The 55,882-nt window shown below is 63.6% G+C and carries 56 protein-coding genes (2 of these 56 only partly in view); 27 read left to right on the top strand and 29 right to left on the bottom strand.

The features are described from left to right. The 6 genes from P5705_RS09190 to prlC form a co-directional block, all read right to left on the bottom strand. On the bottom strand, positions 1-221 hold the 5' end (the start) of the coding sequence (locus tag P5705_RS09190) for a SulP family inorganic anion transporter (protein WP_277460514.1). It extends 1,315 nt beyond the left edge of the window; only the first 221 of its 1,536 coding nucleotides appear in the window; it begins with the start codon at positions 219-221; the stop codon falls past the left edge of the window. Positions 222-410: 189 nt separating this feature from the next. After that, positions 411-1,130, bottom strand: coding sequence for a carbonic anhydrase (locus P5705_RS09185; RefSeq protein WP_277460513.1), 720 nt, complete (start codon positions 1,128-1,130; stop codon positions 411-413). Positions 1,131-1,511: 381 nt separating this feature from the next. Beyond that, on the bottom strand, positions 1,512-2,570 hold the full coding sequence (locus P5705_RS09180; RefSeq protein WP_277460512.1) for a PA0069 family radical SAM protein: 1,059 nt from the start codon (positions 2,568-2,570) through the stop codon (positions 1,512-1,514). A gap of 66 nt (positions 2,571-2,636) precedes the next feature. Further along, on the bottom strand, positions 2,637-4,646 hold the full coding sequence (locus P5705_RS09175; protein ID WP_277460511.1) for a M3 family metallopeptidase: 2,010 nt from the start codon (positions 4,644-4,646) through the stop codon (positions 2,637-2,639). A gap of 132 nt (positions 4,647-4,778) precedes the next feature. Next, positions 4,779-5,060, bottom strand: coding sequence for a YheV family putative zinc ribbon protein (locus P5705_RS09170; RefSeq protein WP_277460510.1), 282 nt, complete (start codon positions 5,058-5,060; stop codon positions 4,779-4,781). After that, positions 5,057-7,144 (bottom strand): oligopeptidase A, encoded by a 2,088-nt coding sequence (prlC, locus tag P5705_RS09165; RefSeq protein ID WP_277460509.1) that lies wholly within the window; start codon positions 7,142-7,144, stop codon positions 5,057-5,059. The genes P5705_RS09170 and prlC overlap by 4 nt, the downstream gene beginning before the upstream one ends. A gap of 66 nt (positions 7,145-7,210) precedes the next feature. Here prlC and P5705_RS09160 point away from each other — a divergent pair, with 66 nt between their 5' ends. Together P5705_RS09160 and P5705_RS09155 are read left to right on the top strand one after the other, a co-directional pair. Beyond that, the gene (locus P5705_RS09160; RefSeq protein WP_240064143.1) at positions 7,211-7,759 is read left to right on the top strand and encodes a gamma carbonic anhydrase family protein; all 549 of its coding nucleotides are present in this window, start codon (positions 7,211-7,213) and stop codon (positions 7,757-7,759) included. Between the two features lie 101 nt (positions 7,760-7,860). Next, positions 7,861-8,511 carry an HAD family hydrolase gene (locus P5705_RS09155; protein ID WP_277460508.1) on the top strand — a complete coding sequence of 217 codons (651 nt, stop codon included), beginning with the start codon at positions 7,861-7,863 and terminating at the stop codon, positions 8,509-8,511. Between the two features lie 6 nt (positions 8,512-8,517). On the opposite strand, the gene P5705_RS09150 is transcribed toward P5705_RS09155, so the two are convergent. Continuing rightward, complete coding sequence (locus tag P5705_RS09150) at positions 8,518-9,636, bottom strand: aminopeptidase (RefSeq protein WP_277460506.1); 1,119 nt, start codon at positions 9,634-9,636, stop codon at positions 8,518-8,520. 88 nt (positions 9,637-9,724) lie between these two features. Between P5705_RS09150 and P5705_RS09145 the strand changes: the two genes are divergently transcribed. Beyond that, positions 9,725-10,138: a hypothetical protein gene (locus tag P5705_RS09145; protein WP_277460505.1), complete on the top strand. Its 414-nt coding sequence runs from the start codon at positions 9,725-9,727 to the stop codon at positions 10,136-10,138. Positions 10,139-10,193: 55 nt separating this feature from the next. Then, positions 10,194-10,607, top strand: a complete 414-nt coding sequence (locus P5705_RS09140) for a DUF2057 domain-containing protein (protein ID WP_240064147.1) — start codon at positions 10,194-10,196, stop codon at positions 10,605-10,607. 77 nt (positions 10,608-10,684) lie between these two features. Here the strand turns inward: P5705_RS09140 and P5705_RS09135 are convergent, their stop codons facing one another. Then, complete coding sequence (locus tag P5705_RS09135) at positions 10,685-10,918, bottom strand: DUF1161 domain-containing protein (RefSeq protein ID WP_011531499.1); 234 nt, start codon at positions 10,916-10,918, stop codon at positions 10,685-10,687. Positions 10,919-11,081: 163 nt separating this feature from the next. Here P5705_RS09135 and P5705_RS09130 point away from each other — a divergent pair, with 163 nt between their 5' ends. Beyond that, positions 11,082-12,077, top strand: coding sequence for an LLM class flavin-dependent oxidoreductase (locus tag P5705_RS09130; RefSeq protein ID WP_277460504.1), 996 nt, complete (start codon positions 11,082-11,084; stop codon positions 12,075-12,077). A gap of 128 nt (positions 12,078-12,205) precedes the next feature. On the opposite strand, the gene P5705_RS09125 is transcribed toward P5705_RS09130, so the two are convergent. Both P5705_RS09125 and P5705_RS09120 read right to left on the bottom strand, forming a co-directional pair. Continuing rightward, positions 12,206-12,427: a DUF1161 domain-containing protein gene (locus P5705_RS09125; protein WP_277460503.1), complete on the bottom strand. Its 222-nt coding sequence runs from the start codon at positions 12,425-12,427 to the stop codon at positions 12,206-12,208. A gap of 103 nt (positions 12,428-12,530) precedes the next feature. Beyond that, the gene (locus P5705_RS09120; RefSeq protein ID WP_011531496.1) at positions 12,531-12,746 is read right to left on the bottom strand and encodes a dodecin; all 216 of its coding nucleotides are present in this window, start codon (positions 12,744-12,746) and stop codon (positions 12,531-12,533) included. A 117-nt stretch (positions 12,747-12,863) separates the two neighbouring features. On the opposite strand from P5705_RS09120, the gene P5705_RS09115 reads away from it, so the two are divergent. Further along, entirely contained in the window at positions 12,864-13,187 is a 324-nt protein-coding gene (locus tag P5705_RS09115) for a DUF883 family protein (protein ID WP_277460502.1), read from the top strand. Here the strand turns inward: P5705_RS09115 and P5705_RS09110 are convergent. Then, the gene (locus P5705_RS09110) at positions 13,184-14,080 is read right to left on the bottom strand and encodes a LysR family transcriptional regulator (protein WP_277460501.1); all 897 of its coding nucleotides are present in this window, start codon (positions 14,078-14,080) and stop codon (positions 13,184-13,186) included. The genes P5705_RS09115 and P5705_RS09110 overlap by 4 nt on opposite strands. A 110-nt stretch (positions 14,081-14,190) precedes the next feature. Here P5705_RS09110 and trpB point away from each other — a divergent pair, with 110 nt between their 5' ends. Then, positions 14,191-15,408: a tryptophan synthase subunit beta gene (gene trpB / locus P5705_RS09105; RefSeq protein ID WP_277460500.1), complete on the top strand. Its 1,218-nt coding sequence runs from the start codon at positions 14,191-14,193 to the stop codon at positions 15,406-15,408. Further along, positions 15,405-16,214 (top strand): tryptophan synthase subunit alpha, encoded by an 810-nt coding sequence (trpA, locus tag P5705_RS09100; protein WP_277460499.1) that lies wholly within the window; start codon positions 15,405-15,407, stop codon positions 16,212-16,214. The genes trpB and trpA overlap by 4 nt, the downstream gene beginning before the upstream one ends. Before the next feature lie 101 nt (positions 16,215-16,315). On the opposite strand, the gene P5705_RS09095 is transcribed toward trpA, so the two are convergent. Beyond that, positions 16,316-16,648: a DOPA 4,5-dioxygenase family protein gene (locus P5705_RS09095; protein WP_011531491.1), complete on the bottom strand. Its 333-nt coding sequence runs from the start codon at positions 16,646-16,648 to the stop codon at positions 16,316-16,318. A gap of 92 nt (positions 16,649-16,740) precedes the next feature. Then, positions 16,741-17,637 carry a choline sulfate utilization transcriptional regulator gene (locus tag P5705_RS09090; RefSeq protein ID WP_277460498.1) on the bottom strand — a complete coding sequence of 299 codons (897 nt, stop codon included), beginning with the start codon at positions 17,635-17,637 and terminating at the stop codon, positions 16,741-16,743. A 109-nt stretch (positions 17,638-17,746) separates the two neighbouring features. Here P5705_RS09090 and betC point away from each other — a divergent pair, with 109 nt between their 5' ends. From betC to P5705_RS09075, 3 genes are all read left to right on the top strand, one after another. Continuing rightward, positions 17,747-19,264 carry a choline-sulfatase gene (gene betC, locus P5705_RS09085; protein ID WP_277460497.1) on the top strand — a complete coding sequence of 506 codons (1,518 nt, stop codon included), beginning with the start codon at positions 17,747-17,749 and terminating at the stop codon, positions 19,262-19,264. A 14-nt stretch (positions 19,265-19,278) separates the two neighbouring features. Then, positions 19,279-20,202 carry a choline ABC transporter substrate-binding protein gene (gene choX, locus P5705_RS09080; RefSeq protein WP_277460496.1) on the top strand — a complete coding sequence of 308 codons (924 nt, stop codon included), beginning with the start codon at positions 19,279-19,281 and terminating at the stop codon, positions 20,200-20,202. Positions 20,203-20,334: 132 nt separating this feature from the next. Beyond that, the gene (locus tag P5705_RS09075) at positions 20,335-21,900 is read left to right on the top strand and encodes a SulP family inorganic anion transporter (protein WP_277460495.1); all 1,566 of its coding nucleotides are present in this window, start codon (positions 20,335-20,337) and stop codon (positions 21,898-21,900) included. Positions 21,901-22,024: 124 nt separating this feature from the next. On the opposite strand, the gene aroE is transcribed toward P5705_RS09075, so the two are convergent. Both aroE and hemF read right to left on the bottom strand, forming a co-directional pair. Beyond that, positions 22,025-22,849, bottom strand: a complete 825-nt coding sequence (gene aroE / locus P5705_RS09070) for a shikimate dehydrogenase (RefSeq protein ID WP_277460494.1) — start codon at positions 22,847-22,849, stop codon at positions 22,025-22,027. Between the two features lie 25 nt (positions 22,850-22,874). Beyond that, a complete protein-coding gene (gene hemF / locus P5705_RS09065) occupies positions 22,875-23,786 on the bottom strand; it encodes an oxygen-dependent coproporphyrinogen oxidase (RefSeq protein ID WP_277460493.1) in 912 nt (303 codons plus the stop codon). 132 nt (positions 23,787-23,918) lie between these two features. On the opposite strand from hemF, the gene P5705_RS09060 reads away from it, so the two are divergent. Beyond that, entirely contained in the window at positions 23,919-24,896 is a 978-nt protein-coding gene (locus P5705_RS09060) for an NADPH:quinone reductase (protein WP_277460492.1), read from the top strand. Positions 24,897-25,242: 346 nt separating this feature from the next. On the opposite strand, the gene P5705_RS09055 is transcribed toward P5705_RS09060, so the two are convergent. From P5705_RS09055 to dprA, 3 genes are all read right to left on the bottom strand, one after another. Further along, the gene (locus P5705_RS09055; RefSeq protein WP_277460491.1) at positions 25,243-25,557 is read right to left on the bottom strand and encodes a hypothetical protein; all 315 of its coding nucleotides are present in this window, start codon (positions 25,555-25,557) and stop codon (positions 25,243-25,245) included. 428 nt (positions 25,558-25,985) lie between these two features. Continuing rightward, positions 25,986-26,543: an L-threonylcarbamoyladenylate synthase gene (locus tag P5705_RS09050; RefSeq protein WP_213658994.1), complete on the bottom strand. Its 558-nt coding sequence runs from the start codon at positions 26,541-26,543 to the stop codon at positions 25,986-25,988. A gap of 39 nt (positions 26,544-26,582) precedes the next feature. Continuing rightward, the gene (gene dprA / locus P5705_RS09045; RefSeq protein ID WP_277460490.1) at positions 26,583-27,680 is read right to left on the bottom strand and encodes a DNA-processing protein DprA; all 1,098 of its coding nucleotides are present in this window, start codon (positions 27,678-27,680) and stop codon (positions 26,583-26,585) included. Positions 27,681-27,887: 207 nt separating this feature from the next. On the opposite strand from dprA, the gene def reads away from it, so the two are divergent. The 5 genes from def to P5705_RS09020 all read left to right on the top strand — a co-directional run bounded on the left by def (position 27,888) and on the right by P5705_RS09020 (position 32,416). Next, on the top strand, positions 27,888-28,394 hold the full coding sequence (def, locus tag P5705_RS09040; protein ID WP_277460489.1) for a peptide deformylase: 507 nt from the start codon (positions 27,888-27,890) through the stop codon (positions 28,392-28,394). 63 nt (positions 28,395-28,457) lie between these two features. Further along, entirely contained in the window at positions 28,458-29,390 is a 933-nt protein-coding gene (gene fmt, locus P5705_RS09035; RefSeq protein WP_277460487.1) for a methionyl-tRNA formyltransferase, read from the top strand. Continuing rightward, the gene (gene rsmB / locus P5705_RS09030; RefSeq protein ID WP_277460485.1) at positions 29,387-30,697 is read left to right on the top strand and encodes a 16S rRNA (cytosine(967)-C(5))-methyltransferase RsmB; all 1,311 of its coding nucleotides are present in this window, start codon (positions 29,387-29,389) and stop codon (positions 30,695-30,697) included. Before fmt ends, rsmB begins: the two co-directional genes overlap by 4 nt. Positions 30,698-30,722: 25 nt before the next feature. After that, entirely contained in the window at positions 30,723-32,096 is a 1,374-nt protein-coding gene (gene trkA / locus P5705_RS09025) for a Trk system potassium transporter TrkA (protein WP_240064163.1), read from the top strand. Positions 32,097-32,107: 11 nt separating this feature from the next. Beyond that, positions 32,108-32,416 carry a tetratricopeptide repeat protein gene (locus P5705_RS09020; RefSeq protein WP_277460484.1) on the top strand — a complete coding sequence of 103 codons (309 nt, stop codon included), beginning with the start codon at positions 32,108-32,110 and terminating at the stop codon, positions 32,414-32,416. Between the two features lie 77 nt (positions 32,417-32,493). Here P5705_RS09020 and P5705_RS09015 read toward each other — a convergent pair whose 3' ends face one another. After that, the gene (locus P5705_RS09015) at positions 32,494-33,381 is read right to left on the bottom strand and encodes a lysophospholipid acyltransferase (protein ID WP_252089915.1); all 888 of its coding nucleotides are present in this window, start codon (positions 33,379-33,381) and stop codon (positions 32,494-32,496) included. A 41-nt stretch (positions 33,382-33,422) separates the two neighbouring features. Next, positions 33,423-33,974, bottom strand: coding sequence for a DNA-3-methyladenine glycosylase I (locus P5705_RS09010; protein ID WP_277460483.1), 552 nt, complete (start codon positions 33,972-33,974; stop codon positions 33,423-33,425). A gap of 84 nt (positions 33,975-34,058) precedes the next feature. Here P5705_RS09010 and glyQ point away from each other — a divergent pair, with 84 nt between their 5' ends. The 4 genes from glyQ to P5705_RS08990 all read left to right on the top strand — a co-directional run bounded on the left by glyQ (position 34,059) and on the right by P5705_RS08990 (position 38,422). Then, entirely contained in the window at positions 34,059-35,006 is a 948-nt protein-coding gene (glyQ, locus tag P5705_RS09005) for a glycine--tRNA ligase subunit alpha (RefSeq protein ID WP_011531473.1), read from the top strand. Further along, positions 35,003-37,054, top strand: a complete 2,052-nt coding sequence (gene glyS, locus P5705_RS09000; protein ID WP_277460482.1) for a glycine--tRNA ligase subunit beta — start codon at positions 35,003-35,005, stop codon at positions 37,052-37,054. Before glyQ ends, glyS begins: the two co-directional genes overlap by 4 nt. A 4-nt stretch (positions 37,055-37,058) precedes the next feature. Beyond that, positions 37,059-37,586: a D-glycero-beta-D-manno-heptose 1,7-bisphosphate 7-phosphatase gene (gene gmhB, locus P5705_RS08995; protein WP_277460481.1), complete on the top strand. Its 528-nt coding sequence runs from the start codon at positions 37,059-37,061 to the stop codon at positions 37,584-37,586. A gap of 65 nt (positions 37,587-37,651) precedes the next feature. After that, positions 37,652-38,422: a lysophospholipid acyltransferase family protein gene (locus P5705_RS08990; RefSeq protein WP_011531470.1), complete on the top strand. Its 771-nt coding sequence runs from the start codon at positions 37,652-37,654 to the stop codon at positions 38,420-38,422. 221 nt (positions 38,423-38,643) lie between these two features. On the opposite strand, the gene P5705_RS08985 is transcribed toward P5705_RS08990, so the two are convergent. Together P5705_RS08985 and P5705_RS08980 are read right to left on the bottom strand one after the other, a co-directional pair. Further along, on the bottom strand, positions 38,644-40,263 hold the full coding sequence (locus tag P5705_RS08985; protein WP_277460480.1) for an MFS transporter: 1,620 nt from the start codon (positions 40,261-40,263) through the stop codon (positions 38,644-38,646). Between the two features lie 97 nt (positions 40,264-40,360). Next, positions 40,361-42,010 carry a GMC family oxidoreductase gene (locus P5705_RS08980; protein WP_277460479.1) on the bottom strand — a complete coding sequence of 550 codons (1,650 nt, stop codon included), beginning with the start codon at positions 42,008-42,010 and terminating at the stop codon, positions 40,361-40,363. Positions 42,011-42,261: 251 nt separating this feature from the next. On the opposite strand from P5705_RS08980, the gene P5705_RS08975 reads away from it, so the two are divergent. Continuing rightward, entirely contained in the window at positions 42,262-43,149 is an 888-nt protein-coding gene (locus P5705_RS08975; protein WP_213658983.1) for a LysR family transcriptional regulator, read from the top strand. Here the strand turns inward: P5705_RS08975 and P5705_RS08970 are convergent. The 3 genes from P5705_RS08970 to P5705_RS08960 are packed head-to-tail and all read right to left on the bottom strand — an operon-like array spanning position 43,138 to position 46,159. Beyond that, a complete protein-coding gene (locus P5705_RS08970) occupies positions 43,138-43,956 on the bottom strand; it encodes a sulfite exporter TauE/SafE family protein (protein WP_277460478.1) in 819 nt (272 codons plus the stop codon). The genes P5705_RS08975 and P5705_RS08970 overlap by 12 nt on opposite strands. Then, complete coding sequence (locus P5705_RS08965) at positions 43,953-45,233, bottom strand: NAD(P)/FAD-dependent oxidoreductase (RefSeq protein WP_277460477.1); 1,281 nt, start codon at positions 45,231-45,233, stop codon at positions 43,953-43,955. The genes P5705_RS08970 and P5705_RS08965 overlap by 4 nt, the downstream gene beginning before the upstream one ends. 41 nt (positions 45,234-45,274) lie before the next feature. After that, positions 45,275-46,159, bottom strand: coding sequence for an MBL fold metallo-hydrolase (locus tag P5705_RS08960; RefSeq protein ID WP_277460476.1), 885 nt, complete (start codon positions 46,157-46,159; stop codon positions 45,275-45,277). Positions 46,160-46,405: 246 nt separating this feature from the next. Between P5705_RS08960 and P5705_RS08955 the strand changes: the two genes are divergently transcribed. Then, a complete protein-coding gene (locus P5705_RS08955; RefSeq protein WP_277460474.1) occupies positions 46,406-47,707 on the top strand; it encodes a sigma-54 interaction domain-containing protein in 1,302 nt (433 codons plus the stop codon). A gap of 73 nt (positions 47,708-47,780) precedes the next feature. On the opposite strand, the gene gyrB is transcribed toward P5705_RS08955, so the two are convergent. The 4 genes from gyrB to dnaA are packed head-to-tail and all read right to left on the bottom strand — an operon-like array spanning position 47,781 to position 53,995. Further along, positions 47,781-50,201, bottom strand: coding sequence for a DNA topoisomerase (ATP-hydrolyzing) subunit B (gene gyrB / locus P5705_RS08950; RefSeq protein ID WP_277460473.1), 2,421 nt, complete (start codon positions 50,199-50,201; stop codon positions 47,781-47,783). A gap of 4 nt (positions 50,202-50,205) precedes the next feature. Beyond that, positions 50,206-51,309: a DNA replication/repair protein RecF gene (recF, locus tag P5705_RS08945; RefSeq protein WP_240064176.1), complete on the bottom strand. Its 1,104-nt coding sequence runs from the start codon at positions 51,307-51,309 to the stop codon at positions 50,206-50,208. 15 nt (positions 51,310-51,324) lie between these two features. Further along, a complete protein-coding gene (gene dnaN / locus P5705_RS08940; protein ID WP_277460472.1) occupies positions 51,325-52,428 on the bottom strand; it encodes a DNA polymerase III subunit beta in 1,104 nt (367 codons plus the stop codon). 40 nt (positions 52,429-52,468) lie between these two features. Next, the gene (gene dnaA, locus P5705_RS08935; RefSeq protein ID WP_277460471.1) at positions 52,469-53,995 is read right to left on the bottom strand and encodes a chromosomal replication initiator protein DnaA; all 1,527 of its coding nucleotides are present in this window, start codon (positions 53,993-53,995) and stop codon (positions 52,469-52,471) included. A gap of 582 nt (positions 53,996-54,577) precedes the next feature. Here dnaA and rpmH point away from each other — a divergent pair. The 4 genes in view from rpmH to yidC are tightly spaced (at most 13 nt apart) and all read left to right on the top strand, a layout consistent with a single transcriptional unit that may run on beyond the window. Then, positions 54,578-54,712 carry a 50S ribosomal protein L34 gene (gene rpmH, locus P5705_RS08930; RefSeq protein ID WP_003253163.1) on the top strand — a complete coding sequence of 45 codons (135 nt, stop codon included), beginning with the start codon at positions 54,578-54,580 and terminating at the stop codon, positions 54,710-54,712. A 13-nt stretch (positions 54,713-54,725) separates the two neighbouring features. Then, positions 54,726-55,127 (top strand): ribonuclease P protein component, encoded by a 402-nt coding sequence (rnpA, locus tag P5705_RS08925; protein WP_213661258.1) that lies wholly within the window; start codon positions 54,726-54,728, stop codon positions 55,125-55,127. Further along, positions 55,120-55,365 (top strand): membrane protein insertion efficiency factor YidD, encoded by a 246-nt coding sequence (gene yidD / locus P5705_RS08920; protein ID WP_011536514.1) that lies wholly within the window; start codon positions 55,120-55,122, stop codon positions 55,363-55,365. The genes rnpA and yidD overlap by 8 nt, the downstream gene beginning before the upstream one ends. A gap of 2 nt (positions 55,366-55,367) precedes the next feature. Then, on the top strand, positions 55,368-55,882 hold the 5' portion of the coding sequence (yidC, locus tag P5705_RS08915; RefSeq protein WP_011536513.1) for a membrane protein insertase YidC. The gene runs 1,171 nt beyond the window's last position; the window shows 515 of its 1,686 coding nt (coding positions 1-515); its start codon is at positions 55,368-55,370; its stop codon lies beyond the right edge, outside the window.

Genomic DNA, 55,882 nt, shown 5'->3' with positions numbered 1-55,882 from the left:
AGCACCGCCAGGCCCGCCGCCGGGCCGCTCACCTGCAGCGGCGAGCCGGCCAGGAAGCCCACCACGATACCGCCGATGATGCCGGTGATCAGCCCTTTGGCCGGGGGCATGCCGGAGGCGATGGCAATGCCCATGCACAATGGCAGGGCCACCAGGAATACCACCACCGAGGCCAGCAACTCACGCGGCAATGCCGCTTTGATCTGTGTCTTGTTCACCATGACGCTCCTTTCTCAAGTTCACGGCCATTCCTCTGGCCGCAGGCACGGGGATCCCTGAATCGCGCGCAGGCGCGGGCCGCCAGCGGGTTTGCCGGCAAGGCGTCCAGGGAAATTCAAGGCAGGCGAAGGCCGCGCCGCACCCGTTGGGTGCAGCCGGCAATCAAGGTCGTTTCAGCGTGTTCGGGGCGCTTAGTAGCGGCCTCTCGGTGTAGCGGAGGGGATCGAGTCGCCTGCGGTCAGCGGCAGGAAACGGTCGCTGGCGGCATCGTAGGCTTCGATCTGGCTGGTTTCGATATCGTAGATCCAGCCATGGATGTGCAGCTGGCCGGCCGCCAGGCGCGAAGCAACCGAAGGGTGTGTACGCAGGTGATGCAGTTGGGCGATGACGTTCTCTTTTGTCAGCAGCTGCATGCTTTCGTGCTCGCTACCGCAGGAGCAGTTGTCCTCGACCACTGTGCGCGCTACTTCGGCATGGCGCAGCCAGGCGGAAACGGTCGGCATCTTGTCCAGCGAGTGCGGGTTGAGCACCGCGCGCATGGCGCCGCAGTCGGAGTGACCGCAGACGATGATGTGGTGCACGCCCAAGGCCAGCACGGCGTACTCGATGGCGCTGGAAACACCGCCGTTCATCTGGCCATACGGCGGCACGACGTTGCCGACGTTACGGGTGACGAACAGGTCGCCTGGCGAGCTCTGGGTGATCAGCTCGGGGACGATGCGCGAGTCGGCGCAGGTGATGAACATGGCCCGCGGCTTTTGCGCGGTGGCCAGCTTCTTGAACAGCTCTTGCTGCTCGGGGAAGACTTCGGTGTGGAACCGCAGGAAGCCGTCGACGATATGCTTCAGGGCGGCATCGGCGCTTTCGGCGGGTGCGGCCGGGACAACCTTGGATGGGTCCTTGATGGGCATGATTCATCCTCTTGACGGTTTGAAGGTAAGTTCCAGTTTACCGGGGAAAGATTCTGGCTATGCGGGGATTTAGATGACGCGCACAGGCAAATGATCACAGTCGCTATGAACTGGATTCCTACGCTAGCGGAGAAAACTTAACTGAAACTTAATTCTGGAGGCTCTAGAACGGGCGTTCTAGAAGGTCTTGGCGGGTGTTCGATAATAGCAAAAAAGCATCAGTTGCCAATACCCACGACTGATTTTAGTGCCTTGCATTAGCGACGCTAGGTGTAGGAGCGGCTTCAGCCGCGAAACGAGCGACGCGGTGCCTGGCACCGGCTGCGCCGGTGTTCGCGGCTGAAGCCGCTCCTACAGGGATCGGTCAATGTGTGGACACCCTCAAAACAACGCCATCTGCCCGCCTGGCGGGCAGAATGCGCTGCAGTCCAGCTCCAACTGCTCCCGCCTTTCGAACCCCAGCCGCCTGGCCGCCTTGCGAAAGCGCTGCGCCAGCAATTCGGCGAACACCCCTTCACCGCGCATCCGCGCACCAAACCGGCTGTCGTACAACTCGCCACCGCGACTCTGGCGGATCAGGCTCAACACATGAGCGGCGCGCTGTGGATAGTGATCCTGCAGCCACTGCTCGAACAGCGGCGCCACTTCAAGCGGCAGGCGCAGCATCATGTACGCCGCGCTCTGCGCGCCGGCCTCCTTGGCCGCCTCCAGCAGGCGCTCCAGCTCACTGTCGTTGATCATCGGGATCATCGGCGAACACAGCACGCCCACCGGCACACCCGCCTCGCGCAATACCCGGATCGCCCGCAGACGCGCCTTGGGCGCCGCCGCACGCGGCTCCAGCGTGCGCTTGAGTTCGTCGTCGAGGGTGGTGAGGCTGATCATCACCCGCGCCAGGCGCTGGCGGGCCAGTTCGCTGATCAGGTCGAGGTCGCGCAGTATGAGCGAGCCTTTGGTGACGATGGTGACCGGATGGCGGTAGCGCAGCAGCACTTCGAGCAGGCGCCGAGTGAGTTGCTGTTCGCGTTCGATGGGCTGGTAGGGGTCGGTGTTGGAACCGAGGTTGATCGGCGCGCAGACATAACCGGGCTTGCTCAGTTGCTGTTCGAGCACTTCGGCGGCGTTGGTCTTGGCAATCAGCTTGGTCTCGAAGTCCAGGCCAGGGGAGAGGTCCCAGTAGGCATGGCTGGGGCGGGCGTAGCAGTAGATGCAGCCATGCTCGCAGCCACGGTAGGGGTTGATGGAGCGGTCGAAAGGCAGGTCGGGCGAAGTGTTGCGGGCGATGATGGTCTTGGCCGTCTCGATCCGCACCTCGGTGCCCTGGGTGAGCGGGACTTCCTGGTGCCAGCCGTCGTCCTCCACCACTGACAGGCGGGGCGCGAAGCGGTTGTGCGGGTTGTGAACCGTGCCACGGCCTCGTTGCGGTGCTGGCGGAATCATGAGCGGCCCCTTGTACTGTATTTTTATACAGTACAAGGGAGCCAAGCAAACGGCCAGCGCCTTCGGTCAGCTCAGGCCATGCCAGGCAAAGAAGGCATCAGGGCTCGGCTCGCGACCAAGGAACGCGCGCATGCCTTCGTGCAGCGGGCGGGCAGCGCCGCTGTCGAGCAGCGCCGCTTGCAACGCCGCACCGCTGGCGCGATCCAGCAGGCCATTGCGCTGGAACCGGGTGAACAGGTCGAAAGCATGCACATCCGACCAGACATAGGCGTAGTACCCGGCGTCGTAGTAACTCAGCAGATGGTCGAAGGCATGCGCCGGATGCTCATGTTCCTCCAGCGGCCAGAAGCCGCAACGCTCACGCGCTTCGTCCAGACGCTGGCGCAGGCTTCTGCCGTCACTGGGCGTGGCGTGCAGGTCAAGGTCGAACAAGGCCAGGGCCAGGTCGTTGGCAGTTTGCTCGAACGCCGCGCCGCGCAAGCTGGTGAGCAAGGCTTGCAGCGACTCGCGCTCGATTGCCCGACCATCGTCCTTGTGCGCCGAGATCCTCGCCAGGTAGTCCGCATCCCAGGCCCAGCGTTCGAACAGCTTGCTGAAGACCTCGACCCCGTCCGCGCCCAGGTTGCTCACCCCCGAAGCCACATGGGTGGTGGTGCGCACCAGCAGATGGTGCATGGCGTGGCCGAACTCATGGAACAGTTTGAGCAGGCTGGTAGGGTCGAGCAGGGCAGGGCTGCCCTGCGGGACGTCGCTGAAGGCCATCACCACTGCGGGGTGGAAGCGACCCTCCGCATCGACCCGCCGGTTACGCACGTAACGGGTCGCCACCAAGTCGGGCTGCTTGCCGGGATATTGCTCGGCATCCAGGTAGAAATAGCCTACCAGCGCATGGTCGAGCCACACTTCGAATGCTCTGACGCTTGGGTGCCATACCGCCATTGTGCTGGGCGTTGCATCGGCGACCAGCCTCAGCCCGAACAGCGTCTGCACCAACTCGACCAGCGCGTCGATCACTTTCGGCAACGGGAAGAACTCCCGGAAGGTATCCAGGGAGAGCAACTGCCTGGCTTGGCGTTGGAGGGTTTGTAGGTAGCGCCGATCCCAGGGTTGCAAGGCGCCAAGCCCATGCTGGTCCGCCTGCGCCTGCACTGCCTCGCGCCGCTTGATCATCAGCGGCTTCATGCGCGCCGCCAGGTCATGCAGGAAGCGCCACACCTGCTCAGGGTTCCCGGCGCTCTTGGCGCGCAAGCTCAGCGCCGGGTAGTCGGCAAAGCCCAGCAAGCGCGCCTTCTTCTCACGCTGCAGGGCCAGGTTGAGCAAGTGGGTGCCATTGTCCTGCTGCGCATCGCTGCTGACGCCGCGCTGGTGGTGACGACGATAGACCGCCTCACGCAGGCTGCGGTCCGCCGCGTGGTCGAGCAGCGCGTGGGTCGAGCTGACATCGGCGCCGATCAGCCAACCCGACTTGCCATGGTGCTTGGCCTGCTCCGCCAAGGCTTCGCGCATCCTGACGGGTAGCCCCGCCAGCAAGGCTGCAGCGCTGACATGAGTGCCTTCCAGTTGCATGTTTTCGCCAAACATCCAGGCGATTTCCTGGATTTTCTCGTTGATCTGCGCAAGTGTCTGCTTACCTGCTTCATCCAGCTGCGCACCGTGCCTGACGAAGGCATCGCGGTACCACTGCAAGGTGGCACGCTCATGGGCATCGAGGTTCATGCCCATGCGCTCTGCCAGTTGCTGATACAGGTCGCGCAATACCGTGCTGGCCAGTTTTTCATCGAACCGGCTGAGTAACTGCCCATAGGATTCATTGATCAGGTTCAGCCAATCGTCGCCTTGGTAGGCCAAGGGCGACGCCGCCAGCAGCACGGCATTGAGCTGTGCATCCAGCTCATCGATCGCCAGCACCAGGTCATCCCAGGTCGGTAGTTCACGCTGCTGCTCGACGATCCGGGCAATGCCATCGCGGTGGGCCGTGAGGGCATGGGCAAACGCCTCTCGGGTGTTGGCCAGGGTCACTGCGGCGTAGTCGATAGGCGTGGCGCTGGGTTGCAGGAGGGGGTTAACGGAAGACATGGGGACCATCTCGCTCAGTTGAAGATCTGGCGAGCATGGACGGCCACCTGACGCTGGGTGCGTTGCACACCTACTACCCGGTGCCGCGAGTAACAGGCGGCCCGGGCACCAAACCCGGACCGCACGACGGCCTTACTCGGCCGGTTTCTTCAGCTTCGGATTGGGGAAGAACTGCACGGTCTGCACCTTGGCCGGCGCCGCCTTCGGTTCCAGGTGGTTGACCCGGGTACCGAGCTCCTTGGGTACCGACAAGCCCTGTTCGTTCAGGGTGTCGGTGAACCCGCAGGCCACGCACTCGCGGTGCGGCACGCCGTCCTCGTTCCACATCATCAGCTTGTCCATCTCGCTGCATGCCGGGCAAACGGCCCCGGCGATGAAGCGTCGCTTGGTCTTGCTCACGGCTACCTCGCTCATGCCGCCGCATCCTCGGAGAGACCGCAGTGGCGCAGCAATGCATCGATGGAAGGCTCACGGCCACGGAAGTCGACGAACAGCACCATCGGCTCGCGGGAACCACCGCGAGCGAGGATGGCGTCGCGGAAGGCACGGCCGGTCTCGGCGTTCAGCACGCCTTCTTCCTCGAAACGCGAGAACGCGTCGGCCGACAGCACTTCAGCCCACTTGTAACTGTAGTAACCCGCCGCGTAACCGCCGGCGAAGATGTGCGCGAAGCTGTTGGGGAAGCGGTTGTAGGCCGGCGGGCGCATTACCGAGACCTCGTCGCGCACGCCTTCGAGCACCTGCAGCGCGCCGCGGCCATCGCCATGGGTGGCGTGCAGCTCGAAGTCGAACAGCGAGAACTCCAGCTGGCGCACCATCATCATGCCGGACTGGAAGTTCTTCGCCGCCAGCATCTTGTCCAGCAGGTCCTGGGGCAGGGGCTCGCCGGTCTCGTAATGGCCGGAGATCAGCGCCAGGCCTTCCGGCTCCCAGCACCAGTTCTCCATGAACTGGCTCGGCAGTTCCACCGCGTCCCAGGCCACGCCGTTGATGCCGGATACGCCGGCATGCTCGATGCGGGTCAGCAGGTGGTGCAGGCCATGACCGAACTCGTGGAACAGCGTGGTGACTTCGTCGTGGGTCAGCAGCGCTGGCTTGCCGGGCGTGGCCGGGGTGAAGTTGCACACCAGGTTGGCCACCGGGCTCTGCAGCGCGCCGGCGGCGGTGCGGCGATGGTCGCGGGCGCCATCCATCCAGGCACCGCCACGCTTGTTGGCGCGGGCATAGAGGTCGAAGAAGAAGCGGCCGACATGCTGGCCGTTTTCCTTGATCTCGAACAGGCGCACGTCCGGGTGCCAGCTGTCAAAGCCCTTGAGCTCGGCGATTTCGATGCCGTACAGGCGCTGGACGATGGCGAACAGGCCGGTCAGCACCTTGTCGATCGGGAAGTAGGCGCGCAGGGTTTCCTGCGACACGCTGTAGCGCTGCTCGCGCAGCTTCTCGCCGAAGTAGCCGGCGTCCCAGCTGGCCAGTTCCGGGGTGCCTTGCTCGGCGGCATAGGCCTTGAGCTGCTCCAGGTCCTGGGCGGCAAACGGTTTGCTGCGCTTGGCCAGATCACGCAGGAAGCTCAGCACCTGGTCGCTGGATTCGGCCATCTTGGTGGCCAGGCTCAGTTCGGCGAAGTTCTCGTAGCCCAGCAGCTTGGCCAATTCCTGGCGCAGGTCGAGGATCTCTTCCATCACCGGGCCATTGTCGAACTGGCCGGCGTTCGGGCCCTGGTCAGAGGCGCGGGTGCAGTAGGCGGCGTACAGTTCTTCGCGCAGGGCGCGGTCGTCGGCGTAGGTCATCACCGCGTAGTAGCTGGGGAATTCCAGGGTGATCAGCCAGCCGTCGAGGCCCTTGGCCTGGGCGGCGGCGGCCATCTGCGCCTTGGCCGAGTCGGTCAGGCCGGCGAGGGCGGCCTCGTCGGTGACGTGCTTGGTCCAGGCCTGGGTGGCGTCGAGCAACTGGTTGGAGAAGCGGCTGCCCAGCTCGCTGAGCTTGCTCTGCACTTCGGCGTAGCGCTGCTGCTTGTCGGCCGGCAGGTCGATACCCGACAGGCGGAAGTCGCGCAGGGCATGGTCGATGATGGTCTTCTGCGCCACGTCGAAGCCAGCGGCCTCGGGGCTGGCGGCCAGGGCCTCATAGGCTTCGAACAGCGCGCGGTTCTGGCCCAGCTCGGTGGAATAGGCGCTCAAGGCCGGCAGGCACGACTCGTAGGCCTCGCGCAGCTCCTGGCTGTTGCACACCGCGTTGAGGTGGCTGACCGGGCTCCAGGCGGCGCCCAGGCGGTCGTTGAGCTCGTCCATCGCCAGCACCAGGCCGGCCCAGGTCGGGTTCTTGCCCTGCTGTTCGAGGAGGTCGGCGATGGCCTTGCGGTTGTCGGCGAGGATCTGCTCGATCGCCGGCAGCACATGCTCGGCGCGGATTGCCGAGAAGGGCGGCAGATCATGGGACTGCAGCAGCGGATTGTTCGCACTCACGGTTCGGGTACCTTGGCAGGAGAAACACGGGACCATCTTAATTACAATCGACGCCGACCGCAGCAGGCAGCCTGCCTATCGGCATTGCAGAGGAACACTATCATGGCCCTCCGGACCTTCCAGCAACACTCGCCGAAAGTGGGAGCACGGGCCTTCGTCGACCGCTCGGCGGTGGTCATCGGCGACGTCGAGATCGGCGCGGACAGCTCGATCTGGCCGCTGACCGTGGTGCGCGGCGACATGCACCGCATCCGTATCGGCGCGCGCACCAGCGTGCAGGACGGCAGCGTGCTGCACATCACCCATGCCGGGCCCTTCAACCCCGACGGCTTCCCGCTGATCATCGGTGACGAGGTGACCATCGGCCACAAGGTCATGCTGCATGGCTGCACCCTGGGCAACCGCATCCTGGTGGGCATGGGCAGCACGATCATGGACGGCGCCATCGTCGAGGACGAGGTGATCATCGGCGCCGGCAGCCTGGTGCCGCCGGGCAAGCGCCTGGTCAGCGGCTACCTGTACATGGGCAGCCCGGTGAAGCAGGTGCGCCTGCTGAGCGAGCAGGAACACGCGTTCTTCCCCTACAGCGCCGGCAACTATGTGAAGCTCAAGGACCAGCACCTGGCCGAAGGCTACGACCAACCGGAATGACCCATTCGCGGGCAAGCCCGCTCCCACAGGCCTGCCCAGCCCCTGTAGGAGCGGGTTTACCCGCGAAGCAGTCGACCCAAGATTCGAGTGGAACCCCCTACATGCACCAGCAGAACATCCTCTTCGACCTCGACGGCACCCTGACCGACCCGCGCTCAGGGATCACCCGTTCGATCCAGTACGCCCTGGCCAAGCTGGGCATCGACGAGCCCGACCTTGCTCGCCTCGAACACTTCATCGGCCCACCCTTGCTGCAGGCCTTCATGCAGTTCTATGGCTTCGACGAAGCCAAGGCGTGGCAGGCGGTGAACTTCTACCGCGAACGTTTCAAGGTGACCGGGTTGTACGAGAACCTGGTCTTCGACGGTGTGCCAGAGCTGCTGCAAGCCCTCAACGCCCAAGGCCGCACCCTGTACATCGCCACCTCCAAACCGTGGGAATATGCCCGCGAGATTGCCCGGCACTTTGCCTTAGACCGGCATTTCAAGGTGATCTACGGCAGCGAACTGGACGGCACCCGCACCAACAAGGTCGAGCTGATTCGCCACCTGCTGGATGAAGAACGGCTGGACCCGGCGCAGACCCTGATGATCGGCGACCGCAAGCACGACCTGATCGGCGCCCGCAGCAATGGATTGCAGGCAGTGGCGGTGGGATACGGGTTCGGCAGCCGAGAGGAACTGGAAGCCGAGGCCCCAGCGTTCCATTTCGAGACACTGGCCGAGTTGCACCGGGCGTTCATGCGCGGCTGAGCGTGTCTACTCAGCACCTGTAGGAGCCGGCTTGCCGGCGATGGGCCGCAACGCGGCCCCAGGTTGCTGCAAACGCATCAACGCCGCCTTGCGCGCCTCGATCGAAAGCCGGCCCAACACCTCGACCCGCTCATAGAACCGCGCCCATTCCCCGCCAACATCCTTGAACAGTCGCGAAAACGCCGGCACCCATTGGTCATACAGCCCAAACGGCAGCAACTTGGCATTGTTCATCGGCGCGTAGATCCAAGCATCGAACCGTCGATCCCCAGCCCAATCCCGGTCGCGCACTTGGCGATATTCCGCGCGCAACCGCCCGAACTCCGCCTGCTTGGCCGCTCGTTTACCCGCTTCGTCCAGCGGCCCGGCATAGATCGCCTGCAACCGCTCACGGCTGGCCAAGATCAGCCGGGTGAACCCCTCGCGCTGTTCAACGCTACCGTCCTCGACCGCTGCAAGCCCACGCGCCATGCGCCATTGCCGCGATCCTTCCTGCTCGACGAAGGTGGCAAACGACTCGTTGAACTCGGTGTCGTCCTGCACGTAGAAGCGCTGGTGTGCCAGCTCGTGGAAGATCACCGTGGCCAGCCGTTCATCCCCCCAGCCGACCATGCTCGAAAGGATCGGATCATCGAACCAGCCCAGCGTCGAGTAAGCCTCCACGCCGCCCACGTAGACATCCAGCCCCTCCTGACGCATCAGCGCCGCCGCGCCACGGGCATCACCTTGCTGGTAATAGCCGCGATAAGCCACGCAACCGGCGATGGGGAAGCAATGGGTCACCGGCTGCAATGAAAGCTCCGGGGTGGCGAACACATTCCACACCACGTAAGGCCGCCCCAGGTCGGCATAGACCCGGTAGCTGCCGTTGTCCGGCAGCTTCAGGTGCTCGCTGGCGAATACCCGGGCCTGCTCGGCGAACTGCAGGTGCTGGCGCAACACAGGCCTCGTGGCCGGGTCGGCGATCACCTGCGCCACCGGCTGGCGCGCCCGCAACAACTGCCATTGGCCCTCGGCCAACTGCCCGTAGTAGCCCACGCTGGAGCAACCGTTCAGCAGGAGCGCGGCTGCCACGGGAACAAACCGGATGAAAACACGGTCCAGAGCCCGACGGCTGCAGCGCATGAAAAGAAAAAGTCCAAACATCGAGGCTGTCTATCTCGCTCGTCGGCCGAATGCGACCAAGACTATCTCGCCAAGGGGAAGCTTCGCCATGCGTACTCTGTTTGCCGCCAGCACGCTCGTGCTGCTTTCAGGCTGTTCCACATTGCCAGACCCCGACCCGAAACAGGCCTGGATCGACCTGGCCCCAGGCAACAACGATTCGCTGCACGCGGTGCAAGTGGACGAGCGCGACTGGGCCGACACCCGTTATTTCGAAGTGCAGCCCGGCAATCACGAGCTGACCGTGCGCTACCAGTTCCCCGTCGCGCCCGGCAACATCGGCGCGGTGGACGAGCCGCTGTGGCGCGATTGCCAGCTCAACCTGACGTTCAAGGACTTCACCGCCGGCCAGCGCTATCAGATGCAGGCGGGCAGCATCGGCTTCCGCCCCTGGGTCAAGCTCTACGACCAGCAGCAGAAACTGCTCGGCCAAGGCGAACCGGCAGGTTGCCAACGCAGCTGAACCCCGCAAATGGCGCTATGCTTGTTTGCTGTGAACCGCGAGCGGGAGTTTCGCCATGCGCCAGCCCATGATGCTGTTCGCCATCAGCGCACTGGGGGCCTGCGCCAGCCCCTTGCCACCGGTCGACCCGTCCAAGGCCTGGGTCGACCTCTACACCATCACCCCTGGCCGCACCATCATGGCCGACCGACTGGATGGCAAGCGCCTGGATGACGGTCGCTACTTCCAGGTGACGCCTGGCAAGCACGAACTGGTGGTGCGTTTCGACTTCGAAGTCTCCTCCGGCCTGTTCACCACCGACCCCAGCGAACGTACCTGCTACCTCACCGTGCGCTTCAACGACTTCAAGGCCGGCGAACGCTACCGGCTGGAAGCGCGAGCGCCGGTGATGCAGCCTCAGGTGCTGCTATACGACGCCAGTCGCAAAGTGGTGGTGGATGAACCGAGCGAGGTGTTCTGCATTCCTTGAAGGCCCATTCGCCGGCAAGGCCGGCTCCTACATGAACGCGTAGAAGCTGTAGGAGCCGGCCTTGCCGGCGAACCGGACTACCGGTCGTTCTTCTGGTAGATGATCTTCTTCGTCCCGCCATCACAGCTGCCCACGACCATGTTCGGGTCGCTGACCTCGCTGTTGGGCACGATCTCCAGTGTGTAGGAGGTGACCCCGCGCGCCTGGATCTTCGCCTCGATCTCGGCCTTCAGTTCTTCGCACGGCTTGGGGGCGGCCAGTGCGGCCGTGGCCAGCAGGGATGCCAGCACGGCGATTGCTACGCGGATCATGGAACGGCTCCTGACAGGGCAGACACGCTGCCAACGCTGGTTAGACTACAGGAAACCGCCGCCGTTGCGCCTCGGGGCAAATGCACGCAGGCATTGAATCCTTCGAATGTGCCCATACAGAGTCCCAAAGGCCCCTGGCCCACCACCTACTGCGGAGGCTCCAATGACGCACCTGCGTGACCTGAAGATATCCACCCTCGACCTGGTGCCCGTGCGCGCCGACGGCAGCCCGGCGCAGTCGCTGCGCAACTCGCTGGACCTGGCACAGCATGTCGAGCGTTTCGGTTACAACCGCTTCTGGGTGGCCGAACACCACAACATGGACGGCATCGCCAGCTCCGCCACTGCCGTGCTGATCGGCTACCTGGCCGGTGGCACCTCGACGATTCGCATCGGCTCCGGCGGGGTGATGCTGCCCAACCATGCGCCGTTGGTGATCGCCGAGCAGTTCGGCACCCTGGCCAGCCTTTATCCAGGCCGTATCGACCTGGGCCTGGGCCGTGCCCCCGGCTCCGACCAGATGACCGCCCGTGCCCTGCGCCGCGAGCGCTCCGGCAGCGCCGACGACTTCCCGGACGATGTGGAAGAACTGTCGCGTTACCTCGGGCCGCGTACCGACGACCAGAAAGTCATCGCAGTGCCCGGCCACGACACCGAAGTGCCAATGTGGCTGCTCGGCTCCAGCCTGTTCAGCGCCCAACTGGCCGGCATGCGCGGCATGCCCTATGCCTTCGCCTCGCACTTCGCGCCGCGCTACATGCATGAGGCGATCCGCATCTACCGCGACCACTTCAAACCCTCGACGACGCTGGACAAGCCCTACGTGATGCTTGGCATCCCCATGGTGGTGGCCGAGACCGACGAGAAAGCCGAGTACCTGGCGACCTCGGTGTACCAGCGCATCCTCGCGCTGATCCGTGGCCAGAGCCTGATGCAGCGCCCGCCGGTCGAGAGCATGAATGGATTGTGGCTGCCCCATGAGCGCGATGCGGTGAGCAGCTTCCTGGGGCTGGCGATGATTGGCAGCCCGCAGAAGGTGCGGGCAAAAGTGGAAGTGTTGCTGGAGCAGACCGGTGCGGACGAGCTGATCTTCACCAGCGACCTGTACGAGCATGCCGACCGGGTCAGGTCCTATGAGCTGATGGCGCAGGCCCTGTAGGAGCGGCTTCAGCCGCGAACACCGGCGTAGCCGGTGCCAATCACCGCGTCGCTTGCTTCGCGGCTAAAGCCGCTCCTACAGACGGCAGTGTTGTTGTAGGAGGCTTTAGCCGCGAAGAATCCACCGCATCAACCACGCCGGTAGACAATCTCCTTGGCCCCAGCCTCGCAGGTCCCCACCACCTTGCCCGCCGGGTCGCCCTTCTTGACGATCTCCAGCGTGTAACCCTTCACACCCTTGGCATCCAGCTTCGCTGCAATCTCCGCCTTGAGTTCCTCGCACGGCTTGCCCGCCGCCATCGCGCCACCGGCCAACACCATCAGCCCCACAGCCAGCATCAACTTCTTCATCGATCACTTTCCTTGTACAGATCAAAGACGAAAAGGGCGCGAAGCCCGCGCCCTGGAACCTTGATTACCCGATACGGCCGGGCAAGCCTAGCCCAGCTTCGTTTCAGCTGTTGGCGATGCGGAACCCGACTTTCAGCGTCACCTGGAAGTGCGCGGCCTTGTTGTCGCGGATATGCCCACGGGTATCGACTACCTCGAACCACTCCAGGTGCTTGATGCTCTTGCCGGCCTCGGCCAGGGCATTGTTGATCGCCTCTTCGATGCTGGTGGGCGAGGACCCGACCAGCTCGATCTTCTTGTAGGTGTGATGATCGGACATCAGTGTTCTCCTAACGGTGAAGTGTCAACTGAGCCTAGCAGCGCAAAATCCGATCGCACTTTCGCCGGCCTGCGCAGTCGCAACTCTTACAGCCCACCACCGCGAAGGAGAGTCACCATGGCCCACAACTCGCTGCGCAAAGCCTCGCTGGAAAGCATGGAAGCGGAGATCGAGAGCCTGCTCAAGACGCTGGAACACCTCAAGCACGATGCCTCGGAGGAGTCCCACAAGACCATGAAGGCACTGCGCGGCAATGCAGAGAACGCCCTCAAGCATTCGCGCAGCCTGCTCGGCGATGCCTACTCGGAGGTAAAGACCCGCACCCGCCAGACCGGCGTCGCCACCCGCGATTACGCCCAGCAACACCCCTGGACCACCGCTGGCGTGGCCATCGGCGCCTTGGGCCTGCTGGCCGCCTACCTGATGTGCCGCCGCGACTAGCCCGCCTGTTGCTGCAACTCCCGGCGCAGCCACTGCGCCAACTGCTCGGCGCGCCCGTCGGCGGCGCGTCGAGGTACCCACAAGGCCAGCGCCGCGCGGGTGGGGGAGAACCCCCACGGCGCGGCCAGCCGTCCGGCGTTCAGGTCGTCCGCCACCAGCGGTTGCGGCGCGATGGCCACGCCAAGCCCCGCCACTGCCGCCTCCAGCAGGTAGTACAGGTGCTCGAATGCCTGGCCATAACTCAGCGCGCCGGGCGCCATGCCATGCTGCTGCGCCCAGGTCGGCCAGGCCTGTGGACGCGAGGTGGTGTGGAGCACCGCCTCTCGTTGCAAAGCCACGGCTGGCGCGGCTTTCAAACGATCGAAGCCTTCAAAGTGCGGGCTCATCACCGGGCCGATTCGCTCTTCGGCAAGTACATGCACCTGCATGTCCGCCGGCCAGGGCGGCTCGGCATACACCAGCAGGGCATCCAGCCCCGGGCGGCGAGGATCGAGATCGCCTTCGCCCGCTGACAAGTGCAGGCGCAGCTCTGGCAGGTCGGCTTTCAAACGTCCCAGGCGCGGGATGAACCAACGCGCCAGCAGGCTGCCGGAGCAACCAAGCACGAACGGCGCTTCGTCAGCGTCGCGGGAAAGCTCGGTGCAGACACTGCGCAAACGATCGAACGCTTCGAAGCTCGCATCGCGCAGGCGTACACCGGCATCTGTGAGTTTGAGGCCACGGCCTTCCTTGACGAACAGCGCCACGCCCAGATGCTCCTCGAGCACCTTGATCTGTCGGCTGACGGCACCGTGGGTAACATGAAGCGCCTCGGCCGCCTGGCTGACGCTATTGAGCCGGGCAGTTGCCTCGAAGGCCCGCAGGGCGTTGAGGGGAGGAAGGTCCTGGGCCATTTGACTTGTGAGTTTTCCTGACAGGTTTGCGCAATCTTATCGGTTTTCAGCCAGCCGTGTCGTGGTTAGAGTAAAGCCCATCACTCATCCAATACGCCCTGGAGCGCCCCATGACCCAGACCCAATACCGCGCCGGCCCCGATGCCAACGGCCTGTTCGGCTCGTTCGGCGGCCGCTACGTGGCCGAAACCCTGATGCCCCTGGTGCTCGACCTTGCCCGCGAATACGAAGCCGCCAAGGCCGACCCCAAGTTCCTCGAAGAACTCGCCTACTTCCAGCGCGACTACATCGGCCGCCCCAACCCGCTGTACTTCGCCGAGCGCCTGACCGAGCACTGCGGCGGCGCGAAGATCTTCTTCAAGCGTGAAGAACTCAACCACACCGGCGCGCACAAGGTGAACAACTGCATCGGCCAGGTGCTGCTGGCCAAGCGCATGGGCAAGAAACGCCTGATCGCCGAGACCGGCGCCGGCATGCACGGCGTGGCCACCGCCACCGTCGCCGCGCGCTTCGGCCTGCCCTGCGTGATCTACATGGGCGCCACCGACATCGAGCGCCAGCAGGCCAACGTGTTCCGCATGAAGCTGCTGGGGGCCGAGATCGTCCCGGTCACCGCCGGTACCGGCACACTCAAGGACGCCATGAACGAGGCCCTGCGCGACTGGGTCACCAACGTCGACGACACCTTCTACCTGATCGGCACCGTGGCCGGCCCGCACCCTTACCCGGCGATGGTCCGCGACTTCCAGTCGATCATCGGCAAGGAAACCCGCGCCCAGTTGCAGGAGAAGGAAGGGCGCCTGCCCGACAGCCTGATCGCCTGCGTCGGCGGCGGCTCCAACGCCATGGGCCTGTTCCACGACTTCCTCGATGACCAGAGCGTGCAGATCATCGGTGTCGAAGCCGGCGGCCACGGCGTGCACACCGACAAGCACGCGGCCAGCCTCAACGGCGGCGTACCGGGCGTGCTGCACGGCAACCGCACCTACCTGCTGCAGGACGACGACGGCCAGATCACCGACGCCCACTCGATCTCCGCAGGCCTGGACTACCCCGGCATCGGCCCGGAGCACGCCTACCTGCATGAAGTGAAGCGCGTGGAGTACGTCAGCATCACCGACGACGAGGCCCTGGACGCCTTCCACGCCACCTGCCGCCTGGAAGGCATCATCCCGGCGCTGGAGAGCTCTCACGCCCTGGCCGAGGCGATCAAGCGCGCGCCGAAGCTGCCCAAGGACCACCTGATGGTGATCTGCCTGTCCGGTCGCGGCGACAAGGACATGCAAACCGTGATGAACCACATGGCCGCCCAGGAGAAACAGGCATGAGCCGTCTCGAACAACGCTTCGCCGAACTCAAGGCCGAAGGCCGCTCCGCCCTGGTCACCTTCGTCACCGCTGGCGACCCGGGCTACGACGCCTCGCTGGAGATCCTCAAGGGCCTGCCGGCCGCCGGTGCCGATGTGATCGAACTGGGCATGCCGTTCACCGACCCGATGGCCGACGGCGTGGCCATCCAGCTCGCCACCCTGCGCGCCCTGGAAGCCGGCCAGACCCTGGCCAAGACCCTGCAGATGGTTCGCGAATTCCGTGTGGATAACCAGACCACGCCAATCGTGCTGATGGGTTACTACAACCCGATCCACCGTTTCGGTGTGGCGCAGTTCGTCACCGAGGCGAAAGAGGCGGGCGTCGATGGCCTGATCATCGTCGACCTGCCACCGGAGCACGATGCCGAGCTGGCCACCCCGGCCCAGGCCGCGGGCATCGACTTCATCCGCCTGACCACCCCGACCACCGACGACGCGCGCCTGCCGCGTGTGCTGGAGCGCAGCTCCGGGTTCGTCTACTACGTGTCGGTGGCGGGTGTGACGGGCGCGGGTTCGGCGACTACCGAGCATGTGACCGAGGCCATTGCCCGTCTGCGCCGACATACCGACCTGCCGATCAGCGTTGGTTTCGGTATTCGTACGCCGGAGCAGGCAGCGGCTATTGCACGTCTGGCCGATGGCGTAGTGGTCGGTTCGGCGCTGGTCGACAAGATCGCCCAGGCCAAGGATGCCGGTCATGCGGTGAAAGATGTGCTGAGCCTGTGCTCGGCGCTGGCTGAAGGCGTGCGCGCCGCCCGGGCCTGATCCGCGTCGCCTTGTTCGCCGGCAAGGCCGGCTCCTACAGGTTATACGACGATCCCTTGTAGGAGCCGGCCTTGCCGGCGAACAACGTCAGCCGGCGCAACCTAACCTTCGAATATCGATAGGTCCAACGGCCTGATCGCCCCCATCCAGATCGCATGATCGCGGTGATCCGCCAGCTCATCCCCGGTTTCCGGGTGCAGGAACACCACCAGCCCCTTGCGATACAACGCCAGCCACGGCAGCACCACGCCGACCACTTCCGGCCCGAAGGCCAGCTGGCAGCTCCAGTCCGGGTGCGGCCCGACCGGCTTCTGATGCATGCGCCCCATGGTCACGGGGAACAGCCGCGTCGCCTCTTCGCACAGCTCGCGGGCCTGTTCCATGGTCGATGCGTCGTAGTACACGTGGGCGTGATAACCCTTGATCCTTTGCACGGTTGCTCCTGATTGCGGTAATCCGAACATCCGGAAGTCTACGCCATCCCGCCTGGCACCGGCTGCGCCGGTGTTCGCGGCTGAAGCCGCTCCTACAGGCGCTCCCCCTCCAGCCAATCCACGAACCGCTGGATCAGCGCCCCGCGCCGTTTGCGTGGCGGCAGCACCACGTAATACCCGCGCTCCGACCGCAAACTGCCTTCCATAGGCCGACACAACAACCCTTGCTCGACCAGCCCATCAACCAGGTGCGCCCAGCCAATCGCCACCCCTTGCCCAGCAATCGCAGCCTGAATCAGCAGCGTGTAGTTATCGAATCGCAGTTGCCCGGACGGAGGAGGGCTGTCCACGCCAAGACCACGAAACACCCCCGCCCAGTCGAACCAACGACTGGCCTGCTCGCCCTTGAGGTGAAGCAACGGCAATCGTTGCAAAGCCACGGCTGACAAGGGTTTGCCATGAGTCAGCCGTGGGCTGCAGACCGGAAAGACCTCCTCGTCGAACAACCAGCGACTCTCGCCCTGATGGAAGCGCCCATCGCCAAACAGCACCGCCACATCGATGTCCGGGCGCAACATCCCCTGGCTGCGCTCGCCGGTGACCAGGCTCACATCCACCTGTGGATTGGCCTCGTGAAAGCGCTGCAAGCGCGGCATCAGCCAGAACGCCGCGAAGGCAAAGTCGGTGGCCACCTGCAACACCTCGCGTTGCCCACGACCACTGGCCTGGGCAACACCCTCGTCCATGGCCTGCAACCCTTGATGCACCTGTTCGAACAGCAGTTGGCCCGCTTCGGTCAGTTCGATGCCCCGGTAGATCCGGTCGAACAACCGCGTCCCCAGTCGCACCTCCAGGCGTTTCACCTGCTGGCTCACCGCCGGCTGCGTGGTGCCCAGCTCCACGGCGGCAGCGGTAAAGCCGCGCAGACGTGCGGCGGCCTCGAACACCCGCAAGGCATCGAGGGACAGGTCGGCAAGGTGCTCAAACATAAGCTTGGCTAATCCCAGTCATTGCCCGACGTGGGCTTTACCCACCTTATCCACAGCACCATGCTGGATTGCAAGCGTTCACCATAATCCTCGACGATGGAAGGGCACCATGAAGCAACCCAACATCCTGTTCATCATGGCCGACCAGATGGCCGCGCCGCTGTTGCCGATCTACTCCCCGTCGCCGATCAGGATGCCCAACCTGGCGCGCCTCGCCGAGCAGGCCGTGGTGTTCGACTCCGCCTACTGCAACAGCCCGCTGTGCGCGCCCTCGCGCTTCACCCTGGTCAGCGGTCAATTGCCCAGCCGTATCGGCGCCTACGACAATGCCGCCGACTTCCCCGCCGACATCCCGACCTACGCCCACTACCTGCGCCGTCTCGGCTACCGCACCGCGCTCTCGGGCAAGATGCACTTCTGCGGCCCGGACCAGCTGCATGGCTACGAGGAGCGCCTGACCAGCGACATCTACCCGGCCGACTACGGCTGGGCGGTAAATTGGGATGCGCCGGACGAGCGCCCGAGCTGGTACCACAACATGTCCTCGGTGTTGCAGGCCGGCCCCTGCGTGCGCACCAACCAGCTGGATTTCGACGAGGAGGTGGTGTTCAAGGCGCGCCAATACCTCTATGACCATGTGCGCGAAGGCGATGGCCGGCCGTTCTGCCTGACCGTGTCGATGACCCACCCGCACGATCCGTACACCATCCCCAGACGCTACTGGGACCTCTACGAGGCGGTGGATATCCCGCTGCCCCGCGACGTGATCGGCCAGGACCAGCAAGACCCGCATTCGCAACGCCTGCTCAAGGTCTACGACCTGTGGGACAAGCCCCTGCCCGAGAACAAGATCCGCGACGCCCGCCGCGCCTACTTCGGTGCCTGCAGCTACATCGACGACAACATCGGCCAGCTTCTGCAGACGCTGGAAGACTGCGGCCTCACCGACGACACCCTGATCGTCTTCTCCGGCGACCACGGCGACATGCTCGGTGAGCGAGGGCTCTGGTACAAGATGCACTGGTTCGAGATGTCGGCGCGGGTACCGCTGCTGATCCACGCGCCCAAGCGCTTCGCACCCACGCGAGTCGGCGCCAGTGTATCCACCTGCGACCTGCTGCCGACCCTGGTCGAACTGGCCGGCGGCGCTGTGGATAAAGACCTGCACCTGGACGGCCGCTCACTGCTCGCCCATCTGCGAGGGCAGGGCGGTCATGATGAGGTGATCGGTGAATACATGGCCGAAGGCACCGTCGGCCCGCTGATGATGATCCGCCGCGGCGCCTACAAGTTCGTGTACAGCGAGGACGACCCCTGTTTACTCTACGACCTGAGCCGCGACCCGCACGAGCGGGAGAACCTCACCGGCAGCCCGGACCACCAGGCGCTGCTGCAGGCATTTGTCGATGAAGCGAAGCAGCGCTGGGATATCCCCAGCCTGCGCCAGCAGGTGCTGGCCAGCCAGCGCCGCCGCCGCCTGGTGGCCGAGGCGCTGTCCATCGGCACGCTGAAAAGCTGGGACCACCAACCCCTGGTGGACGCCAGCCAACAGTACATGCGCAACCACATCGATCTCGACGACCTCGAGCGCAAGGCACGTTATCCACAGCCCGCCCCCCTGGATTGAGAAGAGAGGCCGCCATGCAGAAGTTCTCCACCGCCGTGCTCGCCCTGGCCCTGAGCCTGGGCACGGCCCACGCCGCCGACAGTAACGCGCAATGCAGCACCGTGAAACTGGCCGACCCCGGCTGGAGCGATATCGCCAGCACCAATGCCGTTGCCCGCCTGCTCCTGGAAAGCCTGGGTTACCAGGTGAAGATCGACAGCCTGGCGGTGCCGATCATCTATGGAGGCTTGAAGGATGGCCGGGTGGATGCCTTCCTCGGCAACTGGATGCCGGCGCAGCAAGGCTTTCATGACAAGTTCATCGCCAATGGCGATGTGCAGCAGTTGGCGCGCAACCTGGAGGGCACCGAATTCACCCTGGCGGTGCCCGATTATGTGTGGGAGGCCGGTGTGAAGGACTTCGCCGACCTGCACAAGTACGCCGACAAGTTCGACAAGAAGCTCTACGGCATCGGCTCCGGCGCGCCGGCCAACCTGTCGCTGAAGGAGATCATCGACAAGAACGACTTCGAGCTTGGCCAGTGGAAGCTGGTCGAGTCCAGCGAGCAGGCAATGCTGGCGCAGGTGGACCGGGCGGTGAAGAAGCAGCAGTTCATTACCTTCCTGGGCTGGACGCCGCACCCGATGAACGTAAAGTTGAAGATGCATTACCTCACGGGTGGCGAAAAGTGGTTTGGCAGCAAAGGCGATGTGTACACGCTGACCCGCAAGGGCTATCCACAGGCTTGCCCGAATGCGGCGAAGTTGCTGAGCAACCTGACGTTCACGCTGGAGATGGAGAACAGCATCATGGCCGAGGTTGTGGATAAGAAGGTGAGCTTCGATGAGGCCGCCAAGGCTTGGGTAAGGGCCCATCCGCAGTTACTGGAAGGATGGCTGGCCGGAGTGACCAGCAAATCCGGCCGTGACGCACAAGAGGCCATAAAGGCCAAACTATGACTTAACAAGCGACACAACACCTGTAGGAGCGGCTTCAGCCGCGATCACCCACGCAGTGGGTGCCAGATACCGCGTTGCCTGCATCGCGGCTGAAGCCGCTCCTACAGCGATCGTGCCTATCAAGGACAGCCCATGCCCCGCCTGACTCACCTGCTGCCCTTCCTCACCTGGCTCCCCCGCCAATCGGGCCGCAGCCTGCGCCAGGACCTGCTGGTGGGCCTGAGCGGTGCCATCCTCGCCCTGCCGCAATCGATCGCCTACGCGCTGATCGCCGGCCTGCCCGCCGAATACGGCCTGTACGCCGCCATCGTGCCGGTGCTGGTGGCCTGCCTGTGGGGCTCGTCCTGGCACCTGATCTGCGGCCCCACCGCCGCCATCTCCATCGTCCTCTATGCCAGCATCAGCCCACTGGCCGTGGCCGGCAGTGCCGACTACGTGACCCTGGTGCTGCTGCTGACCTTTCTCGGCGGTATCTTCCAACTCTTGCTGGGGCTGCTGCGCTTCGGCGCGCTGGTCAACTTCGTCTCCCATTCAGTGGTGCTGGGCTTCACCCTCGGTGCCGCCGTCGTCATCGCCCTGGGGCAGTTGCCCAATCTGCTGGGCCTGGACCTGCCAAGCCAGGCCACGGCTCTGAAGACCGTGCAGGAATTGGCCGGCCATGTTGGCGAGGTGGACATGCCATCACTGGTTCTGGGACTGAGCACCCTGGCGATCGGCGTGGTGTTGAAGCTGTGGCGCCCACGCTGGCCGGCCCTGTTGATAAGTCTGCTGCTGGTGAGCCTGGCGGCTTGGCTGTTGCCCGGCGTGTTCGGCCATGTACCGCGCGTGCCCGCTTTCGTCGGCCAGTTGCCACCGCTCAGCCCACTGCCGTTACTCGATGTGGAATTGATGCTGCGCCTGCTGCCCAGTGCCGTGGCGGTCGGCATGCTCGGGTTGGTCACCAGCCTGTCCATCGCCCGCTCCCTGTCCGCGCGCTCCGAGCAACTGATCGATGCCAACCAGGAGATCCGCGCCCAGGGCCTGTCGAACATCGTCGGGGCATTGTTCTCCGGCTACCTGTCCTCCGGCTCCTTTACCCGCTCCGGGCTCAGCTACGACGCAGGCGCCCGCTCGCCATTGGCGGGGGTGTTCTCGGCACTGTGGGTGGCGCTGTTCGCGGTCGCTGGTGCCGGGCTGATCGCCCACCTGCCGATACCGGCGATGGCGGGCAGCATCCTGTTGATCTGCTGGGGGCTGGTGGACCATCGCGGCATCCGTGCGCTGTTCAGGGTCAGCCGCTCGGAGTTCCTCGTAATGGCGCTGACCGCCGCCGCGACCCTGCTGCTGGAGCTGCAGACGGCAATCTACGCCGGGGTGCTGGCTTCGCTGTTCTTCTACCTCAAGCGCACTTCGCGGCCACGGGTGCAGCAGAGCCGGGAGGGGGAGGCGGACGTGTTGCGGGTGGGCGGTTCGATCTTCTTCGGCGCGGCGCATTACCTGCAGGTACGTTTGCAGCGCTGCCAGGGGCCACATGTGGTGATCGATGCGCGGCAGGTGAACTTCATCGATTACTCGGGTGTGGATATGTTGCACAGAGAGGCGCGGCGGTTGCTGCGCAATGGCGGCAGCCTGACATTGCAACGGGCAAGGCCGCAGGTGATTGAGGAACTGCAGAAGCTAGAGGGAGTGGAGCAGTGTCCGATCCGGTTCGATGATTGACCTTTTAGATCCTGGGGCTGCTTTGCAGCCCTTTCGCGGCGCAAGGCCGCTCCTACAAGAGTGCGCGGTCCCCTGTAGGAGCGGCCTTGCGCCGCGAAAGGGCCGCGACGCGGCCCCAGCAATCTCAGCTACGAGCGAGTTGTCGGCGCAGTTCATCCAAGACCGGCCCTGTTTCCGGCCGAACCCCCCGCCAGATAAAGAACGCCTCGGCCGCCTGCTCGGCCAGCATCCCCAGCCCATCCAGCACCTTGGCCGCCCCCAGCTTGCTCGCCCACTGGCAGAACGGCGTCGGCTCCTTGCCGTACATCATGTCGTAGCACACGGTGCGCCCCGCCTCGACCAGACTTTCGGCAATCGGCGGCAGCTCGCCGGACAGGCTCGCCGAGGTGGCGTTGATGATCACGTCCACCGGCTCCTGCAACCAACTGAAACCGCTGGCCACCACCGGCCCCAGTTCATCGAACTCCCGCGCCAGCTGCTCGGCTTTCTCAACGGTACGGTTGGCGATCACCAGCGATTGCGGGTTGTGCGCCAGGATCGGCTCCAGCACACCGCGAACCGCGCCACCAGCACCGAGGATGAGGATGCGCTTGCCCGCCAGCGTGACCCCGGCGTTCACCGTCAGGTCACGTACCAGCCCCGCACCGTCAGTGTTGTCACCCTGCAGGGTGCCGTCGGCCAGCTTGGTCAAGGTGTTCACCGCGCCGGCACGCTGTGCCCGCGGCGTCAGGCTGTCGCACAGGCGATAGGCCTCTTCCTTGAACGGCACGGTGACGTTGGCGCCGCTGCCTTGCTTGAAGAAGCCTGTGGCGCAGTCGCTGAACTCGTCCAGCGGCGCCAGCAGGGTGGCGTACTCCAGGTCCTGGTCGGTCTGGTCGGCGAACAGACGGTGGATCAGCGGCGACTTGCTGTGGCCGATGGGGTTGCCGAATACGACGTACTGGTCCATGGGGGCTCCTCGGTGATCCACAGGCTTACTGGGCGAGCCAGTCGCGGTCCTGCAGGAAGTAGTCGGTCAGGCGCGCTTCCTCGCTGCCCGGTTCCGCTTTCCAATCGTAACCCCAGCGTACCTGCGGCGGCAGCGACATAAGGATCGACTCGGTACGGCCACCGGACTGCAAACCGAACAGCGTGCCACGGTCGTAGACCAGGTTGAACTCGACGTAGCGGCCACGGCGGTATTCCTGGAATTCACGCTGCTTGGCGGTGTACGGCGTGTCCTTGCGGCGCTGGATGATCGGCAGGTAGGCGTCGACGTAGGCGTCGCCGATGGCGCGCATGAAGGCGAAGCAGGTATCGAAGTCCCATTCGTTCAGGTCATCGAAGAACAGGCCGCCGATGCCACGCGGCTCGCCACGGTGCTTGAGGTGGAAGTAGCGGTCACACCAGGCCTTGTAGCGCGGATAGACGTCGGCGCCGAACGGCGCGCAGGCCTGCTCGGCGACGCGGTGCCAGTGCACGCAGTCTTCCTCGTTGCCGTAGTACGGGGTCAGGTCGAAGCCGCCGCCGAACCACCATACCGCCTCTTCACCTTCTTTTTCGGCGATGAAGAACCGCACGTTGGCGTGGGAAGTCGGTACGTGCGGGTTGTGCGGGTGGATCACCAGCGACACGCCCAGGGCCTCGAAGCCACGGCCCGCCAGTTCCGGGCGATGGGCGCTGGCCGACGGCGGCAGGCCGGCGCCGAACACGTGGGAGAAGTTCACCCCGCCTTTCTCGATCACCTTGCCCTCGCCGATCACCCGCGTGCGACCGCCGCCACCAGCATCGCGCACCCAGGCGTCCTCGACGAAGCGGGCGCCGCCGTCTTCGGTTTCGAGGGCAGTGCAGATGCGGTCTTGCAGGTCGAGCAGGTAGGCTTTTACGGCCTCGGTGCGGCTGGTCATCGGGTCACCTGGAAGGAGCGGGAAAATTCGCCGCGTAGCATACCACCGGCCGACGCCGCGTCGCAGTTGACGGCGGTCAAGCAAAGGCGTCCGATAGAGGGCCTTTGCGACCCACGACAACAGGAGTGTGTGATGGCCAAGCGTATCCAGTTCAGCCAGCATGGTGGCCCGGAAGTCCTGCAACTGGTGGAGTTCGACCCGGCACCGCCCGGCCCGCAGCACGTGCGGGTGCGCAACCATGCGATCGGCTTGAACTTCATCGACACCTATTTCCGCAGCGGGCTGTATGCGCCGCCAGCCCTGCCTTCCGGGCTGGGCACCGAAGCGGCCGGCGTGGTCGAGGCGGTGGGCGAGGGCGTCAGCCGGATCAAGGTCGACGACCGCGTGGCTTATGCCGGTGGGCCGCTAGGGGCCTACAGCGAGGTGCATACGCTGCCGGAGGCCAACCTGGTGAAGCTGCCTGAGGCGATCAGCTTTGAACAGGCGGCGGCGGTGATGCTCAAGGGGCTGACCACGCAGTACCTGCTCAAGCAGACCTATGCCGTGCAGCCGGGGGACTTCGTGCTGTTCCATGCTGCTGCCGGTGGCGTGGGGTCGCTGGCTTGCCAGTGGGCCAAGGCGCTGGGCGCGAAGCTGATCGGCACCGTGAGTTCTCCCGAGAAAGCCGAACGGGCCAAGGCCCTTGGGGCCTGGGCGACCATCGACTACAGCCATGAAGACGTGGCCAAACGCGTGCTGGAGCTGACCGACGGTCAAAAGTGCGCGGTGGTGTATGACGGCGTGGGGGCTGATACCTGGCTGACTTCGCTGGATTGCCTGAGGCCACGGGGGTTGATGGTGAGTTTCGGCAATGCCTCCGGGGCGGTGAGCGGGGTCAACTTGGGGATCCTGTCGCAGAAAGGGTCGTTGTATGTCACCCGGCCGACGCTGGGGAGCTACGCCAACAACGCCGAGAACACCCAGGCAATGGCCGATGACCTGTTCGCGATGATCGCCAGTGGCAAGCTGGTTGTGGATATCCAGCAGCGGTATCCGTTGAGCGAGGCGGCCAAGGCGCAGGCGGAGTTGTCGGCGCGGCGGACCGTTGGCTCGACGGTATTGCTGCCTTGAGGGTCAGCCCTGCGGGGTGTTCGCCGTGAGCGTTGCAGCGCCTATGAGATCGAGCGCCGCCCGCGCGGCGCATCGCGGATGAATCCGCTCCTACATTTGTTGCAACGTGGCCATGACCGATAGGCCATGGTTGTTCGCCTTGTTGGTACGACGCGGTTTTTCGGCTGGCGCTGCCGCCGCCCCGCCAGGCTCACGCCATGCGCCAAGGCTGGCAACCATGGCCTTACAGGTGCGGCACGTTGCAACAGATGTAGGAGCGGATTCATCCGCGATGCGCCGCGCGGGCGGCGCTCGATCTCAAGAGCACTACAAAACTATCGCCCTGCACTTGCCCGCCAACACGCGATCAACCGCCCTGCCGGGAATTCCCAGGTGCTGGCGCCGACTCGATGCCATCGAGCATCGCCTCTACCAACCCCTCCGCCATTTCCAGCGAATGCAGGCTCGACCAGTACATGCCACGCCCCTCGTCGCGCAGGTGGTCGAGGGCCTTGATGCCGGTGTCATAGGCACAGCGCAGGTAGAGCGCGACGTGTACCAGGGCGTCGTGGGCTTCGATGTTGGGGTTTACGGTGAAGAGCGGTGGGTGGCCGGCGTCGCAGCGGCCGAAGGGGTGGGTTGTGGTGTTGGGGAGTGGTGGATCGGGGACAATTTTCTTCATGGTTTGCTCCAGAACTGGAGCTGACACCTGCCCGTTACCACACGGTTGGGTGGCAGCTGTACGCGGAGTGGTAAACCGGACTGGAGGCACTTCCGGCAGGCAAAAGCCTCCCGCGCACAGCCGCCATAGGCTGCAGTGCTCCAGAACTACCGGGTTACCACACCCGATCGCCAAGTTATTCGGCGACGGTCTGGAGCCTAGAGGCAGGAGTTCCCACTGAGAAGGTAATGGCGGTCGACAGGCTGCGTAGGATATTTCTCTGAAATCAGAATGGGCAGCCATCTGGGTGGAAATCAGAAAAATCGGCGGGAATTCTGGGGCCGCTTTGCGGCCCTTTCGCGGCACAAGGCCGCTCCTACAGGGGATCGCGATTGCCTGTAGGAGCGGCCTTGTGTCGCGAAACGAGGGCGAAGCCCTCGCCAGCGGCATCAGCCCGGGCGCACAACCTCACCGGTCACCAGGTCGCGAATCAGGCTCGGGTTCTTCCGCCCACCCAGCGCCCCACCCAGCACCATGTCCAGCTCATTGTGGAAATACTGCTCCACCCGCAGCCGGCTCTTGGCCGCCGGCCGCCCGGCTGGGTTGCACGAGGTGGAGATCAACGGCCCGACCAGCGCGCACAACTCACGCACCTGTGGATGATCACTGACCCGCAGCGCCACGGTGTCGTGCTGCCCGGTCACCCATTCGGGCAACAGGTCCTGGTGCGGCACCAGCCAGGTATTCGGCCCCGGCCAGGTGGCGCTCATGCGGTCGATCCAGTCCTGGGGGAAATCCTCGAACAGAAAGTCGAACTGGCGGATGTTGTCGGCGATCAGGATCAGCCCTTTATCCACAGGCCGCGACTTGAGCGCCAGCAGGCGGTACACCGCGTCCTCGTTCCACGGGTCGCAGCCCAGGCCCCAGACCGCTTCCGTCGGGTAGGCGATCACCGCACCCGCCTTCACCTCGCGCGCGGCTTGTTGCACACGCCAACTGCTCACCATTTTCCGTCTCTCCGCATAAACGCCGTGCGCGCAGTGTACTTAGCCGGCACGGGCAAACCAACGCCCGGCTTCATTGCTGACCTGGCCTTCGAGCTCCAGCTCGGTCAGGCTGGCCAGCACCTGGGCCAGCGGCAGGCCGCTGCTGTGGGCCAGGCCCTCGCTGGTCTGGGGCGCGGCGTGGAGCAGGGCGAGTAGGGGGTGGCCGGGTTTATCCACAACAGCGGGCGGCAGGTTCTGCCAGCCGCCCAGGCTGTCCAGGATCTGCTCCACGCTTTCCACCAGCAAAGCACCATCGCGGATCAACTGGTGGCAGCCTTTGGCGCCGGGGTGGTGGATGGAGCCAGGAATCGCGTACACCTCCCGCCCCTGTTCGGCGGCGAGCCGCGCCGTGATCAACGAACCGCTGGCCAGGCTGGCCTCGACCACCAGTACACCCAGCGACAAGCCACTGATGATCCGATTGCGCCGTGGGAAGTTGCCCGCCAGCGGCCCGGCGTCCAGCGGGTACTCGGAAACCAGCGCGCTACCGCTATCGATCATCATCCTGGCCAAGTCACGGTGGCGCTGTGGATAACATTTTTGCAAACCCGTGCCCAGCACCCCGATCGTGTGCCCACCGGCCTTCAGCGCGGCCCGATGAGCGGCACCGTCGACGCCCAGCGCCAGCCCGCTGGTGATGGTGAACCCGGCCTGGGAAAGACAACGGGAAAACGCGCCCGCCGTATCCAGCGCCGGAGGTGAAGCACGCCTGCTGCCCACAATCGCAAGCTGCGGTCGCTCGAGCAAAGCGGGGTCTCCAGCGACGAACAGCAAGGGCGGCGGATCATCTATCTCGGCCAGCAACGCCGGGTAGCCAGGCCCGTCCCACATCAGTAAATGCTGGCCCGGCCGCTCTAGCCAGGCCATTGCGGCCAATGCCCCATCACGTACTTCTGGGCTGCGCCGGGCATCGATACTGGCTGCCGGCAGCCCCAACGCACGCCAGGCACTGGCTGGCGCACTGAGCGCCGACGAGGCGCTGCCGAAGGCTTCGATGAGGGTGTGAAAACGACGCAGCCCGGCATCGGGAAGGCGATGCAGACGCAACCGCGCCTCGAGTTCGGCAGGCGAACAAGGCGACGAACGGAGTTCGGTCATAGGGGATCATCCTTGATCGACAGGGGCCAACGGCGTGGCACAACCTGTGGATAACTTTGTTGATAATACTTTGACAAGCTGTCCATGGAATGGGCTTTCCAGCGCCCATTCACACCCTAGCCAAGCTTCACAGGTGCCGAACGCCCCATTTCCCTTTATTATGTGTGCTCAGTTTTCAACCGACCGCACAGTGACTGCCTGACCCCTATGGCCATCTTGAACATTCTCGAATTCCCCGATCCGCGCCTGCGCACCATTGCCAAACCGGTAACGGCGTTCGACGACGCCCTGCGCCAGCTGATCGACGACATGTTCGAGACCATGTACGAAGCCCCTGGCATCGGCCTGGCGGCCACCCAGGTCAACGTGCACAAGCAGGTCGTGGTGATGGACCTGAGTGAAGACCGCAGCGAACCGCGCGTCTTCATCAACCCCACGGTCGAGGAGCTGACCCACGACATGGGCCAGTACCAGGAAGGCTGCCTGTCGGTGCCCGGCTTCTACGAGAACGTAGACCGCCCGTTGCGCGTACGGGTCAAGGCCCAGGACCGCGACGGCAAGCCCTATGAGCTCGAAGCCGAAGGCCTGCTGGCCGTGTGCGTGCAGCACGAGTTCGACCACCTCAACGGCAAGCTGTTTGTCGACTACCTGTCCCAGCTCAAACGCGACCGGATCAAGAAGAAGCTGGAAAAGCAGCACCGCCAGCAAGCCTGATCCCCACCTTCCAGAAGGCTTGCTCCGGCAAGCCTTTTTCTTTTTCAAGGAAGCGAGAACTCCATGCGCATCGTCTTCGCAGGCACTCCAGAGTTTGCCGCCGAACACCTCAAGGCCCTGCTCGACAGCCCGTACGAGATCGTGGCCGTCTACACCCAGCCCGATCGCCCGGCCGGCCGTGGCCAGAAGCTCATGCCGAGCGCAGTGAAGGCGCTGGCCGTGGCCCATGACATCCCGGTGTACCAGCCGCAGACCCTGCGCAACCCCGAGGCTCAAGCCGAACTTGCCGCGCTCAAGCCGGACCTGATGGTGGTGGTTGCCTACGGCCTGATCCTGCCCCAGGTGGTGCTCGACATACCGCGTCTGGGTTGCATCAACAGCCATGCCTCCCTGCTGCCGCGCTGGCGCGGTGCGGCACCGATCCAGCGTGCCGTGGAAGCCGGCGACGCCGAGAGCGGCGTCACCGTGATGCGTATGGAAGCGGGCCTGGATACCGGCCCGATGCTGCTCAAGGTGATCACCCCGATCAGCGCCGAGGACACCGGCGGCACCTTGCACGACCGCCTCGCCGCCATGGGCCCGGGCGCCGTGGTGCAGGCCATTGCCGGCCTGGCCGATGGCAGCCTGCAAGGTGAAATCCAGGACGATGCCCTGGCCACTTATGCACACAAGCTGAACAAGGACGAGGCGCGCATCGACTGGAGCCGCCCGGCCGTCGAGCTGGAACGCCTGATCCGTGCCTTCAATCCCTGGCCGGTGTGCCACAGCACCCTCGACGGCGAAAGCGTGAAGGTGCTGGCCGCCAACTTGTCCACAGGCAAGGGCACCCCTGGTGAGATCCTCTCCGCCAGCAAGGACGGCCTGGTCGTCGCCTGCGGTGATGGCGCCCTGAGCCTGACCCGCCTGCAACTGCCCGGCGGCAAGGCCCTGGCCTTCAGCGACCTGTTCAACAGCCGCCGCGAGAAGTTCGCCGGTGGCAAGGTGCTCGGCCAATGAACCCACGCCTGGCCGCCGCCCGTGCCCTTGCCGCCGTGCTCAGCGGCAAGGCTTCGCTGAACAGCTCGCTGCCGGCGCAACTGGACAAGGTCGACGAGCGCGACCGTGGCCTCACGCAAGACCTGGCCTTCGGCACTGCCCGCTGGCAGCCGCGTCTGGACCTGCTGGCCGCACAACTGCTGCAGAAGCCATTCAAGGCCGCCGATGCCGATGTGCAGGCGCTGCTGCTGGTCGGCCTGTATCAGCTGTTCTACACGCGCATCCCGGCACACGCCGCCCTCGGCGAAACCGTCGGCTGCGCCGACAAGCTCAAGAAGCCCTGGGCCAAGGGCCTGCTCAACGCCGTGCTGCGCCGCGCCCAGCGTGAAGGCGAGGAACTGCTCGCCAGCATGGAACGCGACCCGGTAGTGCGTACCGCCCATCCGCGCTGGCTGCAGAAGTCGCTGAAAGCCTTCTGGCCGGAGCAGTGGGAAGCCATCTGCGCCGCCAACAACGCCCACCCACCGATGATCCTGCGGGTCAACCGCCGCCATCACAGCCGCGACGCCTACCTGTCGCTGCTGGCCGAGGCCGGCATCCAGGCCAGCGCCTGCCAGTTCAGCCGTGACGGCATCGTCCTCGCCGAGGCCTGCGACGTGCGCGGCCTGCCGGGCTTCGCCGACGGTTGGGTGAGCGTGCAGGACGAAGCCGCGCAGCTGTCCGCCGACCTGCTGGAACTGGCCCCCGGCCAGCGCGTGCTCGACGCCTGCTGCGCCCCGGGCGGCAAGACCTGCCACTTGCTGGAAGCCGAGCCCGGCCTGGCCCACATGGTCGCCATCGACCTGGAAGCCAAGCGCCTGACCCGCGTGCGCGAAAACCTCGACCGCCTGAAGCTCGACGCCGAACTGATCGCCTGCGACGCCCGTGACACCGCCAGCTGGTGGGACGGCAAGCCATTCCAGCGCATCCTGCTCGACGCGCCGTGCTCGGCCACCGGTGTGATCCGCCGTCACCCGGACATCAAGCTGACCCGCCAGGCCGAGGACATCCCGGCCCTGGCCACGCTGCAAGGCGAGCTGCTCGATGCCCTGTGGCCGACCCTGGAAGTGGGCGGCATGTTGCTCTACGCCACCTGCTCGAGCCTGCCGACCGAGAACACCGAAGTGATCGACGCCTTCCTCGCCCGCACCCCCGGCGCCCGCGAGCTGGACCTGGCCACCGAGGCCGGCCTGCGCCAGCCCCACGGGCGCCAGCTGCTGGCCCAGGAAGGCGGCCACGATGGTTTCTATTACGCCAAACTGATCAAGATCGCCGCTTCGCGCGGGTAAGAACAAAAAGGGTAGGGAGTAGCGGATGAAGATCATCATCCTCGGCGCAGGGCAGGTGGGCGGCACGCTGGCGGAGCACCTGGCCAGCGAAGCCAACGATATCACCGTGGTCGACACCGACAGCGAGCGCCTGCGCGACCTGGGCGACCGCCTGGACATCCGCACCGTGCAGGGCCGCGCCTCGCTGCCGACGGTGCTGCGCCAGGCCGGCGCCGACGACGCCGACATGCTGGTGGCGGTGACCAACAGCGACGAGACCAACATGGTCGCCTGCCAGGTCGCCTACTCGCTGTTCCACACCCCGACCAAGATCGCCCGGGTGCGCGAGTCAGCCTACCTCACCCGCGAAGAGCTGTTCGACAACGACCACATCCCGGTGGACGTGCTGATCAGCCCCGAGCAGGTGGTGACCAACTACATCAAGCGCCTGATCGAACACCCAGGTTCGCTGCAGGTGATCGACTTCGCCGAGGGCAAGGCCCAGCTGGTGGCGGTCAGGGCTTACTACGGTGGCCCGTTGGTGGGCCAGCAACTGCGCCAGATTCGCGCCCACATGCCCAATGTCGACACCCGCGTGGCGGCGATCTTCCGCCGCGACCGGCCGATCACCCCGCAGGGCGACACGGTGATCGAGGCCGACGACGAAGTGTTCTTCATCGCCGCGAAGAAGGATATCCGCGCGGTGATGGGCGAGCTGCGGCGTATCGACGAGACCAACAAGCGCGTGGTCATCGCCGGTGGCGGGCAGATCGGCGAGCGCCTGGCCGAGGCCATCGAAAGCCGCTACCAGGTGAAGATCATCGAGATGAACCCGACGCGCTGCCGCCACCTCTCCGAAACGCTGGAGAGCACCGTGGTGCTGCAGGGCAGCGCCTCCGATCGAGACCTGATGCTCGAAGAAAACATCGCCGACGCCGACATTTTCCTGGCCCTGACCAACGACGACGAGGCCAACATCATGTCGTCGCTGCTGGCCAAGCGCCTGGGCGCGCGCAAGGTGATGACCATCATCAACAACCCGGCCTACGTCGACCTGGTGCAGGGCGGCGAGATCGACATCGCCATCAGCCCTCAGCTGGCCACCATCGGCACCCTGCTGGCCCACGTGCGTCGCGGCGATATCGTCAGCGTGCACTCGCTGCGCCGGGGCGCGGCCGAGGCCATCGAGGCGGTGGCCCATGGCGATTCGAAGTCGAGCAAGGTGGTGGGCAAGGCCATCGAGGACATCTCGCTGCCGCCAGGCACCACCATCGGCGCGATCATTCGCGACGAGGAAGTGCTGATCGCCCACGACGACACGGTGATCGCCTCGGGCGACCATGTGATCCTGTTCGTTGTGGATAAAAAGCAGATTCGGGACGTGGAGAAACTGTTCCACGTGGGCCTGAGTTTCTTCTAGGGAGAGACGTGATGCGTGAATCGCTGGAGAAGATGCTAGCCAAGGGTGTGGATAACCCGCTGCTGCGGTTCGGGCTGGGCAAGGCCTGGCTGGACGAAGGTAATGGCGCTGAAGCGGCGCTGCACCTGGCTGCCTGTGTTAAGCAGGATCCGAAGTACTCGGCGGCGTGGAAGCTCTTGGGGAAGGCGTATCAGCTCAGCGGCGATCTGGCTGGGGCGCGCAAGGCCTGGGAAGAAGGGATCGTCGCGGCGCAGGCCCATGGCGACAAGCAGGCCGAGAAAGAGATGGCGGTGTTTCTGAAGAAGCTGAACAAGCTTTGAGGCCTGTTCGCCAGCAAGGCTGGCTCCTACAGGAAATGCGTACCCTGTAGGAGCCAGCCTTGCTGGCGAATGCGATCTCAATACCAGCGAGCCTCTCCAGCCGGGCGCTTCTTGAAACGCTTCATGCTCCACATGTACTGGCTCGGGTACTCGCGCACATAACGCTCGACCACCTTGCTCATGGCCGCCGCCGCCACCGTCACATCCTCGCTGTACATCTCCTCCGGCGCCGCCTCGAGGAACACCTTGAAGCCCGAGCCATCCGGCAGCCGCAGGGCATGCAGGAACACCCCGACCGCCTTGCCGCCCGCCAACATGTTCGGCACGAACTTGCTGGTCAGCGCCTGGGTCCCCAGGAACGGCACGAACACCCCCGCCGACTCCGCCGGCTCCGGGTCGGCCGGAATTCCCACCTGGCCACCCCGACGCACTTCCTTGATCACGCTGAGAATGCCTTCCTTGGTCGAAGGCGCCACGCGGTTGCCCATCTGCACGCGCTGCTCGCGCAACAGGTCATCCACCGCCTTCAGCTTGGGCGGGCGGTAGAAGATGATCGGTTTGCACTGGTTGCAATAGAAGTGGTTGAGCACTTCCCAGTTGCCCAGGTGGCTGGTGATGCCCACCACGCCCTTGCCCGAGGCCAGGGCCTGTTCCAGCACTTCCAGGCCGTGCACTTCCTTGACCAGGTCCAGCGAGCGCTGCGGTGGCCAGATCCAGGCGCAGGCGCTCTCGACGAACGACTTGCCGATATCCTTCAACGCACGGCCGACCAGTTGCTCACGCTCGGCCGGGTCCATCTCCGGGAAACACTTGGCCAGGTTGATGCGCACGACATTGCGCGAGCCATTGGGGATTTTCCACATCAGCCAGCCGATACCGGCGCCGACGCGCTGCACAGCGCCCCAGGGCAGCTTGGCAAACAGGCGCAGCACCCCGACCATCAGGGCGCCCTTGAACTTTTCCACAGGCGAATTCCTTATTTCAGCAAGGCGCGCATTGTACCCCGTCAGCGCGCCAGCGCGGCGTAGCGATCACAGTCGGTGGTGTGGTCCATGACCATGCCGGTGGCCTGCATGAAGGCGTAGCAGATGGTCGGGCCAACGAACGTGAAGCCGGCCTTCTGCAGGGCCTTGCTCATGGCCTTGGCTTCGTCGGTCACCGCCGGCACGTCGCCGCGGGTGGCGAAATGGTTGATCTTTGGTTGCCCACCGACGAACGACCACAGCCACTCGGCGGGCTTATCCACAGCCAGCCAGGCTTCGGCATTGCGGCGCACGGCCTTGAGCTTGAGGCGATTGCGGATGATGCCGGCGTCGAGCATCAACTCCTCGATGCGCTCGTCGCTCAAGCGCGCCAGTTTCACCGGGTCGAACCCGTGCAGCACCTCACGATAGCGCTCACGTTTCTTCAATACGGTGATCCACGAGAGCCCCGCCTGGAACCCTTCGAGCAAAAGCATCTCGAAGAGCAACGCCGGGTCGCGCTGTGGCGTTCCCCACTCGTGGTCGTGATAGGCCTCGTACAAAGGATCGTCGGAACACCAAAAGCAGCGTGGCATAAGGCTCCAATTACGTAGAGGGCGAGGCGAATCGGGTTATACTCCCGCTCTTTACATCCGCATCCCCAGATACAGGTGAATTTCGTGAGCCAGCCTACGCCAGCCGTGCGTACCTTCCAAGACCTGATCCTCGCCCTGCAGAACTACTGGGCCGAGCAAGGTTGTGTGGTGCTTCAGCCCTACGATATGGAAGTAGGCGCCGGCACTTTCCATACCGCCACCTTCCTGCGCGCCGTGGGCCCGGAGACGTGGAACGCCGCCTATGTGCAGCCTAGCCGTCGCCCCGCCGACGGACGGTATGGCGAAAACCCCAACCGCCTGCAGCACTACTACCAGTTCCAGGTGGTGCTCAAGCCAAACCCGGCCAACTTCCAGGAGCTGTACCTCGGCTCGCTGAAAGCCATCGGCCTGGACCCGCTGGTTCACGACATCCGCTTCGTCGAAGACAACTGGGAATCGCCGACCCTCGGCGCCTGGGGCCTGGGCTGGGAAATCTGGCTGAACGGCATGGAGGTGACCCAGTTCACCTACTTCCAGCAGGTCGGCGGCATCGAGTGCTACCCGGTCACCGGTGAAATCACCTACGGCCTGGAGCGCCTGGCCATGTACCTGCAGGGCGTGGACTCGGTCTACGACCTGGTATGGGCCGACGGCCCGTTCGGCAAGGTCACCTACGGCGACGTGTTCCACCAGAACGAAGTGGAGCAGTCGACCTACAACTTCGAGCACGCCAACGTCGAGAAGCTGTTCGAACTGTTCGACTTCTACGAAAGCGAAGCGAACCGCCTGATCAAGCTGGACCTGCCGCTGCCGACCTACGAAATGGTCCTGAAGGCCTCGCACACCTTCAACCTGCTGGACGCCCGCCGCGCCATCTCGGTGACCGAACGCCAGCGCTACATCCTGCGCGTACGCACACTTGCCCGTGACGTGGCGCAAAGCTACCTGCAAGCCCGCGCACGCCTGGGCTTCCCGATGGCTTCTCCTGAACTGCGTGACGAAGTGTTGGCTAAGCTGGAGGCTGCACAATGAGTGCTCAAGATTTCCTGGTTGAACTGGGCACCGAAGAGCTGCCACCGAAGGCCCTGGCCTCGCTGGGCGACGCGTTCCTCGCCGGCATCGAGAAAGGCCTGCAGGCCGCCGGCCTGAACTACACCGGCAAGCAGGTGTACGCCGCGCCGCGCCGCCTGGCCGTGCTGCTGCGCCAGCTCGACGTGCAGCAGCCGGACCGCAGCATCAACATCGACGGCCCGCCCATGCAGGCTGCTTTCAAGGACGGTGAGCCAACCCAGGCCGCCCTGGGCTTTGCCAAGAAGTGCGGTGTGGAGCTGTCGGACATCGACCAGAGCGGTCCGAAGCTGCGCTTCTCCCAGCACATCCCGGGCAAGGCGACCGCCAGCCTGCTGCCCACCATCGTCGAAGACTCGCTCAACGACCTGCCGATCCCCAAGCGCATGCACTGGGGCGCCAGCCGTGAAGAATTCGTGCGCCCGACTCAGTGGCTGGTGATGCTGCTGGGCGATCAGGTCGTCGACTGCACCATCCTCGCGCAAAAAGCCGGCCGTGAATCCCGTGGCCACCGCTTCCACCACCCGGAAAACGTGGTCATCACCACCCCGGCCAACTACGTCGAAGACCTGCGCAAAGCCTACGTGCTGGCCGACTTCGCCGAGCGTCGCGAGCTGATCAGCAAGCGCACCGCGGAACTGGCCATGCAGCAGGAAGGCTCGGCCATCGTGCCGCCGGCGCTGCTGGACGAAGTGACCGCCCTGGTCGAGTGGCCGGTGCCGCTGGTGTGCTCGTTCGAGGAGCGTTTCCTTGAAGTGCCGCAGGAAGCCCTGATCACCACCATGCAGGACAACCAGAAGTACTTCTGCCTGCTGGACAGTGAAGGCAAGCTGCTGCCGCGCTTCATCACCGTGGCCAACGTCGAGAGCCGCGATCCGAAGCAGATCGTCGAAGGCAACGAGAAGGTCGTGCGCCCACGCCTGACCGACGCCGAGTTCTTCTTCAAGCAAGACAAGAAGCAACCGCTGGAAAGCTTCAACGAGCGCCTGAAGAACGTGGTGTTCCAGGCTCAGCTGGGCACCGTGTTCGACAAGGCCGAGCGCGTGTCGAAACTGGCCGCCTTCATTGCCCCGTACATCGGCGGCAGCGCCGCCAACGCTGGCCGTGCCGGCCTGCTGTCCAAGTGCGACCTGGCCTCGGAGATGGTCGGTGAATTCCCTGAAATGCAGGGTATCGCCGGCTACTACTACGCCCTCAACGATGGCGAGCCGCAAGACGTCGCCCTGGCGCTGAACGAGCAGTACATGCCGCGCGGTGCCGGCGCCGAGCTGCCGCAGACCCTCACCGGTGCCGCCGTGGCCATCGCCGACAAGCTCGACACCCTGGTCGGCATCTTCGGTATCGGCATGCTGCCCACCGGCAGCAAGGACCCGTATGCCCTGCGCCGTGCCGCCCTGGGCGTGCTGCGCATCCTGATCGAGAAGCAGCTGGACCTGGACCTGACCGTTGCGGTCGAGTTCGCGGTCAAGCAGTTCGGCACCCAGGTCAAGGCCGCCGGCCTGTCCGAGCAAGTGCTGGAGTTCATCTTCGACCGCCTGCGCGCGCGTTACGAAGACGAAGGCATCGACGTTGCCACCTACCTGTCGGTGCGTGCCCTGAAGCCGGGCTCGGCCCTGGACTTCGACCAGCGCGTACAGGCCGTGCAGGCCTTCCGCAAGCTGCCGGAAGCCAATGCCCTGGCCGCGGCGAACAAGCGCGTATCGAACCTGCTGGGCAAGGCCGAAGGCGCCATTGCCGACCAGGTCGAGCCCAAGTACTTCGACAACGCCAACGAGTTCTCGCTGTACTCGGCCATCCAGCAGGCCGACCAGGCCGTGCAACCGATGGCCTCCGCACGCCAGTACAACGAAGCCCTGGCCCGCCTGGCCGCCCTGCGCGACCCGGTAGACGCCTTCTTCGAGGCCGTACTGGTCAACGCCGAGGACGCCAAGGTACGCGCCAACCGTTATGCCCTGCTCAGCCGCTTGCGTGGCCTGTTCCTGGGCGTGGCCGATATCTCGCTGCTGGGGTAAGTCGTTGAAACTGCTGATTCTTGATCGAGACGGAGTGATCAACTATGACTCCGACGCCTACATCAAGTCGCTGGAGGAGTGGATCCCCATTCCCGGCTCGATCGAGGCCATCGCGCAGTTGAGCAAGGCGGGCTGGACGGTGGCCGTGGCCACCAACCAGTCCGGCATTGCCCGCGGCTATTACCCGCTGGCCACGCTGGAGGCCATGCACGCGCGCCTGCGCGCGCTGGTGGCCGAGCAGGGTGGCGCGGTAGGTTTCATCGTGCATTGCCCGCATGGCCCGGACGAAGGCTGCGATTGCCGCAAGCCCAAGCCTGGCATGCTGCGGGCGATCGCCGAGCACTACCAGGTTCCGCTAGCCGGCGTATGGTTCGTCGGTGACAGCAAAGGTGACCTGGAGGCGGCCCTGGCCGTCGATGCACAACCCGTGTTGGTAAAAACCGGCAAGGGCGAAAGGACCCTGGAAAAAGGCGTCCCGGAAACTACACTGATTTTCGACGATCTGGCAGCCATCGCCAGAGAACTTATTTAAATGAGTGCGCCAGGAACGGCGCACTTTTCATTAGGCGGGCACGCCCCGCAACGGTACATGCCACTATGTCGATCCTGCAGGCGATCAGAATCTTTCTTTTTTACCTGCTGTTGGGCACCAGTTCGCTGCTGTGGTGCTCGCTGAGCTTCTTCGTCGCGCCTTTCCTGCCGTTCCCCAAGCGCTACAAGTTCATCAACGTGTACTGGTGCCGCTGCGCGCTGTTCCTGGTGAAGACGATCCTGGGGATCGACTACAAGATCACCGGCGCCGAGCATGTGCCTGATGTGCCGTGCGTGATCCTGTCGAACCACCAGAGCACCTGGGAGACGTTCTTCCTGTCGGCGTACTTCTCGCCACTGAGCCAGGTGCTCAAGCGTGAGCTGCTGTACGTGCCGTTCTTCGGCTGGGCCATGGCCATGCTGCGGCCGATCGCCATCGACCGGAAGAACCCGAAGGAGGCCTTGCGCCAGGTTGCCAGCCAGGGTGACGAACTGCTCAAGCAGGGCACCTGGGTGCTGATCTTCCCCGAAGGCACCCGTGTGCCTCACGGCCAGATGGGCAAGTTCTCCCGCGGTGGTACCGCGCTCGCGGTGAATGCCGGCCTGCCGGTGCTGCCGATCGCCCACAACGCTGGCAAGTTCTGGCCGCGTGAAGGCTGGGGCAAACGCCCGGGCACCATCGAGGTGGTGATTGGCGCGCCGATGTACCCGGAAGGGACGGGGCCACGGGCCATTGCCGAGCTCAATGACCGTGCCCAGGCGTGGAACGAGGCGGCCCAGCGGGCCATGGGTTCGCTGCCGCCAGTGGCGGAAAATCCAGAGCAGCAGCACGCCTGACGTTCTGTGGATAAGTTGTTAGCAATTTTTGGATTACGGGTCTCAGAACATAGCTAAGTTATTGAATTAGCTATTTATTTCTCTGTATGACGTTTTTCTGAAAATCGTGCATAAGTTTTTTCGCGCTATAAAAAAACCGGCTTTTACGCCGGTTTTTTTGTGCCTTGGATTTTGTGGCGATTTCTTCGCCGACAAGGCCGGCTCCTACAGACGAACGGAAATCACACCTTGTCGATATCCACATCCCGTGTTTCTTTCAAACAGAAGATCCCCACCACCAGGCTCACCCCGGTAATCAACACTGGGTACCACAGCCCGTAGAAGATATCCCCGGTGTACACCACCAGCGCGAACGACACCGTTGGCAGGAAGCCCCCGAACCAACCATTACCAATGTGATAGGGCAGGGACATCGAGGTATAGCGAATACGCGTGGGGAACAGCTCGACCATCACCGCCGCCAGTGGCCCATAGGTCATGGTGGCGATCAGGATCATGGCGACGATCAGCACCACCACCATCACCTGGTTGACGTTCGCCGGGTCTGCCTTGGCCGGATAACCCGCCGCATCGATGGCGCTGCGCATGGCCGTCTCGTCGAAACCATTGATGGTCTTGTCACCAATGCTGACGATCACCTCGCTGCCGCCGACATTCACCGAGCTATAGGGCAAGCCCTGCTTGACCAGGAACGTCTTGACCTTATCGCACGGGCTGTCGAAGCGCGCCTTGCCCACCGGGTCGAACTGGAAGGTGCAGCCCTTGGGGTCGGCGGTGACGACGATCGGCGCCTGGCGGCTGGCGGCATCGATCTGCGGGTTGGCGTAATGGCTCAGGGCCTTGAACAGCGGGAAGTACAGCACCGTCGCCAGCAGCAGGCCGAGCATCAGGATCGGCTTGCGCCCCACGCGGTCCGACAGCCAGCCGAAGAACACGAAGAACGGCGCGCCGATCACCACGCTGATGATCAGCAGCGTATTGGCCTGGGCGGGGTCCATCTTGAGCATCTGGGTCATGAAGAACAACACATAGAACTGCGCGGTGTAGAAGGTCACCGCCTGCCCGGCGTTGATGCTGAACAGCGCGGTGAGCACCACCTTGAGGTTGGGCCAGGAGGTGAACGACTCGCGGATCGGCGACTTGCTCACCTTGCCCTGGGCCTTCATTTTCACGAAGGCCGGCGACTCATGCATGCTCATGCGGATCCAGGTGGAGATCGCCAGCAGCACGATCGACAGCAGGAACGGCAGGCGCCAGCCCCAGGTTTCGAACTGGTCACCGCTGATATAGCGGCTGGCCAGGACCACGGTCAGCGATAACAGCAGGCCCAGCGTGGCGGTGGACTGGATGAAGCCGGTGTGGAAACCACGCTTGCCATGGGGCGCGTGCTCGGCGACATAGGTAGCCGCGCCACCGTACTCACCGCCCAATGCCAGGCCTTGGAGCATGCGCAGCACGACCAGGATGATCGGCGCAGCGATGCCAATGCTGGCATAAGTCGGTAACAGGCCCACCGCGAAGGTGGACAACCCCATCAGCACGATGGTCACCAGGAAGGTGTATTTGCGGCCGATCATGTCACCCAGCCGGCCGAACACCAGCGCGCCGAACGGGCGCACCAGAAAACCGGCGGCGAAGGCCATCAAGGCGAAGATGAACGCGGTGGTGTCGTTGACGCCGGCAAAGAACTGCTTGCTGATGACAGCGGCCAGCGCGCCATAGAGAAAAAAGTCATACCACTCGAACACCGTCCCGAGGGATGACGCGAAAATGATCTTGCGCTCTTCACGGCGGCTGGGGCTGCTGGCCACCGCGCCCTGTTCCTGGATGTAATCCGACATCGTTGCTGTCCTCGGCCCGTGGGCCACAGTGATTATTCTTGTTGTTCCACTGCCGGCAGCTTCCGCTCACAAGCCGCCGCTGTTGCAAACACCCGGGTCAGGGCGTCGGTATCGCGCTGGCGTCGCTGAGATTGGTCTGGGTATTGGCCCCCTTGAGGATCAGTTGCGCCGCCTTCTCGGCGATCATCAACGTGGGTGAGCAGGTATTGCCGGAGACAATCTGCGGCATGATCGAAGCATCGGCCACGCGCAGGCCCGGGATGCCGTGAACGCGCAGCTGGTTATCCACAACATCCAGCGACCCACTGCCCATGCGGCAGGTGCCCACCGGGTGGAAGATGGTGGTGCCGATCTGGCCGGCGGCCTGGTGCAAATCCTCCTCGCTCTGCAGGGCAGGGCCAGGCAGGTATTCACGTGGGGCAAAGGCGGCGAGGGCAGGGGCCTGGACGATACGCCGGGTGAGGCGGATGGCATCGGCGGCGACACGCAGGTCCTCGGGTGCGCTGAGGTAATTGGGGTCGATCAGCGGTGCGCTGTTCATGTCCGCCGAACGGATATCGATTCGACCACGGCTGGCCGGGCGCAGGTTGCACACCGAGGCGGTGAAGGCCGGGAACGGGTGCAGCGGTTCGCCGAAGCGGTCCAACGATAACGGCTGCACGTGATATTGCAGGTTGGCCGTCGCCTGCTCGGGGCTCGAACGTGCGAAGGCACCCAGCTGGCTAGGCGCCATGGCCAACGGGCCACTGCGGTCATAGGCATAACGAAGGCCCATCCCCAGCTTGCCCCACAGGCTGTTGGCCATCTGGTTGAGGGTTCGGGTGTTCCTGATCTGGTAGACCAGGCGCAATTGCAGATGGTCCTGTAGGTTGCCACCAACACCCGGCATGTCGTGGCGCACACCGATGCCCAGATCTTCGAGCAGCTTGTGCGGGCCGATACCGGAGCGCTGGAGAATGCCGGGCGAGCCGACGGAGCCTGCACACAGGATGATTTCGCGGCGAGCCGCGAACTCATGCCAGGCGCCTTGCCACAAGGCCTTCACCGCCCGGGCCCGGGTGTTGTCGAGCAGCACCTGGTCAACCTGCACACCGGTCAGGATTGTGAGGTTCGGGCGCTTGAGGACCGGCCTGAGAAACGCCTTGGCCGAGTTCCAGCGCACACCGCTGCGCTGGTTCACCTGGAAGTATCCACAACCGGCGTTATCGCCGGTATTGAAGTCGGCGACCTTGGCGATGCCGCTCTGTTCGGCGGCATCACGGAAGGCATCGAGGATCGGCCAGCTGTAGCGCTGCTGTTCGACCCGCCATTCCCCCTCGGCGCCGTGGCTGTCGCTGGCGCCAGCGAAGTGGTTCTCGCTGGCCATGAACAATGGCAGCACATCCTTCCACGCCCAGCCGTCGTTGCCTTGCTCGGCCCAGCGGTCGTAGTCGGCAGCCTGGCCACGCATGTAGATCATGCCGTTGATCGACGAGCAGCCCCCCAGCACCTTGCCCCGTGGATACCCCAGGCTGCGACCGTTCAGGCCGGGCTGGGCCTCGGTCTTGAAACACCAGTCGGTGCGCGGATTGCCGATGCAGTAGAGGTAACCAACTGGGATGTGTATCCAGGGATAGTTGTCGCGGCCACCCGCCTCGAGCAGCAATACGCGGCATGAAGGGTCGGCGGACAAACGATTGGCCAGCAGGCAACCGGCGGGGCCGGCACCCACGACCACGTAGTCGTAGACAGAATCGGCTGATGGCATGTGCAACCTCGCGCCTGATTATTATTCTTGTCCCGTTCCATCTTATTGATTAATTTCGCCGAGGAAACACGAGATTTCGCGCAGCCGTTGTGCGTTTTAGCACAGCACTGTCCCCATGATCGGCGCAAATCCTGTAGGAGCGGCTTTAGCCGCGATACAGGCACCGCGGTGTTGGCATCCGCTTCGCGGATGATCGCGGCTAAAGCCGCTCCTACAGTGAATCGGCACCAATGAACAGCCAAGGGATCAGCATGTTCGACTGGAACGATCTGCGGTTTTTCCTCGAGTTGCAGCGCAGCGGTCGCCTGCTCAGCGCCGCCAAGCGCCTCAACACCACCCACAGCACCGTGGCCCGGCATATCGAAAGCATCGAGAAGCACCTGGGCACCGCGCTGTTCGTCCAGCATGCCCAGGGCTACGAACTCACCCCCTCCGGCCAGGCCCTGCTCAAGCACGCCGAAGCGATGGAGAACGTCGCCTTGCTGGCGCAAGAAGAGATCACCCAGGCCATCACGCCACTGGGCAAGATTCGCCTGGGGGTGACCGAAGGCATCGGCATCATGTTCTTCACCCCGCGCATGAAAGCCTTGTTCCAGCGTTACCCGGGGCTCGAAGTGGAATTGGTGGCCGTGCCGCGCTTCGTCAGCATCCTCAACCGCGAAGCCGAGATCAGCATCCACCTGGAACGCCCCAACGCCGACCTGCTGATCACCCGCAAGCTCACCGACTACCGCCTGGCACTCTATGCCAGCCAGGATTACCTGGACCGCGCTCCACCGCTGCACAGCCGCGAGGACCTGGCCCGGCACAGCTGGATCGGTTACGTCGACGACCTGCTGTTCAGCCAGGAGCTGCTGTTCCTCAACAGCTTCTGCCGGGCCCCCAACGTGGTGTTTCGCAGCACCAGCGTGATCGCCCAGCAGCACGCCGCCCAGGCCGGGTTGGGCATCGCCGTACTGCCAAACTACATGGCCCGCCACGACCCGAAGCTGGTGCGCGTGCTGCCCAGCGAAACCATCCAGCGCAGCTACTGGATCTGCACCCGTCGTGAACTGCACAAGTCGGTACGCCTGCGGGTGGTGTGGGACTACCTGCTGGCGCTGTGCGCCGCCGAGCAGGACGAATTGCTAGCCGAGTAGCGCCTTGCCGGCCAGCAGCACCGCGGCGCCACACCCCACCACGGCGAACAGCTGTTGTAGGCGCGGGCCGGCCAGCTTGCTCGCCAATGGCCTCGCCAGCAGCAAGCCCAGTACCGCCCCCACGGCAAACGGTGCCCCCACCCGCCAATGCATTACGCCCGCAACGCTGGCGCTGACCACACTGCCGGTGGACACCAGGGCGATCACCGCCAGGGAGGTGGCGACGATGCTCTTCATGTTCAGGTTGGTGTAGCGGTTCAACGCCGGGATGATCACGAAGCCGCCACCGACCCCCAACAGGCCGGACAGCAGCCCCGACAACATACCGGTGAACGCCAAAGCGCGGGCGCAGGGCAGGGTCCAGCGCAGGCGCCCCTGCAGCGGGTTGAGCACGCAGGGCATGATCTGCCGATCACCGCAGGGCGATTCACCGCGCAACTCGCGGACCGCTTTGCGCCAGATGCGCAGGCAGGCATAGACCAGCACCCCGGCGAACACCAGCGCCAGCGGTGCGTTGGGTAAACGGTGCGCGAGCATCAGGCCGAACGGTGCGCAGGTGATACCGATCACGGCGATGAACAAGGCCGCACGGTAGCGCACCAACCCCTGGCGCAAACCCAACACACCACCGACCGCCGCCGCCAACCCGACCGCCAGCAAACCGATCGGCGCCGCCTCGACCATGCTCAGCCCAAGCCCGAAGACCAGCAACGGCACCGCGAGGATGCCACCGCCAGCCCCCGTCAACGCCAGCACCGCACCAATGATCGCGCCCAGTCCGGCCCCCAACAGTTGATGCTCGATCACTGCTGCGCCTCGGCCACCAAGGGTTGCGGCCGCGCCAGCCATTCACGCCCTTTGAGCATCGCTTTCCAGTACAGCGGTGGCAGGATCCGGGCCTTGAGCAACCAGGCGAGGCGGGTTGGCTTGCGTCCATCGAGCAGCCAGCGCGGGAAGCTCGGCGCCACCTTGCCACCGTAGGTGAACTCGGCGAGGACAATCTTGCCGCGCTCCACCGTCAGCGGGCACGAGCCGTAGCCGTCGTACTGCGCCAGGGTCGACAAGCGGCCGAGCGCCACCAGCACATTGTTGGCCACCACCGGCGCCTGCTTGCGCGCGGCAGCGGCGGTCTTGGCGTTGGTGGTGTTGGCTACGTCACCCAGGGCATGGACATTGCCGAACTGGCGGTGGCGCAGGGTGTGCGGATCGACGTCCACCCAGCCGGCGGCGTCGGCCAGCGGGCTCTGGCGGATGAAGTCCGGGGCCACCTGCGGCGGTACCACATGCAGCATGTCGAATGCTTCGACGCGGGTCTCGATGCTGCCATCGGGAAGTGTACGCATGAAGGTGGCGCGCTTGTTCGGGCCGTCCACCGCCACCAGGCGATGCTGGTAGTTGAGGTCGACCGCGTACTTTTCGATGTAGCTCATCAGGGCCGGGACATAATCCGCTACCCCGAACAGCACGGCACCGGCGTTGAAAAAACTGGCCCTGACATTGCCAAGGTGGCCATTGCGCAACCAGTGGTCACAGGACAGGTACAACGCTTTCTGCGGTGCTCCCGCGCACTTGATCGGCATCGGTGGTTGGGTGAAGAGGGCGCGCCCCTGCTTCAGGTTCTGCACAAGTTGCCAGGTGTAGGGAGCCAGGTCATACCGATAATTGGAGGTGACGCCATTGCGCCCCAGCGTTTCGCCCAAGCCTTCGATGGCATTCCAATCAAGCTTCAGCCCTGGGCAGACCACCAGCTGTTCATAGCTGACAGCACGGCCATCATCGAGCATCACCAGTTGCCCCTGGGGGTCGAAACCTTCGACCCGTGCCTTGACCCAACGCACGCCACGGGGCAGGGTCGCGGCCATGGTATGGGCGGTGCTCGGTGCCTTGAACACACCCGCGCCGACCATGGTCCAGCCCGGCTGGTAGTAGTGCACTTCGGCAGGGTCGATCAAGGCGATATCCAACGACGGATCACGGGCGATCAGGCTGGAGGCGGTGGCAATGCCGGCGGCACCGGCGCCGACGATCACCACCTTATGGTGGTCGGCACGGGAGGTATCGGCAGGGGACAGCAAGGCAGGCATGGCGGTGTTCCTTTGGATCTTCGTTATAGGTGCGGCGTGGTTTACAGCTTGTTCAGCGGGATTTTCAGGTAGCTCACGCCGTTCGCTTCGGGTTCGGGGAATTGCCCGCTGCGCATGTTGATCTGCACCGAGGGCAGGATCAGCACTGGCATGTCGAGGGTCTTGTCACGGGCTTCGCGCATCTCGACGAAGCTCTCTTCACTGACACCTTCATGGATATGAATGTTGTCGGCGCGTTGCTCGGCCACGGTGGTGACATAGCGCAGCTCGCGGCCACCGGGCAGGTAGTCGTGGCACATGAACAGGCGAGTCTGGTCGGGGAAGGCGAGCAGGCGACGGATCGACTGGTACAGGGTTCTCGCGCTGGCGCCTGGGAAGTCGCAACGGGCGGTGCCATAGTCGGGCGTGAACAAGGTGTCGCCTACAAACACAGCGATCTCGCCTGCGTCCTCGACCATGTAGCTCATGCAAGCCGGTGTATGGCCGGGGGTGTGCAGTGCGCGCGCATGCAGGTTGCCGATGCGAAAACCCTCTTCATCCTCGAACAGGACGTCAAACTGGCTGCCGTCCCGGGCAAAGCCAGGCTCGGCATTGAACAAGGTCCCGAAGACTTTCTGCACCTGGGTGATCTGCGCACCGATGGCGATGCTGCCGCCAAGTTTCTGCTTGAGGTATGCCGCCGCGGACAGATGGTCGGCGTGCACATGGGTATCGAGCAGCCATTGCACCTTGGCACCCAGCGCCTCGACGCGGGCAATCATCTGGTCCGCCGAATGGGTGCAGGTACGTCCGGACTTTGGATCGTAGTCCAGCACGCTGTCGATCAGCGCGCATTGGCGGGTCTCGCCATCCATGAGCAGGTAGCTGATGGTCCAGGTCGCTTTGTCGAAGAACGCTTCAACGTGAAGGTTGTTGCCGATGATCATTACACTCTCCAGTAATCCACCTCGCCTCCTTGAAGGCATAGGCAGTGAAGGGTGCTTTATCAAGATGCATGCCATACCTTTTCGACGACCGCCTCCCCCTGTAGGAGCGGCCTTGTGCTGCGATGGGCTGCGCAGCGGCCCCCGGCCTGACAGCCAAAGGTGACAGTTCCTGGCAGTCGACTGTCAGCCGATGGCAGTGTTTGGCAGTCCTTGCTACCCTCGCCAGGTCCTTCATCTGGTGCTGTCATGCTAGCCGCTTCCCATCCTGCGATCTTCGCGCTGGTGTCCTACCTCGAACACGATGTGCTGCCCAGCATCGTGCTGGATACCGACTACAACATCCTGGCAGCCAACGCGGCGTACCGTCGCCAGTTTGGCACCGAGGAGCACGCGCCCATCGGTGAAAAGTGTCATCGTGTCTCGCACCACTATGCCGTCCCTTGCGACCAGGCCGGGGAGCATTGTCCGCTGCGCAAGTCACTGGACAGCAAGGTACCCGAGCGCGTTCTCCACATCCATCACACCCCACGCGGGCCTGAACATGTGGATGTGGAACTGCGCCCGATCCTCGATGACGAGGGTAGAGTAGTGGCCTTCGTCGAGCGCCTGACCAGCGTCACCCTGGCGTCGGCTCAACCTCAACAGCAGGGGCTGGTTGGCCGAGCACCCGCCTTCAAGGCCGCCGTGGCCAGTTTGCAGCGCGCGGCGCCGGCACAGATCCCGGTATTGCTTCAGGGAGAGTCCGGCACCGGCAAGGAACTGTTTGCCCGTGCCTTGCACCTGGGTAGCCCACGCGCCAATGGTCCCCTGGTGGTGGTGGACTGTACCGGGCTGACCGAGTCGTTGTTCGAGAGTGAACTGTTCGGCTATGAGAAGGGCGCCTTCACCGGCGCGACTCAACGCAAGATCGGCCTGGCCGAAGCCGCTCACGGTGGCACTCTGTTCCTCGATGAGATCGGTGAGGTACCGCTGGCCATGCAGGTGAAACTGCTGCGCCTGATCGAGTCCGGCAGCTTCCGCCCGGTCGGCAGCACGCGCACGGTCCATTCAGATTTTCGCCTGGTCTCGGCCACGCACAAACCACTGAAAGAGATGGCCACTGAAGGGACGTTCCGCGAAGACCTCTATTACCGCATCAGTGGATTCCCGATCCGCTTGCCATCACTGCGCGAACGGGTCGAAGACTTGCCATTGCTCTGTGAAAGTCTGCTACAACGAATGGCCGGCAAGCAGTCGCCAAAAGTTACGGCTGAGGTGCTCGAGCGGCTGAACCTGCACACCTTCCCAGGCAACATCCGTGAACTCAGGAATATTCTGGAACGCGCTCGGCTGTTCACGGATGACGGTCTGATCCGTCCTGAGCATCTTCCGGAGGATATGTACCCGGCCGAAAAGCCGGCAGGTTCACGAGGGTGGGGCAGGAATGAGATGGCCGACCTGGCCCATGCATTGGAAACCTTCAATGGCTCCCGCAGCGAGTTGGCCGATCATCTGGGGATGAGCGAACGCACGTTGTACCGTCGGCTGAAGGCACTGGGCATTTCATAGTTCCACGTGGAACATTTTCGTAGGCAAAAAAAAGCCAATCCCTGGGGATTGGCTTTTTGGTACTGCCCGCTAATCAGAAGTCCAGGTTGGACACCGACAGCGCGTTGCTTTCGATGAAGTCGCGACGCGGCTCGACTGCATCACCCATCAGGGTGTTGAACAGCTGGTCGGCGGCGATCGCATCCTCGATGGTCACCTTGAGCATGCGGCGCACGGTCGGGTCCATGGTGGTTTCCCACAGCTGGTCCGGGTTCATCTCACCCAGCCCTTTGTATCGCTGGATGGTGTGACGCTTGGTGCTCTCGTTCATCAGCCAGTCCAAGCCTTCCTTGAACTCGATGACCGCCTTGCGGCGCTCGCCACGCTGAACGTAGGCACCCTCGCCGAGCAACGTACCGAGCTTGGCGCCCAGGTTGACCACCGAGCGGTAGTCATTGCTGCCAAAGAACTCACGGTTGAAGGTGACGTAGCTGGCCAGCCCATGGGAAGTGATCTCCACTTCAGGCAGCCAGATATTGCGCTCCTTGTCTTCGCGCAAGCTGGCCACATAGCTGAGGCCGGACTTCTGGCTGTTGTTCAGGCGCTCATGGAACTTGCTCAGCCAATCCTGCATGACGCTATGGTTGGCCAGCTGTTCCAGGGTAACTTCCGGCAGGTAGATGAGGTGCTCGGTGAGCTCTTCCGGGTACAGGCGCGACAGACGCTTCAGTGTCTTCATCACGGCACGGAATTCGTTCACCAATACCTCGAGCTGCACGCCCGAAACGGCTGGTGCCGACTCATCCAGGTGCAGGCTGGCATCTTCCAGGGCCGACTGGGTCATGTATTCTTCCATGGCCTCATCGTCCTTGATGTACTGCTCCTGCTTACCTTTCTTCACCTTGTACAGCGGCGGCTGGGCGATATAGATGTAGCCACGCTCGACCAGCTCCGGCAGCTGACGGAAGAAGAAGGTCAGCAGCAGGGTACGGATGTGCGAACCATCGACGTCAGCATCGGTCATGATGATGATGTTGTGATAACGCAGCTTGTCGATGTTGTACTCTTCACGGCCGATGCCACAGCCCAGCGCGGTGATCAGCGTGCCGACCTCCTGCGAGGAGATCATCTTGTCGAAGCGTGCCTTCTCGACGTTGAGGATCTTGCCCTTGAGCGGCAGGATCGCCTGGGTACGGCGGTTACGACCTTGCTTGGCCGAGCCACCCGCGGAGTCACCCTCCACCAGGTACAGTTCGGAAAGGGCAGGGTCCTTCTCTTGGCAGTCAGCCAGTTTGCCCGGCAGGCCGGCAATGTCCAAGGCACCTTTGCGGCGGGTCATCTCACGCGCTTTGCGCGCCGCTTCACGGGCACGGGCGGCATCGATCATCTTGCCGACCACGGCCTTGGCTTCGTTGGGGTTCTCCAACAGGAAGTCGGCGAAGTACTTGTTCATCTCCTGTTCCACGGCGGTTTTCACCTCCGAGGAGACCAGTTTGTCCTTGGTCTGCGAGCTGAACTTAGGGTCCGGTACCTTGACCGAGATGATCGCGGTCAAGCCTTCACGCGCGTCGTCACCGGTGGTGGCAACCTTGTTCTTCTTCGCCAGGCCTTCCTGCTCGATGTAGCTGTTCAGGCTACGGGTGAGCGAGGAACGGAAGCCAACGAGGTGAGTACCACCGTCGCGCTGGGGAATGTTGTTGGTGAAGCACAGCAGGTTTTCGTTGAAGCTGTCGTTCCATTGCAGAGCGACTTCGACACCCACGCCATCGTCACGCTGAACGTTGAAGTGGAAGACCTGGGAGTTGACCGGGGTCTTGTTGGTGTTCAGGTATTCAACGAAAGCACGCAGGCCACCTTCGTACTTGAAGAACTCTTCCTTGCCGCTGCGCTCATCCTTCAGCAGGATGCCGACGCCGGAGTTCAGGAACGACAGCTCGCGAATGCGCTTGGCGAGGATGTCCCAGCTGAAGTGGATGTTCTTGAAGGTTTCAGCCGAAGGCTTGAAGTGAATGTGGGTGCCGGTAGTTTCGCTTTCACCCACCACGGCCATCGGTGCCTGTGGAACACCATGAACGTAAGTCTGTTCCCAGATCTTGCCGCTGCGGCGAACGGTGAGTACCAACTTCTCGGACAGGGCGTTCACCACCGAAACACCTACACCGTGCAGGCCGCCGGAGACCTTGTAGGAGTTGTCGTCGAACTTACCGCCGGCGTGCAGCACGGTCATGATGACCTCGGCTGCGGAAACGCCTTCTTCTTTATGCACGTCGACCGGAATACCACGGCCGTTGTCACGGACGCTGATGGATTCGTCGGTGTGAATGATGACGGTGATGTCATCGCAGTGCCCGGCCAGTGCCTCGTCGATCGAGTTGTCGACCACCTCGAACACCATGTGGTGCAGGCCGCTGCCGTCATCGGTGTCGCCAATGTACATGCCGGGACGCTTGCGTACGGCATCCAGCCCTTTCAGCACCTTGATGCTGGAGGAGTCGTACGTTTGATTTTCGCTCATGCCTTCACTCCCGATGGTCGTGGGTCTGGGTGATACGGCCCTGTTCCACGTGGAACAAAGCGACTGGCGTTTCCGTCTGCCAGCCTTCCCTCAGAAATTCGTGGTCTACGCAGGTGATGAACACCTGGCAGTTCAATTCTTCAAGCAAGCGGCACAGGGCACGGCGATGCTGTTCGTCCAACTCGGACGGCAAGTCATCCACCAGATAAATACACTGACCGCGACGAACCTGGCTGACCAGGTGCCCTTGGGCAATCCGCAGGGCGCAAACCACCAGCTTCTGCTGACCCCGCGAGAGAATGTCAGCCGCGTTGTTCGCACCCAATCGAAGGCGCAGATCAGCACGCTGAGGCCCGGCCTGGGTATGCCCCATTTGCTGGTCACGGAGGAGAGAGGTCGCGAGGACTTCGTTGAGTTCCCGGTCCTTGTCCCAACCTCGGTAGTAGCTCAGGGTCAGCCCGTCCAGTTCGACCAGCTCGCTCAGGGTTTGCTCGAAGACAGGCTTCAAGGCCTTGATGTAATTGCGACGGTATTCATCTATCTCCGCACTGGCGAGACATAACTCCCGATCCCAGGCGGCTTGCGAAACGGCATCAAGTGTACCATGCCGCAGCCATGAGTTCCGCTGCCGCAGGGCCTTCTGCAGGCGCTGCCAGGTCGCCATGAAACGTGGTTCCACGTGGAACACGCCCCAATCGAGGAACTGCCGGCGTACTTTAGGGGCGCCCTCGAGCAGGCGGAAACTGTCCGGGTTGATCAACTGCAGGGGCAGCATTTCGGCCAGCTGCGCGGCGCTGCGCGCGTTCTGGCCGTCGATTCGGATAGTGAACTCCCCCTGACGCTCCCGGGACACCCCGAGATTGCTCGTACCACCCTCAGCCAACTCGACCTGGCCGAACACCGTGCAAGTTTGCTGCTCGTACTGGATGACCGGGTTCAAGCGGGTGCTGCGAAACGATCGAGCAAGACCCAACAGGTGCACGGCTTCGAGCACGCTGGTCTTGCCGCTACCATTGGCGCCGTAAAGGATATTGATGCGGGGAGAGGGTGAGAGGGTCACCGGGTGCAGGTTGCGCACCGCGGTGACCGAAAGACGTCGAAGGGACATGTCGCCTGCTATGGGTTACAGACGCATCGGCATGACAACGTAGGACGAGTCGTCATTGCCAGCTTCCTGCAGCAGGGCGCTACTGTTGGAGTCCGACAGAATCAGGCGAACCTGTTCAGTGGTCATGACGCCCAGCACGTCCAGCAGGTAGCTGACGTTGAAACCGATCTCCAGCGAGGTGCCGTTGTAGTCGACGCTGATTTCTTCTTCCGCTTCTTCCTGCTCCGGGTTGTTGGCCTGGATCTTCAGCTGGCCGGCGGCCAGTTGCAGACGGATACCGCGGTACTTCTCGTTGGACAGGATCGCGGTACGGCTAAATGCTTCACGCAGGGCCTGACGATCGCCGATTACCAGCTTGTCGCCACCCTTGGGCAGTACGCGCTCGTAGTCCGGGAACTTGCCATCGACCAGCTTGGAGGTGAAGGTGAACTCACCGGTAGTGGCACGAATGTGGTGCTGGCCCAGGACGATGCTGACCGTGCCTTCCGGATCGGTCAGCAGGCGCGCCAGTTCGAGGATACCTTTGCGTGGCACGATGACCTGGTGACGATCAGCCTGGTCGATAGGTGCCTGCATGGCACACAGCGCCAAGCGGTGGCCGTCGGTGGCCACGGCACGCAGGGTGCCGGGGGACACTTCCAGCAACATGCCGTTGAGGTAGTAGCGCACGTCTTGCTGGGCCATGGCGAAGCTGGTGCGCTCGATCAGGCGGCGCAGCTTGCTCTGCTCCAGCTGGCAGGTCAGCGAGCCAGGACCTTCTTCGACAGTCGGGAAGTCATTGGCCGGCAGGGTAGACAGGGTGAAACGGCTGCGACCGGCCTTGACCAGCAGCTTCTGCTCATCGACCTTGATATCGATCAGCGCATCGCTGGGCAGGCTTTTGCAAATGTCCATCAGCTTGCGCGCCGGAACGGTGATTTCGCCCGGCTCCGCAGGCTCTTCCAGTTGAACGCGGCCAACCAGTTCGACTTCCAGGTCGGTACCGGTCAACGACAGCTGCTGGCCTTGCACGACCAGCAGGACGTTGGACAGGACCGGCAAGGTCTGGCGGCGCTCGACGACGCCGGCGACCAGTTGCAGGGGTTTCAACAGGGCTTCGCGTTGAATGGTGAAATGCATGGTCTAGTCCCTTGCCTTCAATTAGCTGCGCGGACGGCCATCAGGTCGTCAGCGTGCGCAGCAGGTTCTTGTAGTCCTCGCGGATGTCCGCGTCGGATTCCTTCAATTCGTTGATCTTGCGGCAAGCGTGCAGCACGGTGGTGTGGTCGCGGCCGCCGAACATGTCGCCGATCTCCGGCAGACTGTGGTTGGTCAGTTCTTTCGACAACGCCATGGCCACCTGGCGAGGACGCGCCACGGAGCGCGACCGACGCTTTGAGAGCAGATCGGAGATCTTGATCTTGTAGTACTCGGCCACGGTGCGCTGAATGTTATCCACACTGACCAGCTTGTCCTGCAGCGCCAGCAGATCCTTGAGCGATTCACGGATCAGCTCGATGGTGATATCGCGGCCCATGAAGTGCGAGTGGGCAATTACCCGCTTCAGGGCACCTTCGAGTTCACGCACGTTGGAGCGGATACGCTGGGCGATGAAGAACGCGGCATCATGCGGCAATTCGACCTTGGCCTGGTCGGCCTTCTTCATCAAGATCGCCACGCGGGTTTCCAGCTCCGGCGGCTCGACGGCCACCGTCAGCCCCCAGCCGAAGCGCGACTTCAGGCGCTCTTCCAGGCCTTCGATTTCCTTCGGGTAGCGGTCGCTGGTGAGAATCACCTGCTGGCCACCTTCGAGCAGGGCGTTGAAGGTGTGGAAAAACTCCTCCTGCGAACGCTCCTTGCGGGCGAAGAACTGGATGTCATCGATGAGCAGCGCGTCGACCGAGCGGTAGAAGCGCTTGAATTCGTTGATGGCGTTGAGTTGCAGCGCCTTGACCATGTCAGCGACAAAACGCTCGGAATGCAGGTAGACCACCTTGGCATTCGGATTCTTCTTGAGCAGGTGGTTACCCACAGCGTGCATCAAGTGCGTCTTACCCAAGCCGACACCGCCATAAAGGAAGAGCGGGTTGTAGCCGTGCTTGGGGTTGTCGGCGACCTGCCAGGCGGCGGCGCGCGCCAGTTGGTTCGACTTACCTTCCACGAAGGTTTCGAAGGTGAAAGTGCGGTTCAGGTAGCTGGTGTGCTTGAGTGCCCCTTCTACCTGCACGGTGCGCTGTTCGGTACGGCCGCTGGCTGCGGGCGTCGAACCCGTATCGCTCATGCTGTCGAAGCTGTCCCGGCTGGACGGCTCTTCTACCTCGCTCAGCACAGGCTCAGCCACCGGCACGACGATGGGCTCGCTTGGAACCACGACCTGCGCGGCCTGTTGTGTCTGCTGCGCCATGGTCGCGGCGACCGCCGCACTGACTGGCGCGTTGGGGGCGGCGCGCGGTGCCGAGCTGCGGCGGCTGCCTATTAATAGAGACAGAGCGGGCGCGAGGCCATTGCCGTGTTCGCCCAGCAGCTCGAGCAGACGACCCAGGTACTTTTCATTAACCCAGTCGAGCACGAAGCGGTTGGGCGCATAGACGCGCAACTCGTCGCCTTCGGCTTCGACCTGTAGCGGACGGATCCAGGTGTTGAATTGCTGGGCAGGCAGTTCATCGCGCAGAAGCTCCACGCACTGCTGCCAAAGTTCCACTGACACGGATATCCCCTGAGTTGAAAGCCGGATGAGGCAAAAACAAACCGCCATTGTACCGGGCGGGCGACCAGTTATCCACACGTGGCAGCACCAGACACAGGGACTGACACGCCAAAAAAAGACAGAAATGACACCCCTACACTGTGAATAAGCCCTGTGGATAAACGCCATTGAGGGCTATGCACAACCCTGGGTTCTGATCTGTGGATAATTTGCCTGTGGATAAACGACCTATTGCTGCACAGGTTTTACCCATGCCCGGCACAAGCAGAGCACCTGTTACCGACAAGGTTGTGAATCTCTGTACACGGCGGTAATTGTGGCCTTGAGATGGTTATCCACAGAAGGTTGTCCACATAAGCTCTATAAGTTCTTCAGAAAAGCTTTTTATATGCCTCTTTCTTTTTTTCATGTTGGTGTCTCTTGTCCGTGTCATCAAGCAAAACCCGGCAACAGATCCGCAATGACCTTCCATAAGGAAAGGCTGGTTGGAAATTGACCTATTGGCTTGCTTTCTCTAGAATCGCCGATCTCTTAAAAAGGGGGCCCTTCCGGCCCGTTGTCGACCAACCCAGGTAACACGCCATGAAACGTACTTTCCAACCAAGCACCATCAAGCGCGCCCGCACCCACGGTTTCCGTGCCCGTATGGCTACCAAGAACGGCCGTGCTGTTCTGTCGCGTCGCCGTGCCAAAGGCCGTAAGCGTCTGGCCATTTGATTTTTCGGCACAGGTGGTGAGTCAGGACTTCAGTCGGGACAAGCGACTGCTTACACCCCGGCACTTCAAAGCGGTCTTCGACTCCCCAACCGGCAAGGTTCCAGGGAAAAACCTGCTTATCCTTGCCCGCGAGAACGGCCTCGATCATCCACGCCTCGGCCTGGTGATCGGCAAGAAGAGCGTCAAGCTCGCCGTTCAACGCAATCGCCTGAAACGCCTGATGCGTGATTCGTTCCGCCTCAACCAGCACATGCTGGCAGGGCTGGATATCGTGATCGTCGCGCGCAAGGGGTTGGGCGAAGTGGAAAACCCAGAATTGCACCAACACTTTGGCAAGCTCTGGAAGCGACTGGTCCGCAGTCGGCCCTCTCCAGCGGTCGCCGATTCCGCAGGGGTAGACAGTCACAATGCGTAAACTGGCCCTCGTTCCGATCCAGTTCTACCGTTATGCCATCAGTCCACTGATGGCCAGTCACTGTCGTTTCTATCCCAGCTGTTCCTGTTACGCCTATGAAGCCATCGAAAACCATGGCCTCTTGCGTGGTGGGTGGCTGGCCGTTCGTCGCCTGGGGCGTTGTCATCCGTGGAACGACGGCGGTTTCGATCCCGTTCCACCTGCTCCTTCCTCCCGAACTTCTTCGATAGCCGAGTAATCATGGATATTAAACGCACGATCCTGATCGTCGCCCTGGCAATCGTGTCCTATGTCATGGTCCTCAAGTGGAACCAGGACTACGGCCAGGCTGCCCTGCCGACTCAGAATACTGCTGCCAGCACTGCCAACGCGTCCTTGCCGGACAGCGTGCCTGCCGGCAACAACGGCGCGAACGCTGATTTGCCGAGCGTCAATGCGCAAAACGGCACCACCGGCCTGGCTCCGGCGCCAGTTGCGGTCAGCAAGGACCTGATTCAGGTCAAGACCGATGTCCTGAACCTGGCTATCGACCCGGTTGGCGGTGATATCGTCCAGCTGACCCTACCCAAGTTCCCGCGTCGCCAGGACCACCCTGAGATTCCGTTCCAGCTGTTCGACAACGGCGGCGAGCGTGTCTACCTGGCACAGAGCGGCCTGATCGGTACCGACGGCCCGGACCGTGCCAGCGGCCGACCGCTGTACGCCACCGAACAGAAGAGCTACCAGCTGGCCGACGGCCAGGACCAACTGGTGGT

Origin of the sequence: Pseudomonas entomophila (assembly GCF_029478665.1) — a bacterium.
Classification (GTDB): Bacteria; Pseudomonadota; Gammaproteobacteria; order Pseudomonadales; family Pseudomonadaceae; genus Aquipseudomonas; species Aquipseudomonas entomophila_F.
This window is presented reverse-complemented; position numbering and strand designations above follow the sequence as displayed.

Coding starts and splice junctions, on each gene's coding strand:
- P5705_RS09075 (WP_277460495.1), top strand. CDS start 20,335: ATGCCCCGCCTGACTCACCTGCTGCCCTTCCTCACCTGGCTCCCCCGC.
- betC (WP_277460497.1), top strand. CDS start 17,747: ATGAAGCAACCCAACATCCTGTTCATCATGGCCGACCAGATGGCCGCG.
- P5705_RS09115 (WP_277460502.1), top strand. CDS start 12,864: ATGGCCCACAACTCGCTGCGCAAAGCCTCGCTGGAAAGCATGGAAGCG.
- P5705_RS09135 (WP_011531499.1), bottom strand. CDS start 10,918: ATGATCCGCGTAGCAATCGCCGTGCTGGCATCCCTGCTGGCCACGGCC.
- P5705_RS09110 (WP_277460501.1), bottom strand. CDS start 14,080: ATGGCCCAGGACCTTCCTCCCCTCAACGCCCTGCGGGCCTTCGAGGCA.
- recF (WP_240064176.1), bottom strand. CDS start 51,309: ATGTCCCTTCGACGTCTTTCGGTCACCGCGGTGCGCAACCTGCACCCG.
- P5705_RS09180 (WP_277460512.1), bottom strand. CDS start 2,570: ATGATTCCGCCAGCACCGCAACGAGGCCGTGGCACGGTTCACAACCCG.
- dprA (WP_277460490.1), bottom strand. CDS start 27,680: ATGACCGAACTCCGTTCGTCGCCTTGTTCGCCTGCCGAACTCGAGGCG.
- dnaN (WP_277460472.1), bottom strand. CDS start 52,428: ATGCATTTCACCATTCAACGCGAAGCCCTGTTGAAACCCCTGCAACTG.
- rpmH (WP_003253163.1), top strand. CDS start 54,578: ATGAAACGTACTTTCCAACCAAGCACCATCAAGCGCGCCCGCACCCAC.
- hemF (WP_277460493.1), bottom strand. CDS start 23,786: ATGACCAGCCGCACCGAGGCCGTAAAAGCCTACCTGCTCGACCTGCAA.
- P5705_RS08965 (WP_277460477.1), bottom strand. CDS start 45,233: ATGCCTGCCTTGCTGTCCCCTGCCGATACCTCCCGTGCCGACCACCAT.
- P5705_RS09140 (WP_240064147.1), top strand. CDS start 10,194: ATGCGCCAGCCCATGATGCTGTTCGCCATCAGCGCACTGGGGGCCTGC.
- P5705_RS09185 (WP_277460513.1), bottom strand. CDS start 1,130: ATGCCCATCAAGGACCCATCCAAGGTTGTCCCGGCCGCACCCGCCGAA.
- P5705_RS09130 (WP_277460504.1), top strand. CDS start 11,082: ATGACGCACCTGCGTGACCTGAAGATATCCACCCTCGACCTGGTGCCC.
- P5705_RS09125 (WP_277460503.1), bottom strand. CDS start 12,427: ATGAAGAAGTTGATGCTGGCTGTGGGGCTGATGGTGTTGGCCGGTGGC.
- P5705_RS09150 (WP_277460506.1), bottom strand. CDS start 9,636: ATGCGCTGCAGCCGTCGGGCTCTGGACCGTGTTTTCATCCGGTTTGTT.
- P5705_RS09010 (WP_277460483.1), bottom strand. CDS start 33,974: ATGCCACGCTGCTTTTGGTGTTCCGACGATCCTTTGTACGAGGCCTAT.
- P5705_RS09120 (WP_011531496.1), bottom strand. CDS start 12,746: ATGTCCGATCATCACACCTACAAGAAGATCGAGCTGGTCGGGTCCTCG.
- P5705_RS09175 (WP_277460511.1), bottom strand. CDS start 4,646: ATGTCTTCCGTTAACCCCCTCCTGCAACCCAGCGCCACGCCTATCGAC.
- P5705_RS09160 (WP_240064143.1), top strand. CDS start 7,211: ATGGCCCTCCGGACCTTCCAGCAACACTCGCCGAAAGTGGGAGCACGG.
- prlC (WP_277460509.1), bottom strand. CDS start 7,144: ATGGTCCCGTGTTTCTCCTGCCAAGGTACCCGAACCGTGAGTGCGAAC.
- P5705_RS09060 (WP_277460492.1), top strand. CDS start 23,919: ATGGCCAAGCGTATCCAGTTCAGCCAGCATGGTGGCCCGGAAGTCCTG.
- trpA (WP_277460499.1), top strand. CDS start 15,405: ATGAGCCGTCTCGAACAACGCTTCGCCGAACTCAAGGCCGAAGGCCGC.
- glyS (WP_277460482.1), top strand. CDS start 35,003: ATGAGTGCTCAAGATTTCCTGGTTGAACTGGGCACCGAAGAGCTGCCA.
- P5705_RS09020 (WP_277460484.1), top strand. CDS start 32,108: ATGCGTGAATCGCTGGAGAAGATGCTAGCCAAGGGTGTGGATAACCCG.
- trpB (WP_277460500.1), top strand. CDS start 14,191: ATGACCCAGACCCAATACCGCGCCGGCCCCGATGCCAACGGCCTGTTC.
- P5705_RS09050 (WP_213658994.1), bottom strand. CDS start 26,543: ATGGTGAGCAGTTGGCGTGTGCAACAAGCCGCGCGCGAGGTGAAGGCG.
- P5705_RS09055 (WP_277460491.1), bottom strand. CDS start 25,557: ATGAAGAAAATTGTCCCCGATCCACCACTCCCCAACACCACAACCCAC.
- P5705_RS08960 (WP_277460476.1), bottom strand. CDS start 46,159: ATGATCATCGGCAACAACCTTCACGTTGAAGCGTTCTTCGACAAAGCG.
- yidD (WP_011536514.1), top strand. CDS start 55,120: ATGCGTAAACTGGCCCTCGTTCCGATCCAGTTCTACCGTTATGCCATC.
- rsmB (WP_277460485.1), top strand. CDS start 29,387: ATGAACCCACGCCTGGCCGCCGCCCGTGCCCTTGCCGCCGTGCTCAGC.
- trkA (WP_240064163.1), top strand. CDS start 30,723: ATGAAGATCATCATCCTCGGCGCAGGGCAGGTGGGCGGCACGCTGGCG.
- P5705_RS08990 (WP_011531470.1), top strand. CDS start 37,652: ATGTCGATCCTGCAGGCGATCAGAATCTTTCTTTTTTACCTGCTGTTG.
- P5705_RS09170 (WP_277460510.1), bottom strand. CDS start 5,060: ATGAGCGAGGTAGCCGTGAGCAAGACCAAGCGACGCTTCATCGCCGGG.
- P5705_RS08980 (WP_277460479.1), bottom strand. CDS start 42,010: ATGCCATCAGCCGATTCTGTCTACGACTACGTGGTCGTGGGTGCCGGC.
- P5705_RS09090 (WP_277460498.1), bottom strand. CDS start 17,637: ATGTTTGAGCACCTTGCCGACCTGTCCCTCGATGCCTTGCGGGTGTTC.
- gyrB (WP_277460473.1), bottom strand. CDS start 50,201: ATGAGCGAAAATCAAACGTACGACTCCTCCAGCATCAAGGTGCTGAAA.
- P5705_RS09155 (WP_277460508.1), top strand. CDS start 7,861: ATGCACCAGCAGAACATCCTCTTCGACCTCGACGGCACCCTGACCGAC.
- P5705_RS08955 (WP_277460474.1), top strand. CDS start 46,406: ATGCTAGCCGCTTCCCATCCTGCGATCTTCGCGCTGGTGTCCTACCTC.
- choX (WP_277460496.1), top strand. CDS start 19,279: ATGCAGAAGTTCTCCACCGCCGTGCTCGCCCTGGCCCTGAGCCTGGGC.
- aroE (WP_277460494.1), bottom strand. CDS start 22,849: ATGGACCAGTACGTCGTATTCGGCAACCCCATCGGCCACAGCAAGTCG.
- P5705_RS09145 (WP_277460505.1), top strand. CDS start 9,725: ATGCGTACTCTGTTTGCCGCCAGCACGCTCGTGCTGCTTTCAGGCTGT.
- P5705_RS08985 (WP_277460480.1), bottom strand. CDS start 40,263: ATGTCGGATTACATCCAGGAACAGGGCGCGGTGGCCAGCAGCCCCAGC.
- P5705_RS08975 (WP_213658983.1), top strand. CDS start 42,262: ATGTTCGACTGGAACGATCTGCGGTTTTTCCTCGAGTTGCAGCGCAGC.
- def (WP_277460489.1), top strand. CDS start 27,888: ATGGCCATCTTGAACATTCTCGAATTCCCCGATCCGCGCCTGCGCACC.
- fmt (WP_277460487.1), top strand. CDS start 28,458: ATGCGCATCGTCTTCGCAGGCACTCCAGAGTTTGCCGCCGAACACCTC.